This is a genomic window from Streptomyces sp. NPDC006384 (assembly GCF_042870695.1).
Taxonomy (GTDB): Bacteria; Actinomycetota; Actinomycetes; order Streptomycetales; family Streptomycetaceae; genus Streptomyces.
Window position 1 is genome coordinate 199,264 of sequence record NZ_JBIAHR010000006.1, and the last position, 56,532, is coordinate 255,795.

52 protein-coding genes and 1 pseudogene (1 of these 53 only partly in view) are annotated in these 56,532 nt (G+C 72.4%); 10 read left to right on the top strand and 43 right to left on the bottom strand.

All coding sequences use genetic code 11. The features are described from left to right. From ACFYOJ_RS10165 to infC, 9 genes and pseudogenes are all read right to left on the bottom strand, one after another. A pseudogene (locus ACFYOJ_RS10165) lies at positions 1-185 on the bottom strand (hypothetical protein); the annotation flags it as partial. 118 nt (positions 186-303) lie between these two features. Next, positions 304-1,644 (bottom strand): transcriptional regulator, encoded by a 1,341-nt coding sequence (locus tag ACFYOJ_RS10170; RefSeq protein WP_356553892.1) that lies wholly within the window; start codon positions 1,642-1,644, stop codon positions 304-306. Positions 1,645-2,089: 445 nt separating this feature from the next. Further along, on the bottom strand, positions 2,090-4,603 hold the full coding sequence (pheT, locus tag ACFYOJ_RS10175) for a phenylalanine--tRNA ligase subunit beta (RefSeq protein ID WP_356553890.1): 2,514 nt from the start codon (positions 4,601-4,603) through the stop codon (positions 2,090-2,092). Next, positions 4,603-5,724 (bottom strand): phenylalanine--tRNA ligase subunit alpha, encoded by a 1,122-nt coding sequence (pheS, locus tag ACFYOJ_RS10180; RefSeq protein ID WP_356553888.1) that lies wholly within the window; start codon positions 5,722-5,724, stop codon positions 4,603-4,605. Before pheS ends, pheT begins: the two co-directional genes overlap by 1 nt. A 175-nt stretch (positions 5,725-5,899) precedes the next feature. Then, on the bottom strand, positions 5,900-7,039 hold the full coding sequence (locus ACFYOJ_RS10185) for an ATP-binding protein (protein ID WP_356553887.1): 1,140 nt from the start codon (positions 7,037-7,039) through the stop codon (positions 5,900-5,902). 51 nt (positions 7,040-7,090) lie between these two features. After that, positions 7,091-7,939 carry an RNA methyltransferase gene (locus ACFYOJ_RS10190; RefSeq protein WP_356553885.1) on the bottom strand — a complete coding sequence of 283 codons (849 nt, stop codon included), beginning with the start codon at positions 7,937-7,939 and terminating at the stop codon, positions 7,091-7,093. A 181-nt stretch (positions 7,940-8,120) separates the two neighbouring features. Beyond that, complete coding sequence (gene rplT, locus ACFYOJ_RS10195; RefSeq protein ID WP_003989074.1) at positions 8,121-8,504, bottom strand: 50S ribosomal protein L20; 384 nt, start codon at positions 8,502-8,504, stop codon at positions 8,121-8,123. A gap of 100 nt (positions 8,505-8,604) precedes the next feature. Next, positions 8,605-8,799: a 50S ribosomal protein L35 gene (gene rpmI, locus ACFYOJ_RS10200; protein WP_003977225.1), complete on the bottom strand. Its 195-nt coding sequence runs from the start codon at positions 8,797-8,799 to the stop codon at positions 8,605-8,607. Positions 8,800-8,909: 110 nt separating this feature from the next. Further along, positions 8,910-9,575: a translation initiation factor IF-3 gene (infC, locus tag ACFYOJ_RS10205; RefSeq protein ID WP_356554060.1), complete on the bottom strand. Its 666-nt coding sequence runs from the start codon at positions 9,573-9,575 to the stop codon at positions 8,910-8,912. Between the two features lie 385 nt (positions 9,576-9,960). Here infC and ACFYOJ_RS10210 point away from each other — a divergent pair, with 385 nt between their 5' ends. Beyond that, entirely contained in the window at positions 9,961-10,326 is a 366-nt protein-coding gene (locus ACFYOJ_RS10210; protein WP_356553883.1) for a DUF1844 domain-containing protein, read from the top strand. 13 nt (positions 10,327-10,339) lie between these two features. Here the strand turns inward: ACFYOJ_RS10210 and ACFYOJ_RS10215 are convergent, their stop codons facing one another. From ACFYOJ_RS10215 to ACFYOJ_RS10225, 3 genes are all read right to left on the bottom strand, one after another. Beyond that, positions 10,340-11,071 carry an SseB family protein gene (locus ACFYOJ_RS10215; protein WP_356553881.1) on the bottom strand — a complete coding sequence of 244 codons (732 nt, stop codon included), beginning with the start codon at positions 11,069-11,071 and terminating at the stop codon, positions 10,340-10,342. Positions 11,072-11,173: 102 nt separating this feature from the next. After that, positions 11,174-12,364, bottom strand: coding sequence for a type VII secretion-associated serine protease mycosin (gene mycP / locus ACFYOJ_RS10220; protein WP_356553879.1), 1,191 nt, complete (start codon positions 12,362-12,364; stop codon positions 11,174-11,176). Further along, positions 12,361-13,275 carry a hypothetical protein gene (locus ACFYOJ_RS10225; protein ID WP_356554059.1) on the bottom strand — a complete coding sequence of 305 codons (915 nt, stop codon included), beginning with the start codon at positions 13,273-13,275 and terminating at the stop codon, positions 12,361-12,363. The genes mycP and ACFYOJ_RS10225 overlap by 4 nt, the downstream gene beginning before the upstream one ends. A 716-nt stretch (positions 13,276-13,991) precedes the next feature. On the opposite strand from ACFYOJ_RS10225, the gene ACFYOJ_RS10230 reads away from it, so the two are divergent. Then, the gene (locus ACFYOJ_RS10230) at positions 13,992-15,194 is read left to right on the top strand and encodes an amino acid deaminase/aldolase (protein WP_356553878.1); all 1,203 of its coding nucleotides are present in this window, start codon (positions 13,992-13,994) and stop codon (positions 15,192-15,194) included. A gap of 14 nt (positions 15,195-15,208) precedes the next feature. Here ACFYOJ_RS10230 and ACFYOJ_RS10235 read toward each other — a convergent pair whose 3' ends face one another. From ACFYOJ_RS10235 to ACFYOJ_RS10250, 4 genes are read right to left on the bottom strand one after another with little or no spacing between them, the layout of a single operon-like run. After that, positions 15,209-16,150 carry a DUF2510 domain-containing protein gene (locus ACFYOJ_RS10235; protein ID WP_356554057.1) on the bottom strand — a complete coding sequence of 314 codons (942 nt, stop codon included), beginning with the start codon at positions 16,148-16,150 and terminating at the stop codon, positions 15,209-15,211. Positions 16,151-16,187: 37 nt separating this feature from the next. Next, a complete protein-coding gene (locus tag ACFYOJ_RS10240; protein WP_356553876.1) occupies positions 16,188-16,970 on the bottom strand; it encodes a 3-oxoacyl-ACP reductase in 783 nt (260 codons plus the stop codon). A gap of 6 nt (positions 16,971-16,976) precedes the next feature. Then, positions 16,977-18,377 carry an aldehyde dehydrogenase family protein gene (locus ACFYOJ_RS10245; protein ID WP_356554055.1) on the bottom strand — a complete coding sequence of 467 codons (1,401 nt, stop codon included), beginning with the start codon at positions 18,375-18,377 and terminating at the stop codon, positions 16,977-16,979. Between the two features lie 17 nt (positions 18,378-18,394). After that, positions 18,395-19,759 (bottom strand): glutamine synthetase family protein, encoded by a 1,365-nt coding sequence (locus tag ACFYOJ_RS10250; RefSeq protein WP_356553874.1) that lies wholly within the window; start codon positions 19,757-19,759, stop codon positions 18,395-18,397. A 74-nt stretch (positions 19,760-19,833) separates the two neighbouring features. Here ACFYOJ_RS10250 and ACFYOJ_RS10255 point away from each other — a divergent pair, with 74 nt between their 5' ends. Together ACFYOJ_RS10255 and ACFYOJ_RS10260 are read left to right on the top strand one after the other, a co-directional pair. Further along, positions 19,834-20,568, top strand: coding sequence for an FCD domain-containing protein (locus ACFYOJ_RS10255; protein ID WP_356553872.1), 735 nt, complete (start codon positions 19,834-19,836; stop codon positions 20,566-20,568). A gap of 120 nt (positions 20,569-20,688) precedes the next feature. After that, complete coding sequence (locus ACFYOJ_RS10260; protein ID WP_356553870.1) at positions 20,689-21,459, top strand: gamma-glutamyl-gamma-aminobutyrate hydrolase family protein; 771 nt, start codon at positions 20,689-20,691, stop codon at positions 21,457-21,459. A gap of 110 nt (positions 21,460-21,569) precedes the next feature. Here the strand turns inward: ACFYOJ_RS10260 and ACFYOJ_RS10265 are convergent, their stop codons facing one another. Then, entirely contained in the window at positions 21,570-22,535 is a 966-nt protein-coding gene (locus ACFYOJ_RS10265) for a LysR family transcriptional regulator (protein ID WP_388596531.1), read from the bottom strand. A 70-nt stretch (positions 22,536-22,605) separates the two neighbouring features. Between ACFYOJ_RS10265 and ACFYOJ_RS10270 the strand changes: the two genes are divergently transcribed. After that, positions 22,606-23,772 (top strand): TDT family transporter, encoded by a 1,167-nt coding sequence (locus tag ACFYOJ_RS10270; protein WP_356553868.1) that lies wholly within the window; start codon positions 22,606-22,608, stop codon positions 23,770-23,772. Between the two features lie 87 nt (positions 23,773-23,859). Here ACFYOJ_RS10270 and ACFYOJ_RS10275 read toward each other — a convergent pair whose 3' ends face one another. The 3 genes from ACFYOJ_RS10275 to ACFYOJ_RS10285 form a co-directional block, all read right to left on the bottom strand. Next, the gene (locus ACFYOJ_RS10275) at positions 23,860-24,429 is read right to left on the bottom strand and encodes an XRE family transcriptional regulator (protein ID WP_356553867.1); all 570 of its coding nucleotides are present in this window, start codon (positions 24,427-24,429) and stop codon (positions 23,860-23,862) included. 402 nt (positions 24,430-24,831) lie between these two features. Further along, positions 24,832-27,447 (bottom strand): ABC transporter permease/substrate binding protein, encoded by a 2,616-nt coding sequence (locus tag ACFYOJ_RS10280; protein WP_356553866.1) that lies wholly within the window; start codon positions 27,445-27,447, stop codon positions 24,832-24,834. Next, on the bottom strand, positions 27,440-28,525 hold the full coding sequence (locus ACFYOJ_RS10285; protein ID WP_356553864.1) for a glycine betaine/L-proline ABC transporter ATP-binding protein: 1,086 nt from the start codon (positions 28,523-28,525) through the stop codon (positions 27,440-27,442). The genes ACFYOJ_RS10280 and ACFYOJ_RS10285 overlap by 8 nt, the downstream gene beginning before the upstream one ends. 168 nt (positions 28,526-28,693) lie before the next feature. Here ACFYOJ_RS10285 and ACFYOJ_RS10290 point away from each other — a divergent pair, with 168 nt between their 5' ends. The 3 genes from ACFYOJ_RS10290 (at position 28,694) to ACFYOJ_RS10300 (ending at position 31,687) form a co-directional block, all read left to right on the top strand. Further along, a complete protein-coding gene (locus ACFYOJ_RS10290; RefSeq protein WP_356554052.1) occupies positions 28,694-29,623 on the top strand; it encodes a 5'-3' exonuclease in 930 nt (309 codons plus the stop codon). Positions 29,624-29,785: 162 nt separating this feature from the next. After that, entirely contained in the window at positions 29,786-30,628 is an 843-nt protein-coding gene (locus ACFYOJ_RS10295) for a siderophore-interacting protein (RefSeq protein ID WP_356553863.1), read from the top strand. A gap of 90 nt (positions 30,629-30,718) precedes the next feature. Continuing rightward, positions 30,719-31,687 (top strand): RluA family pseudouridine synthase, encoded by a 969-nt coding sequence (locus ACFYOJ_RS10300; RefSeq protein WP_356553861.1) that lies wholly within the window; start codon positions 30,719-30,721, stop codon positions 31,685-31,687. On the opposite strand, the gene ACFYOJ_RS10305 is transcribed toward ACFYOJ_RS10300, so the two are convergent. The 16 genes from ACFYOJ_RS10305 to ACFYOJ_RS10380 form a co-directional block, all read right to left on the bottom strand. After that, positions 31,681-33,210, bottom strand: coding sequence for a cytochrome P450 (locus ACFYOJ_RS10305; protein WP_356553859.1), 1,530 nt, complete (start codon positions 33,208-33,210; stop codon positions 31,681-31,683). The two genes, ACFYOJ_RS10300 and ACFYOJ_RS10305, sit on opposite strands and share 7 nt — an antisense overlap. 53 nt (positions 33,211-33,263) lie before the next feature. Continuing rightward, on the bottom strand, positions 33,264-33,884 hold the full coding sequence (locus tag ACFYOJ_RS10310) for an ATP/GTP-binding protein (RefSeq protein ID WP_356553858.1): 621 nt from the start codon (positions 33,882-33,884) through the stop codon (positions 33,264-33,266). Further along, entirely contained in the window at positions 33,865-34,281 is a 417-nt protein-coding gene (locus ACFYOJ_RS10315) for a DUF742 domain-containing protein (protein WP_356553856.1), read from the bottom strand. The genes ACFYOJ_RS10310 and ACFYOJ_RS10315 overlap by 20 nt, the downstream gene beginning before the upstream one ends. Next, complete coding sequence (locus ACFYOJ_RS10320; RefSeq protein WP_388596591.1) at positions 34,278-34,655, bottom strand: roadblock/LC7 domain-containing protein; 378 nt, start codon at positions 34,653-34,655, stop codon at positions 34,278-34,280. The genes ACFYOJ_RS10315 and ACFYOJ_RS10320 overlap by 4 nt, the downstream gene beginning before the upstream one ends. A gap of 26 nt (positions 34,656-34,681) precedes the next feature. Then, positions 34,682-36,292: an ATP-binding protein gene (locus tag ACFYOJ_RS10325; RefSeq protein WP_356553852.1), complete on the bottom strand. Its 1,611-nt coding sequence runs from the start codon at positions 36,290-36,292 to the stop codon at positions 34,682-34,684. A 425-nt stretch (positions 36,293-36,717) separates the two neighbouring features. Beyond that, on the bottom strand, positions 36,718-39,525 hold the full coding sequence (locus ACFYOJ_RS10330) for a DEAD/DEAH box helicase (RefSeq protein WP_356553851.1): 2,808 nt from the start codon (positions 39,523-39,525) through the stop codon (positions 36,718-36,720). A gap of 174 nt (positions 39,526-39,699) precedes the next feature. Further along, positions 39,700-40,608 (bottom strand): twin-arginine translocase subunit TatC, encoded by a 909-nt coding sequence (tatC, locus tag ACFYOJ_RS10335; protein WP_356553849.1) that lies wholly within the window; start codon positions 40,606-40,608, stop codon positions 39,700-39,702. A 92-nt stretch (positions 40,609-40,700) separates the two neighbouring features. After that, complete coding sequence (tatA, locus tag ACFYOJ_RS10340; RefSeq protein WP_225636670.1) at positions 40,701-40,979, bottom strand: Sec-independent protein translocase subunit TatA; 279 nt, start codon at positions 40,977-40,979, stop codon at positions 40,701-40,703. 297 nt (positions 40,980-41,276) lie between these two features. Beyond that, positions 41,277-41,471, bottom strand: a complete 195-nt coding sequence (locus ACFYOJ_RS10345) for a hypothetical protein (protein WP_356553848.1) — start codon at positions 41,469-41,471, stop codon at positions 41,277-41,279. Between the two features lie 67 nt (positions 41,472-41,538). Then, the gene (locus ACFYOJ_RS10350; protein WP_356554050.1) at positions 41,539-41,772 is read right to left on the bottom strand and encodes a hypothetical protein; all 234 of its coding nucleotides are present in this window, start codon (positions 41,770-41,772) and stop codon (positions 41,539-41,541) included. Between the two features lie 56 nt (positions 41,773-41,828). Then, positions 41,829-42,905, bottom strand: coding sequence for a WYL domain-containing protein (locus ACFYOJ_RS10355; protein ID WP_356553846.1), 1,077 nt, complete (start codon positions 42,903-42,905; stop codon positions 41,829-41,831). Between the two features lie 17 nt (positions 42,906-42,922). Further along, positions 42,923-43,876 (bottom strand): WYL domain-containing protein, encoded by a 954-nt coding sequence (locus ACFYOJ_RS10360; protein ID WP_356553845.1) that lies wholly within the window; start codon positions 43,874-43,876, stop codon positions 42,923-42,925. A gap of 159 nt (positions 43,877-44,035) precedes the next feature. Next, positions 44,036-44,407, bottom strand: coding sequence for an FKBP-type peptidyl-prolyl cis-trans isomerase (locus ACFYOJ_RS10365; RefSeq protein ID WP_161163603.1), 372 nt, complete (start codon positions 44,405-44,407; stop codon positions 44,036-44,038). Between the two features lie 57 nt (positions 44,408-44,464). Next, positions 44,465-45,466 (bottom strand): FKBP-type peptidyl-prolyl cis-trans isomerase, encoded by a 1,002-nt coding sequence (locus ACFYOJ_RS10370; protein WP_356553843.1) that lies wholly within the window; start codon positions 45,464-45,466, stop codon positions 44,465-44,467. Between the two features lie 148 nt (positions 45,467-45,614). Further along, the gene (gene pafA, locus ACFYOJ_RS10375) at positions 45,615-46,976 is read right to left on the bottom strand and encodes a Pup--protein ligase (RefSeq protein ID WP_052837743.1); all 1,362 of its coding nucleotides are present in this window, start codon (positions 46,974-46,976) and stop codon (positions 45,615-45,617) included. Between the two features lie 9 nt (positions 46,977-46,985). After that, positions 46,986-48,245 carry an MFS transporter gene (locus ACFYOJ_RS10380; RefSeq protein ID WP_356553841.1) on the bottom strand — a complete coding sequence of 420 codons (1,260 nt, stop codon included), beginning with the start codon at positions 48,243-48,245 and terminating at the stop codon, positions 46,986-46,988. Between the two features lie 106 nt (positions 48,246-48,351). Here ACFYOJ_RS10380 and ACFYOJ_RS10385 point away from each other — a divergent pair, with 106 nt between their 5' ends. Next, a complete protein-coding gene (locus tag ACFYOJ_RS10385; RefSeq protein ID WP_356553840.1) occupies positions 48,352-49,362 on the top strand; it encodes a LacI family DNA-binding transcriptional regulator in 1,011 nt (336 codons plus the stop codon). Positions 49,363-49,496: 134 nt separating this feature from the next. Here ACFYOJ_RS10385 and prcA read toward each other — a convergent pair whose 3' ends face one another. The 6 genes from prcA to arc form a co-directional block, all read right to left on the bottom strand. After that, a complete protein-coding gene (gene prcA / locus ACFYOJ_RS10390; protein WP_356553838.1) occupies positions 49,497-50,252 on the bottom strand; it encodes a proteasome subunit alpha in 756 nt (251 codons plus the stop codon). A 59-nt stretch (positions 50,253-50,311) separates the two neighbouring features. Beyond that, positions 50,312-51,157, bottom strand: a complete 846-nt coding sequence (prcB, locus tag ACFYOJ_RS10395) for a proteasome subunit beta (protein WP_356553836.1) — start codon at positions 51,155-51,157, stop codon at positions 50,312-50,314. Further along, positions 51,109-51,684, bottom strand: coding sequence for an endonuclease VII domain-containing protein (locus tag ACFYOJ_RS10400; RefSeq protein WP_388596594.1), 576 nt, complete (start codon positions 51,682-51,684; stop codon positions 51,109-51,111). The genes prcB and ACFYOJ_RS10400 overlap by 49 nt, the downstream gene beginning before the upstream one ends. Before the next feature lie 55 nt (positions 51,685-51,739). Continuing rightward, positions 51,740-51,958 (bottom strand): ubiquitin-like protein Pup, encoded by a 219-nt coding sequence (locus tag ACFYOJ_RS10405; RefSeq protein WP_011027899.1) that lies wholly within the window; start codon positions 51,956-51,958, stop codon positions 51,740-51,742. 177 nt (positions 51,959-52,135) lie between these two features. Further along, the gene (dop, locus tag ACFYOJ_RS10410; RefSeq protein ID WP_356553835.1) at positions 52,136-53,647 is read right to left on the bottom strand and encodes a depupylase/deamidase Dop; all 1,512 of its coding nucleotides are present in this window, start codon (positions 53,645-53,647) and stop codon (positions 52,136-52,138) included. 230 nt (positions 53,648-53,877) lie between these two features. Next, positions 53,878-55,644, bottom strand: a complete 1,767-nt coding sequence (arc, locus tag ACFYOJ_RS10415; RefSeq protein WP_356553833.1) for a proteasome ATPase — start codon at positions 55,642-55,644, stop codon at positions 53,878-53,880. A gap of 246 nt (positions 55,645-55,890) precedes the next feature. Here arc and ACFYOJ_RS10420 point away from each other — a divergent pair, with 246 nt between their 5' ends. Then, positions 55,891-56,196 (top strand): ferredoxin, encoded by a 306-nt coding sequence (locus ACFYOJ_RS10420; protein WP_356553832.1) that lies wholly within the window; start codon positions 55,891-55,893, stop codon positions 56,194-56,196. A gap of 74 nt (positions 56,197-56,270) precedes the next feature. On the opposite strand, the gene ACFYOJ_RS10425 is transcribed toward ACFYOJ_RS10420, so the two are convergent. Next, a protein-coding gene (locus tag ACFYOJ_RS10425; protein ID WP_356553830.1) for a hypothetical protein crosses the window boundary here: on the bottom strand, positions 56,271-56,532 show its end. 317 nt of this gene lie beyond the right edge of the window; the window shows 262 of its 579 coding nt (coding positions 318-579); the start codon falls outside the window, past its right edge — the gene reads right to left on this strand; the stop codon is at positions 56,271-56,273.

The following is a 56,532-nucleotide window of genomic DNA, read 5'->3' on the forward strand; positions in this document are numbered from 1 at the left end:
TCGCGGGCCCGCAACAGCTGGCGGACCTCGTTCGCCTCGTTCACCCCCGTCGCGACGCCCCGGGGGCGCATCGGGTTGTGGATGGGGGGGGGGGGCCCCCCGCCCCCCCCCCCCACGTCGGCGAGGTTCACACTGAACCAGCGATTCGCGTACACATGCTGTTCGTTCCGTTTCGTCCACTGCATGGATCTGCCACCTTTCGTGAGGTGGGTGGCAATATCCCAGCAGGAGCGGCCCGGCAGCAGGCGCACGGCGGCCGCTCCCGGCGCAGGGACGGCGCAGGACTTCTCGGGGAGCAGAGGGCTAGAGGGGTACGCGCAGGGCCCTGTCGATGAGTTCCGCGGCCTCGGCCGTGCCGGCGCAGCCGCTGCGCACGAGGTGCTCGCGTACCGCGCGGAGTCTGTCGCGCAGGCGCTGCGACTCCGTCCCCCGGGCCTGTTCGGCCATCTGCACGGCGGTGGCCACCGCCTTCTCCGCGTCGCCCCGGCGCAGTTCGACGGTGCTGAGCATGGCGAGCCGGTGCACGCGGCCCCGGTCGTGCGCCGGGCTGCCGACGGCCTTCGCGGCGTGCTCCCCGGCCGCCGCAAGTTCGCCGAGGTTCAGCAGTGCCTCCGCCACCTGGACGTTGACCAGGCCGGGCTGGACATAGCCGGTCTCGGCGGGCTCGTGCCCGGGCCGGATGCGTTCGGCCGCCCGCTCGGCCCGCCGGATGCAGGACAGGGCGCTCGTGCCGTCGCCGAGGCGGGCGTACGCCTTCGCCTGCATCGCGTACAGGTCGGAGGCGAGAGCGGGGGTGATGTGCCGGCCGGCGGCGCGCAGGGCCGCCTCGGCGAAGGCGACGGCCTGCCGGTACTCCCGCAGGAACAGCGCCTGGTTGACGATCAGCGCGATGACGTAGGCGCCCAGTCCCCGGTCGCCGCTGGCCTTGGCGAGGCGCAGCGCCTGGTGGAAGTAGCGCTGGGCGAGTCCGTGGGCGTCGGAGTCGTACGCGCAGATGCCGGCGACGGCGACCAGGCCGCCGGTGGCGCGGTGGAGCCGGCGGCCGGTGGCGTCGGTGTAGCCGCCGCGCAGCAGCGGGGCGGCCTCGGCGTTGAGGAAGCCGACGATGCGGGCGCGCGTCGCGATGCCGCCGGCCTTGCGGTACATCTGCTCGTAGTGGGTGCGGGCCGCGCGCAGCATCTCCAGGTCGGCGGCGGTGACCCGGTGCCGGCCGCCGCGGGAGACGTCCGCGTCCTCGGGCGGGTTCTCCCACTCCCACACCGGCATCACGGCGGGTGTCCCGGTGAGGGCGGGGGCGCCGAGGATGTGCGGGCGCCGCTGCTGGTCGGAGCGCCACAGGGCGGTCGCGCGTTCCACGAACCCGGTCAGCGGGCCGGTGTGCGCGGCGGCCGGCTCCCCGGGCACGCCGAGGCCGATGTCGTCGAGGGTGACGGGGCGGTGCAGCCGGCGGGCGAGCACCTCGCAGATCAGGTCGGGGACCTGGCCGCGCGGCCGCTGGCCCTTCAGCCACCGGGCGACGGCGGTGTGTTCGTACCGCAGGGTGAGCCCGCGTGCCCGCCCCGCCTGGTTGACGCGCGCGGCCAGCCCCGCGTGCGAGACGCCCGCCTCGTCGAGGATCGCGTCGAGGAGAGTGTTGGGCTGCATGGTGCCCCCCGGGTGTTCCGATGCCCGACAGCGTAGTGTGCCGGGTTTCACACGGGGTGTGAACGGAGTGCGCGCATCCGCGCCGTGCGCGCGTTGCCGCGGGGCGTGCGGGGGCGGTTGACTGGGCTGCCTCGAAAGAGGCCGGCCGGGCCGCCGGCTCCCCCTCGTATCAGTGCGGCGGCCCGTTCCACGCCGTCCGCCCGGCTGCCTGCCCGACACTCCGTGGCGGGGCGGACGGCTCCGCCGGCTCCCACGGTGCGGCTGAGCACCGGTCAGGGTGCGGGGGTGTTGTCGCCTGCGGACGCGCTGTGGCTGGTCGCGCAGTTCCCCGCACCCTTTGCCGGCGTCAGGTCGGCGTCCCCGAGGGGCGCGGGGAACTGCGCGAGCGACCACGGCGTACCCGCGGCCGCCGACCGGCAGAACCCCACGCCCTCGGGCGCACCCGCTAACCCCGCAGCACCGCTCCGACCCGCTCGCCCGCGAGGGCGACCGCCGCGTCACGGGCCGCGGACGCCTCGTCGACCGTCAGCGTCCGGTCCCCCGCGCGGAAACGCAGCGCGTACGCCAGGGACTTGCGCCCCTCGCCGAGCTGCTCGGCGTTGTCGTAGACGTCGAAGAGCCGGATGGACTCCAGGAGTTCACCCGCGCCCTCGCGCAGCGCCGCCTCGACGTCCGCCGCCGGGACGGACGCGTCGACGACCAGGGCGACGTCCTGCGTGGCGACGGGGAACGTGGAGATGCCCGGCGCCTGCGGGGTGTTGTCGCCGACCCGCTCCAGGGTGTCGAGGTCCAGTTCCATCGCGCAGGCGCGCGCGGGCAGGCCCAGGGCCTTCACGACCCGCGGGTGCAGCTCACCGGCGTGGCCGATGACCCGCTCCTCGCCGTCCACGGTGACGAACAGCTCGGCGCAGCGGCCCGGGTGCCAGGGGCCGTACTGGCCCTTGCGGATGCCCAGTTCGGCCCCCGCCTCCCGTGCCACGAGGCGTCCCGCCTCGACGGCGTCGGCCCAGTCGGCCGGGCGGCCCTTGCCCCACCAGCCGGCCTGCTCGCGGGCGCCCGCGAGGACGACGGCGACGTGCCGGGGCTGGTCGGGCAGTGCGGCGTTCAGCGCGGCGATGTCCTCCTCGCCGGGGCGCCGGTCCACGGGCAGGGAGGCGGCGACACGCTGCTCGTCGCGCGGGTGGAAGACCAGGCCGGTCTCGAAGAGGGCGAGGTCGTGCGAGCCCCGGCCGTCGTTGCGGCGCAGGGCGCCGAGCAGGCCCGGCAGCAGCGAGGTCCGCAGCGCGGGCTCCTCGTCGCTGAGCGGGTTGACCAGCCTGACGACGCGGCGGGCCGGGTCGTCGGCGTCCAGGCCGAGCTGGTCGAAGACCTGCTCGCTGACGAACGGGTAGTTCGGCGCCTCGACGTAACCGGCGCCGGCCAGCGCCCGCCCGACGCGGCGGTGCAGCCGCTGGCGGGCGGTGAGGCCGCGGCCCGCCGGGGGCCGGGGCAGCGTGGAGGGCAGGTTCTCGTAGCCCTCCAGGCGGATGACCTCTTCGGCCAGGTCGTTCGGGTCGGTGAGGTCGGGCCGCCAGGACGGGACGGTGACGATCAGCTCGTCCTGCCCGTAGACATCGCAGCCGACCTCCTGAAGACGGCGTACGACGGTCTCGCGGCCGTAGGTCACGCCCGCGACCTTGTCCGGGTGGTCGGCGGGCATGGCGATGGTGCGCGGCGCGGAGGGGGCGCTGATCTCGGTGACGCCGGCCTCGGCGGTGCCGCCGGCGAGGAGCACCAGCAGGTCGACGGTGCGCTGCGCGGCGGCGGCCGCGGCCTGCGGGTCGACGCCGCGCTCGAAGCGGCGGGAGGCCTCGGAGGACAGCTTGTGCCGGCGGGCGGTGCGCGCGACGGACACCGCGTCGAAGTGGGCGGCCTCGATGACCACGTCACTCGTCGCGTTCTCGGTGTCGCTGTGGTCGGCGATCTCCGTGTCGGCGCCGCCCATGACGCCGGCGAGGCCGATGGGGCCGCGGTCGTCGGTGATGACCAGGTCCTCGGCGTGCAGCTTCCGCTCGACGCCGTCGAGGGTGACGATCCTCTCGCCCTCCTCGGCCCGGCGCACGCCGATGGTGCCCTGGACCAGGGAGCGGTCGTAGGCGTGCAGGGGCTGGCCGAGCTCCGTCATCACGTAGTTGGTGACGTCGACGGCGAGCGAGATCGGGCGCATGCCGACCTTCTGCAGGCGCCGCTGGAGCCAGATCGGGGAGCGTGCCTCGGGGCTGAGGCCGGTGACCGTGCGGGCGGTGAAGCGGTCGCAGCCCGTGGGGTCGGCGATCTTCACGGGGTAGCCGTAGGCGTTCGGGCCGGGGACGTCGAGGAGGGCCGGGTCGCGCAGCGGCAGGCCGTAGGCGATGGCGGTCTCGCGGGCGACGCCGCGGATGGACAGGCAGTCGCCGCGGTTGGCGGTGACGGCGATGTCCAGGACCTCGTCGACCAGTTCGAGCAGCTCGATGGCGTCCTTGCCGACCTCGGTCTCCGGCGGCAGCACGATGATGCCGTGGGTGCCGTCGTCGCCCATGCCCAGCTCGTCGCTGGAGCAGATCATGCCGTGGGAGACCTTGCCGTAGGTCTTGCGGGCGGAGATCGAGAAGCCACCGGGCAGGGTGGCACCGGGCAGGACCACGACGACCTTGTCGCCGACGGCGAAGTTGCGGGCGCCGCAGACGATCTCCTGGGGCTCACCGGTGCCGTTGGCCTGGCCGACGTCGACGGTGCAGAAGCGGATCGGCTTCTTGAAGCCCTCCAGCTCCTCGATGGTCAGCACCTGGCCGACGACGAGGGGGCCCTTGAGGTCGGCGCCGAGGTGCTCGACGGTCTCGACCTCGAGGCCCGCCGAAATGAGCTTGGCCTGTACGTCACGGCCGGTCTCCGTCGCCGGCAGGTCGACGTACTCCCGCAGCCAAGAAAGCGGGATCCGCATCAGATCTCCATCCCGAACGGCCGGGTGAACCGGACGTCACCCTCGACCATGTCTCGCATGTCCTCGACGTTGTGGCGGAACATCAGCATCCGCTCGATGCCGAACCCGAAGGCGAAGCCGCTGTACTTCTCGGGGTCGACGCCGCAGGCGACGAGCACCCGCGGGTTGACCATGCCGCAGCCGCCCAGCTCGATCCAGCCCTCGCTGGAGCAGGTGCGGCAGGGCCGGTCGGGGTTGCCGACGGACGCGCCCCTGCAGACGTAGCAGAGCATGTCCATCTCGGCGCTCGGCTCGGTGAAGGGGAAGAAGTTCGGCCGCAGCCGGGTCTTCATCTCCGCGCCGAACAGCGACTGGACCATGTGGTCCAGGGTGCCCTTGAGGTCCGCCATGGTCAGGCCCTCGTCGATGGCGAGGAGCTCGACCTGGTGGAAGACGGGGGTGTGCGTGGCGTCCAGCTCGTCGGTGCGGTACACACGGCCGGGGCAGATCACGTAGACCGGCGGCTCGCGGTCGAGCGCGGAGCGGATCTGCACGGGCGAGGTGTGGGTGCGCAGCACGACGCCGGAGCCGGAGCCGCCTTCCGGCCCCTGCACGAAGAAGGTGTCGTGCTCTCCGCGGGCCGGGTGGTCCGGGCCGATGTTGAGGGCGTCGAAGTTGAACCACTCGGCCTCGGCCTCGGGGCCCTCGGCGACCTCGTAGCCCATGGCCACGAAGATGTCCTCGATGCGCTCGGAGAGCGTGGTGAGCGGGTGGCGGGCGCCGGCCTGCACGCGGTCGTGGGGCAGTGTGACGTCCACGGCCTCCTCGACCAGCACGCGGGCGTCGCGCTCGGCCTCCAGTTCGGCCTGGCGGGCGGCGAGGGCCTTGTTCACGGCGCCGCGGGCCTGGCCGACGCGCTTGCCGGCCTCGGCCTTGGCGTGCGGGGGCAGGGCGCCGATCTCGCGGTTCGCCAGCGACAGCGGCGAGGTCCCGCCGGTGTGGGCGACCTTGGCCTCCTGGAGCGCGTCGAGCGAGTCCGCGGCGGCGAAGGCGGCGAGCGCCTCGTCCCGCATGCGCTCGATCTCTTCCGGTTTCAACGCCTCGACCTCGACAGGGTCGTACGACTTATTCGGTGCCGACATCTCTTCCCGTGCTTCCGATTGTCCCCCAGCTACCGCTGGGAGGTGCCCCCATGCTGATGGTCCCCGTCGCCGACTCGTGGACGGCTCGTCACGGTTTTCGGGACACAAAGGTGCCAAAGGCCGAGTCTAACGGGGTGGTGGAACGCGGAATGCGCCCGTGGGGTGCTCGGCCGTCTCAGGTGAGGTACGCCGGTGCCGCCACGGGCAGCGTAAATCGGAACTCGGCGCCGCCGCCGGGGGCGCGGCCGACCGTGATGGTGCCGCCGTGGGCCTCGACGATGCCCTTGACGATGTAGAGCCCGAGGCCGGTGCCGCCGCGCTTGCTGCCCCGCCAGAAGCGGGTGAAGACGCGGTTCATGGATTCCTCCGGGATGCCGGGCCCCTCGTCGCTCACCGTGACCGACGTGCCGGTGTCCTCCCCTTCCCGGGGGGACGCCGCGGGCGTGATGTCGATGGTGACGGTTCCCGCGCCGTGGCGCACGGCATTTTCGATGAGGTTGCTGAGCACCTGGTCGATCTTGTCGGGGTCGGCCCACAGGTCGGGCAGGGGCCGGCCGAGGCGGAGCAGGAACCGGCCGGCCTCCTGGCCGGAGGCGACGTAGGCCTGGATGTGGCGGCCGACGGCGGCGCCGATGTCGACGGGCTGGCGGCGGAGTTCGAGACGTCCGGAGTCGATGCGGGAGATGTCGAGCAGTTCGGCGATGAGCCGGGTGACCCGGTCGGCGTCGGCGTCGACGGTCTCCAGCATCAGCCGTTTCTGGTCGTCGGTGAAGCGCTCCCACTTGGCGAGCAGGGTCGCCGTGAAGCCCTTGACGGAGGTCAGCGGCGAGCGCAGTTCGTGGGCGACGGTGGCGATCAGCTCGGCGTGGCTGCGTTCGGTGCGGCGGCGGGCCTCGGTGTCGCGCAGGGTGACGACGACGCGGTGGAGGGGGCCGAGCGGCCGGGTGCGGACGTAGCGGGCGCGGACGAGGACCTCGCGGCCGCCGGGGAGCAGCAGGTTGCGCTCGGGCTGGCCGACGCGGATGGCGAGCCCGCCGTAGGGGTCGGTCAGCTGCCACCAGCGGCGGCCCTCGAGGTCCTCCAGCGGGAGGGCCTCTTCGAGGCGCTGTCCGAGGGCCCGGTCGGCGGGGACGGCGGTGATGCGGGCCGCGGCCGCGTTGAAGCAGATCACCCGCCCGTGCTCGTCGGCGACGACGAGGCCGTCGGGCAGCTCGTCGGGCCCGATGCCGAGGCCGGCGAGGTCGCCGGGCCGGCGCGGCACGGGTGGGCGCCCCGTCCGGTGTGCTCCCGGTGCGCTGCTCGTGCCGGCACTCATCCCCGTGCCCCGCCTCTCAACTGGTCTGGGGTCCCCGAGCTGGTCACCCTACTAGGCCGTGGTGACGGAGCGGCACCCTCCGGCGGCGCGCTGTGCACGCGCGGACGCGTAGAGGCACACGGCGGCGGCGGTGGCGAGGTTCAGGCTCTCGGCCTTCCCGTGGATGGGGACGCGGACGACGGCGTCGGCGAGGGCGCGGGTCTCCTCGGGCAGGCCCCAGGCCTCGTTGCCGAAGACCCAGGCGGTGGGCCCGCCCATGGTGCCGGCGTCCAGTTCGGCGTCGAGGTCGTCCTCGCCCGCGCCGTCGGCGGCCAGGACCCGTACGCCGGCGTCGCGCAGCTCGGCCACAGCCCGTTCCACGGGGACGCCGACGGCGACCGGGAGGTGGAACAGGGAGCCGACGGAGGCGCGTACGGCCTTGGGGTTGTACAGGTCGACGGAGGCGTCGGTGAGGACGACGGCCTCGGCGCCGGCGGCGTCGGCGCAGCGCAGCACGGTGCCGGCGTTGCCGGGGTCGCGGACGTGGGCGAGGACGGCGACGAGTCTCGGGCGGGCGGCGAGGATCTCGTCGAAGGGGGTGTCCACGAACCGGCAGACCCCGACCAGTCCCTGGGGGGTGACGGTGGTGGAGATGTCCTCGATCACCGTGTCGGCGGCGAGGTGGACCCGTGCGCCGCTGTCACGGGCGGCGCCGATGATGTCGGCGTACCGCTCGGCGGCCTCGGCGGTGGCGAACACCTCGGCCAGGGTGTCCCCGTGCCCGGCGGCCTCCCGCACGGCCTGCGGCCCCTCGGCCAGGAAGAGCCGCTCCTTCCCCCGGAAGTTCCGCTTCGCCAGCCGTCGCGCGGCGGCGACACGGGGGGAGCGGGGGGAGATCAGTTCGGGCGAGGCGGGACGCACTCTTGCTCACTTTCACATCTGAATCGACGCGGACTGCAACGCGCTCCTTCAGGGGCGCGGGGAACTGCGCGACAAGCCACGACGCACCGCAAGCCGATAGAACACGGAGGGACGGCAACAACAGGACCCGCAGGCTCAGAACCTGCGGGTCCAGTCACGTCGGCTCAGAGCCGGCGCAGCGTCACGCGGCCTTCGGCGCGTTGACGTCGCTCGGCAGCGCCTTCTGGGCGACCTCGACGAGCGCGGCGAACGCGCCCGCGTCGTTGACGGCCAGCTCGGCGAGGATCTTGCGGTCCACCTCGACGTTGGCGGCCTTCAGACCCTGGATGAAGCGGTTGTAGGTCATGCCGTTGGCGCGGGCAGCGGCGTTGATGCGCTGGATCCACAGCTGGCGGAAGTCACCCTTGCGCTTCTTGCGGTCGTTGTAGTTGTAGACCAGCGAGTGGGTGACCTGCTCCTTGGCCTTGCGGTACAGACGCGAACGCTGACCGCGGTAGCCGGAGGCCTGCTCGAGGATCGCCCGGCGCTTCTTGTGGGCGTTGACTGCCCGCTTGACGCGTGCCACTTGTTAACTCCTTGTAGCGGGGCCGTGGTTGTCCTCACACGGCCCGGTATCGATTGGGTCCCGGTCCTGACGTACGGCGCTCAGTGGAGGCGCCGGGGCGTCACTTGCCGAGAAGCTTCTTGATCTTCGCGGCGTCGCCCGGGGCCATCTCGGCGTTGCCGGTGAGGCGACGCGTCACACGGGACGACTTGTGCTCGAGCAGGTGGCGCTTGCCGGCGCGCTCGCGGAGCACCTTGCCGGAGCCGGTGATCTTGAAGCGCTTGCTGGCACCGCTGTGCGACTTGTTCTTCGGCATAGCGCCGTTATCTCCTCGTCGGTGGCGCTCCGATGCCCGGTCGTGAAACCGGGCACGGTGGAGCGTCGCTCTTGTATCGGTTACGTCCTGGGGACTCGCGTCCCCGGGGGTCACGCCTCGGCGGAAGCCTCGGCCGGCGCTTCGGACTGGGCCTCGGCGTTGGCGGCGTCGGGGTCCGCGGCGTTCATCGAGCGGCCGGGGTTGGCCTTCGCCTCCGCCTTGCGGGCTTCCTGCGCCTGGCGAGCCTCGGCCATCGCCTCGGTCTTCTTCTTGTGCGGACCGAGGACCATGATCATGTTGCGGCCGTCCTGCTTCGGGTTCGACTCCACGAACCCGAGGTCGGCCACGTCCTCCGCGAGACGCTGCAGCAGTCGGTAGCCGAGCTCCGGCCGGGACTGCTCGCGACCACGGAACATGATCGTGATCTTGACCTTGTCGCCCTGCTTGAGGAACCGGACGACGTGACCCTTCTTGGTGTCATAGTCGTGCGGGTCGATCTTCGGCCGGAGCTTCATCTCCTTGATGACCGTGTGCGCCTGGTTCTTGCGCGCCTCACGGGCCTTCATGGCCGACTCGTACTTGAACTTCCCGTAGTCCATGAGCTTGCACACGGGCGGACGGGCGTTCGCCGCGACCTCGACGAGGTCGAGGTCGTACTCCTGCGCAAGCTCCAGGGCCTTGGCAAGCGGGACAATCCCGACCTGCTCGCCGCTGGGACCGACAAGTCGCACCTCGGGAACGCGAATCCGGTCGTTGATGCGGGGCTCGGCGCTGATGGATCCTCCTCGGTAGCACCACGCGACGGTCTGGCGGACAGCCGCGTAACGTCTGTGTTCGTTAGACCTAACCGCGCCGGCGCACAAAAAATGCCCCGGACGATCACAGGCGGGGCTCCTCGAACTGCTACCGGAGCACCGCCGCGACGGACGCGGGGCGCGATTTCGGGCCGGTCGCCGCCGCGAGGACGGGACCGCCTGACCGGTGACCCGCCGTCCGGGGGACGGCCAGGTGGGAGTTCGAAGCCTCCACTTGTGGGCCGGGCCCGCTGCCCTGGGGCGCGCGTGTCCGACCGGTCGTTACACAAGGTTAGCAGCTCGGCGGGGGAAGGGCTAACCGAGACCGAGTACGGTCCCGCCCTGTGCTGCGCCTATCGTGAGCGGCATGAGTGAGACCCCTCCCGAATCCTCGGCGAATCCCGACTTCGACGCCATGACCCGCGACATCGCGGAGGTTCCCGCGGTCGAGGTGATCGTGACGGTCGCCGTCAACCTGATGAGCGCCGCCGCCGTGAAGCTCGGACTGACCGAGGAGGGCGACGCCCACAAGGACCTGGACGAGGCCCGCAAGCTGGTGCACGCGCTGGCCGGTCTGCTGGACGCGAGCGCGACCGAGATCAGCTCCTTCCACGCGGCGCCGCTGCGGGACGGGCTGAAGTCCCTGCAGCTGGCGTTCCGCGAGGCGTCGCTGGTGCCGGACGAGCCGGGCCAGGGGCCGGGCGAGAAGTACACCGGCCCGGTCTACGGCTAGACCCGCCGCTTCCTCACTTCCTGACGTACAGGGGCTCGCCCGGTGGCGTCGTCCCGGCCGGCAGCAGTGCCAGGTCGAGGCCGCGCACCAGGCGGGCCCTCAGTGTCTCGTCGGCGGCCAGCCGTCCGGCGACGGCGCGGGCGGAGGCGGCCGGGTCCGCGGCGGGGTCGAGGACCAGCGCCAGGGTGCCGTCGGCCTGTCCCGGCCCGAGGTGGGCGCGGAGCACGGCGGGCTCGGCGGCCACGGCGCCGCGTACGGCCTCGACGACCGCCGGGTCGGCGAGCGGGTCGGTCGTGGTACGTCCCTCGGCCAGCGCCAGCAGGGCGGCTCCGGTGAGTTCGAACGGCACGGGGCCGGCCATGTCCAGCACGACCGTGTCCGCCTTCTCGTGCGCGGCGGCCTGCAGCGCCTGGTGCAGGGGTACGGCGACGGGGCGGGCCGCCGGGTCCCAGCGGGCGAGCGACTCGGTGGAGGTGAAGGCGGGCAGCGCGGTGCGGTTCCCGGCCCTGAGGGTGGGCACGGCCATGTCGCTGGTCTTCTCGCGGCGCAGCCCGTTCTCGTCTTCTTCCACCTCGCCGAGGACGGCCACGACGGGCACGAGCAGGCGGGCGCCCTCCAGCGCCTCCAGGACCGGTGCCAGGGCGGTGCGGTCCTCGGCCCAGGCGGCGAGCGCCGCGCTCAGCCGGGGGTCGGCGGAGCCGTCGTCGTCGGAGAAGCCGGGGTCGGGAATGTTCTTGTTCGCCACGGTCCCCGACCCTATCGGGGGCCGGGCGGGGCTCCTCACCGGCCTCTCGGGGTCTCCGGTCCGGTTTCCCGTTTGTCCCGCGGCGGGGGTCGGGGGTGAGGGTCAGAGGTGATCGTGGTGTTCGCGGCGGCCGCGCCACAGGACCACGGAGGCGACGATCAGCACGCCGCCCGCGCCGCCGGCCAGCGGTGCCGCCCAGGCCGATCCCGCGGGGCCGGCGGCGGGGGCGTCCGGTCCCGGGCCGAAGTACTTCCCGTCGTGGGCCGCGGGCTCCAGCCGCTGCGGCTTCAGGCGTCCGGCGGCCTCGATGGCGGCGGCGGGGTCGACGAAGCCGTGGCCCCGGGAGTCGTCGCGGCCGTCGGCGGGGGCGTCGCGGGCCGTGTCCTCCAGGAGTCTCTTGACCTGGGCCGGGGTGAGGTCCGGGTGGGCCGACCTGACCAGGGCGGCGGCGCCGGACACGAAGGCGGCGGCGGCGCTGGTGCCCCAGCCCTCGTAGTAGCGGTGGTCGGGGTCGGCGATGATCACGTCGACGCCGGGGGCGCTGACCGTGGCGTACCAGCGGCGGGTGGAGAAGGAGGCGCGGGTGCCGTAGCGGTCCACGGCGGTCGCGGCGATGACGCCGGGGTAGGCGGCCGGGTAGGAGACGTGGTCGCCCAGTTCGCCGCCGTTGCCGGCCGAGGCGACGACGACCACGCCCTTCTTCAGGGCGTACTGGACGGCCTCGTCCTCGGCGGGTTCGGGGTGGGCGGAGGCGGAGTCGTCGCCCAGGGAGAGGTTGATGACGTCGGCGCCGTGGTCGGCGGCCCAGCGGATGCCCTCGGCGAGCGCGTTGCCGCGGGTCTTGCGGGCCTTGGCGCGGGAGGGGTCGGCGTCCTCGAGGATCACGCGGACGGGAAGGATCTTCGCCTCCGGCGCGACGCCCATGACGCCCTCGGCGTTGCCGGGGCCGTGGCCGTGACCGGCGATGATCCCGGCCATGGCGGTGCCGTGCCGGGCCCAGGCGCGGTCGCCCTCGCTCGCGCCGAAGCCGACCAGGTCCTTGCCGGTGAGGACGTTGCCGGCGAGGTCGGGGTGGTCGGCCTCGACGCCGGTGTCCAGGACGGCGACGGTGACGCCGTCGCCCTTGGTGGTGCGCCACACCTCCTGGGTGTGCAGGGCGTCCAGGCCCCACTGCTTGGCGCGGATGCCGTCGGCGTGCGCGGCGGGCGCCGGGACGAGCACGAGGGCCGCGGCGGTGGCGGTGGCGAGGAGGGCGCCGAGGACGCGCGTCCGGCGGGGCTCGGTGGTGGTCACGAGGGCCGCTCCGTGGCGGTGCCGACGTTCTTGCGCAGGGCGCGTTCGACGCGGTCGGCGAGGCCCCGCGCCTCGTGGCCGAGACCGGCCTGGGCCGGGGCCGAGGTGGCGCCGGACTCCATGGCCTCCTCGGCGGGCTGCGGATCGTCGACGGTACGGCCGTCGGCCCAGCCGGAGACGGCGTAGACGACGACGGGGGCGTCGGTGAGGACGGAGACGGTCCACGAGGCGCGCTGGCCGGCGCCGAAGCCGGCGGCGACGGTGCCCTCGGCCGCGTACGGCAGCGGCACGAGGTCGTCGCGCCGGGTCAGGCCCTCCTTCTCGAACCGGCGCGCCAGCGAGGTCATGGCGGCGGGGTCGCCCTTGGTGAAGAGCAGGCCGACGGTGGTGACGTGGCTCTGGGTGGCGTCGGTGTAGGTGGCGCGCAGCAGGCGCTCGCAGCCGACCGGGGCGAGGACCCTGGCCAGCAGCGGGTCGAAGGCGCCGGTGCAGCCGCTGTCGGGGGCGACGGCGACACGGGTCCAGGTGCGGTCGGCGCCGCCGGGGCCGGCGCCCCGGCCCGGCACGGTGGGCGGGAAGAGCCGGTCGACCGGCACCTCGTGCCACAGGTCCGCGGCCGCGGTGAAGGCGCTGTGCGCGTCGGCGCCGGCGGAGTCCCCGGCGAGCCAGCTTCCGGTGACGGCGCCGGTGACGAGGCCGGCGCCGAGAACCAGGCAGACGGCCGCGGCGACGGCCTGGGGCCGCAGGCGTCCGCCGGCCGGGCGGGTCCGGGTCCGCTCGTCGTGCCCCTCGGGTGCGCCGAAGGACGCGAGGGCCCGCTGTCCGGCCGCCGTCGCGGCGGCCCACGACGGGGCCGGGCCGGGGGCGTGCGCCGCAGCCGTCCCGGAGGCCTGTGCCGGGACCGGGCGCAGGCGCGCGGTCGTCTCCGAGGGGGTTTCCGCGGGGACGTCGTCACGGCGGGGTGCCGACGGTTCGGCGGTACGCCCCGGTGCCCCGGACGCGGCGCGGCCGACGGCCGGCGGGGCGTCCGGGAACCGCGCGGTGGCCCGCGGCGGCGGAGGCCCGGCGGCGGCCCCCGCCGTGGAGGCGGCACCGGGCACGGAGGTCGCCGGACGGGACGCCGACGCGGCACCGGAGACGGAGCCGTCACCTGGAGCAGCCCCGGCACCGGAGGCGGAGCCGGCCGCCGGGACGGACGGGCGCGGAGACGGCGGGGCCGCCGGGCGGGAAGGCGGAGCCGGGGCGGCACCGGGCGCGGGGGTGGCCGGACGGGGCGCCGGCGGGGTGACCGGGCGGGGTGGGGCCGGGGGGTGCGGGGGCAGGGGGGCGCGGCGCGCTTCCGTGCTCATGCACCCCCCGTTCCCTCGGGCTCCGGCCGGTCGTCCGGCGCGGGCCGACGTGTCCCTGCCCCTGCCCGGAGCGGACCGGCCGTCCGGGCACGCATACCCGCACGGGCGGGCCGCCATCCCGGCGCGGGCCCCGACCCGGTCGTCCGGAGTGCTCCGCCGTGCGTGCGCGTCACTCTACGGCGTGCCCCCGCCCGGAGGGGAACCCGGTCCGCGCGCTCGCGGCATTGGCCCGGAACATCCCCCTACCCTGCGGTAATCCCGTCTGGCAGGCTGCGTTCATGACTGCGCGCGCCGCCGACCGGGCCCGTTACGACCGGGCTACCGCCCATCTGGACGCCCCTGTGGCGATCGTGGATCTGGAGGCTTTCGACGCCAACGCGGAGGACCTGCTCCGCCGGGCCGGCGGGAAGCCGGTCCGGGTCGCCAGCAAGTCCGTACGCTGCCGTGCCCTGCTCGAACGCGCCCTGGCCCGGGAGGGTTTCGCGGGGATCATGTCCTTCACGCTGGCCGAGTCCCTGTGGCTGGCGCGCTCCGGCTTCGAGGACGTGCTGCTCGCGTATCCGTCCGCGGACCGCGCCGGGTACGCGGAGCTGACCGCCGATGCCGAGCTCGCCTCCGCCGTGACCGTGATGGTCGACGACCCGGCGCAGCTGAGTCTCATCGACGCGGCGCGCGACGGCGGCCGGGAAGTGGTGCGGGTCTGCCTGGAGTTGGACACCTCGCTGCGGCTGCTCGGCGGACGGGTGCGGGTGGGGGCGCGGCGGTCCCCGCTGCACTCCCCCGCGCAGGTCGCCGACCTGGCCCGGGCGGTGGCCCGCCGGCCGGGGTTCCGGGTCGTCGGCGTGATGGCGTACGAGGGGCATGTCGCCGGGGTCGGGGACGCGGTGGCGGGACGGCCGCTGCGGTCCCGGGCGGTGCGGCTGATGCAGGCGGCGGCGCGCCGGGAGCTCGCCGAGCGGCGTGCCGCGGTGGTGCGTGCGGTGCGGGCCGTGGTGCCGGACCTGGAGTTCGTCAACGGCGGCGGCACGGGCAGTGTGCAGCACACCGCCGCGGAGGACGCGGTCACGGAGATCGCCGCCGGGTCGGGGCTGTACATGCCGCGGCTGTTCGACAACTACACGTCGTTCAGCGGGCGTCCGGCCGCTCTCTTCGCGCAGCCCGTGGTGCGCAGGCCCGGTGTGGGGTGTGTGACCGTGCTCGGCGGCGGCTACCCGGCGTCCGGCGTGGCCGGTGCCGACCGGTCGCCGGTGCCGTATCTGCCCGAGGGGCTGCGCTACGACCCGCAGGAGGGCGCCGGCGAGGTGCAGACGCCGCTGCTGGGCTCCCCCGCCGACGATCTGCTCCTCGGGGACAAGGTGTGGTTCCGGCACGCCAAGGCGGGCGAGCTGTGCGAGCGGTTCGACGCGCTGCACCTGGTGGAGGGGGACGCGGTGACGGCGACGGTGCCGACGTACCGGGGCGAGGGCCGCACCTTCCTGTAGGCCGGGCCGGCGGGTCAGGCCGTGGGGCCGATGCCGCTGCCCACGCCACCGCCGGTGGCCGCGTCGCCGACGGGCCGGATGCCCTCGGTGATCCTGTCCATGTCGGCGAGCGGCGGTCCGTCCTCGCCGGCGTCGAAGACGTAGCGGACGAGGATCGGGGCCTCGGTGCCGACGGTGGAGGGGAACACCATCGACTGCACGTGGCCGCCGGGTCCCTGGGCGGTCGTCACCCGCCAGCGCACGTAGTGCCCGGCGCGGCCGGCGACCGCGACCGGTCCGGAGGCGACGACCTGGTGGGAGCGGATGCCCCCGAAGGGCCGGCCGCCGATCGCGTTCTCGTCGTAGGCGTCGGCGGCCGCGTCCGCGATGTCCTGCTTGGCGAGGACCTCCGGGGAGCTCTCGGCGTTCGCGGTGACGGTGCGGGAGATGACGAGGCCGTGCCGGCACACGCCGCCGTCGGCGGGGCACTTGTAGGTGCCGTCCGTGGTCATCACGACGTCGTCCTCGGGGACGTGCTCCGGCAGGACCCAGCCGTCCGGCAGCGGGAAGGTGACGCCGTTGAGCTGGTCCACGGCGACGGCGGGGCCGTCCGTCGCCGGCGCGGTGGGGGTGGGTGAACCGCTCGTCGGCGCGGGGGGCGTGGGGGACGCGGTGGCGGTCGGCGGGGTCCGGGCGTCGGGGTCCGTGCCGTCGTCCCCGCCGAGGAGGACGACGCCGGTGGTGACCGCCGCGACGAGGACCGCCGCGGCGGCGGTGAGGGCGACGGCCTTCGCGCGTCCGCCGCCGTGCCCCGTGCCGCCGCCCGCGGCCGGGGGCTGCGGGAACTGCGGAGATTGCGGCACGGGGGCTCCGAAGCCCTCGGGCGCGCGCCGGTGTCCGGTCCACGCCGTGCCGTCCCACCAGCGTTCCTGGTGCGGGGCCGACGGATCGCGGTACCAGCCGGGCGGAGGCGTCATGCTCATCCCGGCACTGTAGGACGAGGCGCGTACGGATCTACAGCGGTGTGACGTACGCCCCGGAGATCCCGCCGTCCACCAGGAAGTCGGTGGCGTTGACGAAGGAGGAGTCGTCGCTGGCCAGGAAGGCGACGGCGGCGGCGATCTCCTCGGCCTCGGCGAACCGCCCGACCGGAATGTGGACTAGGCGGCGCGCGGCCCGCTCCGGGTCCTCGGCGAACAGCTCCCGCAGGAGCGGGGTGTTGACCGGGCCGGGGCACAGGGCGTTGACGCGGATGCCCTCCCGGGCGAACTGCACGCCCAGTTCGCGGGACATGGCGAGGACGCCGCCCTTGGAGGCCGTGTACGAGATCTGGCTGGTGGCGGCGCCCATCCGGGCGACGAAGGAGGCGGTGTTGATGATCGAGCCCCGGCCCTGGCGGCGCATGTAGGGGATGGCGGCCCTGCAGCACAGGTAGACGGAGGTGAGGTTGACCTCCTGGACGCGCTTCCACGCCTCCAGGCCGGTCTCCAGGATGGAGTCGTCGTCCGGCGGGGAGATGCCGGCGTTGTTGAAGGCGACGTCGACGCTGCCGTAGGTGTCGTACGCCGCCCGGAACAGCGCCTCGACCTGGTCGGGGTCGGTGACGTCGGCCCTGACGAAGAGGCCTCCGGTCTCCTCGGCCGCCGCCTTGCCCCGGGTCTCGTCCACGTCGCCGCAGACGACGTGGGCGCCCTCGGAGGCGAGCCGGCGGGCGGAGGCGAGGCCGATGCCGCTGCCGGCCCCGGTGACGACGGCGGTGCGGCCGGTCAGGCGGCGGCAGATGATGTCCTCGGTCATGGGTGGCTAGGCCTCCGTGCTCGTCGCGGCGTCGCTGAGGAAGACGTTCTTGGTCCCGGTGAAGGCGGTCAGCGCGTCCGGGCCGAGTTCGCGGCCGAGGCCGGACTGTTTGAACCCGCCGAACGGCGTCCAGTAGCGGACGCTGGAGTGGGAGTTGACGGACAGGTTCCCGGCGCGCACCGCTGCCGACACGCGCAGGGCGCGGCCGACGTCCCGGGTCCACAGCGAGCCGGAGAGGCCGTAGTCGGTGGCGTTGGCCAGGCGGATCGCGTCGGCCTCGTCGTCGAAGGGCAGGACGACGGCGACGGGCCCGAAGACCTCCTCGACGGCCACGCGGGCGTGCGGGTCGACGCCGGTGAGGACGGTCGGCGGGAACCAGAAGCCGGGGCCGCCCTCGGGGGCCTTTCCGCGGATGCCGCCGGCGTCGTCGGGGACGTAGGAGCGGACGCGGTCCAGCTGGGCGCGGGAGATGAGCGGGCCCATGTCGGTGCTCTCGTCGGCCGGGTCGCCGACGCGGACGGCCTCGATCGCGGGGGCGAGGAGGGCGAGGAAGCGGTCGTACACCGTGCGCTGGACGAGGATGCGGGTGCGGGCGCAGCAGTCCTGGCCGGAGTTGTCCAGGAAGGACATGGGCGCGGCGGCCGCGGCGGCCTCCAGGTCGGCGTCGGCGAAGACGATGTTGGGGCTCTTGCCGCCGAGTTCGAGGGTGACGGGCTTGAGGAGGGCCGCGCCCCCGGCGGCCACCCGCCGGCCCACGGCGGTCGAGCCGGTGAAGACGATCTTCGCGACGCCGGGGTGCCGGACGAGCGCGTCCCCCGCGACCGGGCCGTGTCCGGGCAGCACCTGGAACAGCCCCTCCGGCAGTCCGGCCTCCAGGGCCAGACCGGCCAGGCGCAGGGCGGTCAGCGGGGTGGTCTCGGCGGGCTTGAGGAGGACTGCGTTGCCGGCCGCGAGCGCCGGTGCGGTGCCCCAGGCGGCGATCGGCATCGGGAAGTTCCAGGGCGCGATGACGCCGACGACGCCGAGCGGTTCGAGGAACGTGACGTCCAGGCCGCCGGCGACCGGGATCTGCCGGCCGGTGAGCCGTTCCACTCCCCCGGCGGCGTAGTCGAGCAGGTCCCGCACGTTGCCCGCCTCCCAGCGGGCGTTGCCGACGGTGTGCCCGGCCTCCCGTACCTCCAGCAGGGCCAGTTCCTCCAGGTGCCGGTCGACGGCGGCGGCGAAGCGGCGCAGCAGCCGGGCCCGGTCGCCGGGCGCGAGGGCGGCCCAGACGGTCTGCGCCCGCGCGGCCCGTACGACGGCGGCGTCCACGTCGGCGGCCGAGGCGGCGGGGACGGTCGCGAGGAGCTCTTCGGTGGCGGGGTTCAGCACCCGCAGTTCGTCGGGCGCCTCGGACACCTCGTGCATGTCGGGCAAGGGGGACCTCACAGGCGTTCGAAGGAGCGGCGCAGCTCCCAGTCCGTGACCGCGGCGTCGAAGGCGTCCAGTTCGACGCGCGCCATGTTGCGGTAGTGGGCGACGACCTCGTCCCCGAAGGCGTCCTTGGCGAGGGCGCTGTTCTCCCACAGCTCGGCGGCCTCGCGCAGGGTGGCCGGGACGTGCGCGTAACCGGCGGCGTAGGCGTTGCCGGGGCACGGTTCGGGCAGCTCCAGCCGCTGTTCGACGCCGTGCAGGCCGGCCGCGACCATGCCGGCCACCGCGAGGTACGGGTTGACGTCGCCGCCGGGGAGCCGGTTCTCGAAGCGCAGCGAGCGGCCGTGGCCGACGACGCGCAGGGCGCAGGTGCGGTTGTCGTGGCCCCAGGCGACGGCGGTCGGGGCGAAGGAGCCGGGCCGGAAGCGTTTGTAGCTGTTGATGTTCGGGGCGTAGAGCAGCGAGAACTCCCTCAGCGCCACGAGCTGTCCGGCGAGGAAGTGCCGCATGACCTCGGACATGCCGCCCTCGCGGTCGCCGGGCATGACGCTGTTCCCGTCGGCGTCCGTGAGGGAGAGGTGGATGTGGCAGGAGTTGCCCTCGCGCTCGTTGTACTTGGCCATGAAGGTGAGGGACATGCCCTCCTGGGCGGCGATCTCCTTGGCGCCGGTCTTGTAGACGGCGTGCTGGTCGCAGGTGACGAGGGCCTCGTCGTAGCGGAAGGTGATCTCGTGCTGGCCGGGGTTGCACTCGCCCTTGGCGGACTCGACGGCGAGGCCGGCGCCGGTCATCTCGTTGCGGATGCGGCGCAGCAGGGGTTCGACGCGGCCGGTGCCGAGGACGGAGTAGTCGACGTTGTACTGGTTGGCCGGGGTCAGCGCGCGGTAGCCGGCGTCCCAGGCCTGTTCGTAGGTGTCGCGGAAGACGATGAACTCCAGCTCGGTGCCGACCTGGGCGGTGTACCCGTGCCCGGCGAGGCGCTCCAGCTGGCGGCGCAGGATCCGGCGGGGCGCGGCGGGTACCGGGGTGCCGTCCTCCCAGGTGAGGTCGGCGACGGCCAGGGCCGTGCCCTCGTTCCAGGGCAGGCGGCGCAGGGTGGCGGGGTCGGTGCGCATCACGAAGTCGCCGTAGCCGCGGTCCCAGGAGGACATGGCGTATCCGTCGACGGTGTTCATGTCGGCGTCGACGGCGAGGAGGTAGTTGCAGCCCTCGGTGCCGTGGTGGAGGACCTCGTCGAGGAAGAAGCGCGCGGCGAACCGCTTTCCCTGCAGGCGGCCCTGCATGTCGGGGAAGGCCAGGACGACGGTGTCGATGTCACCGGTGGCGACGAGGGCGTGCAGTTCCTCGACCCCGAGCGGGGGTGTGCGGTCTGCCACGGGGAGAGCCTCCTTCTGGCCGGGAGCCATAAGGTATGGCTGAGGACCATTGGTTGGGAAGGGGGCGCGGCCGTATGCCGGAGGCGGTCGGGGGGAGCGTGCCGGACCGGTTCGCGCCGGTGCTGCGGCCGGTGCGGGCCGGCAACGGCTTCGAGGAGGCGCTGGAGCAGATCCTCCAGGTCGTCCGGCTGGGTCTGGTGCCGGCCGGCGGGCGGCTGCCGGCCGAGCGGGAACTGGCGAGGCGGCTGGGGGTCAGCCGGGTGACGCTGCGCGAGGTGCTGCGGGTGCTCCAGGACCAGGGACTGGTGGAGGCCCGGCGCGGCCGGTACGGCGGCACGTTCGTGCTGCCCCGCCCGGACGCGGGCGGCGAGGACGAGCTGCGGCGCCGGGTCGCCGGGGTCGACCTCGAGGACGTACTGCGCTTCCGGGAGGTGCTGGAGGCGGGGGCGGCCGGGCTGTGCGCGGAGCGCGGGCTGACCGGGGAGCGGGCGGCGCGGCTGCGCGAGGCGCTGGCCGGCACCCGGGACGCGCCGCCGGCGGAGTACCGGCGGCTGGACACGGGGCTGCACCTCACCCTGGCGGAGCTGTGCGGCTCCCCCGCGCTGGCCGCGCAGTACGCGTCCGTCCGGGCCACCCTGAACGGCCTGCTGGACTGCATTCCGCTGCTGGTGCGCAACCTGGAGCACTCGCAGCGGCAGCACGGCGCGCTCGTGGCGGCCGTGCTCGACGGGGACGCGGACGGGGCGCGGAAGATCGCCCGGGAGCACTGCGCGGGGACCGCGGCGCTGCTGCGCGGCTTTCTGGCGTGAGCTTTCCGGCACGGGGCTTCCGGCGTGAGAGTCCTGCCGTGACGGGTACCTTCGGCAAAGGTACGGGAGCGATCCATTGACCTGACCGTCCGCGCGGGCGGTCCACCACCGGGAGGTCGGATGGCGGACAGGCCGCTGATCGGTGTCAGCACGTACCTGGAGCCCGGGGCGCGCTGGGGCGTCTGGGAGCTGGAGGCGGCGCTGCTGCCGGCCGGATATCCGCGGCTCGTGCAGCGGGCGGGCGGGCTGGCGGCGATGCTCCCGCCGGACGAGCCGGAACGGGCCGCCGCCGCCGTCGCCCGCCTCGACGGACTGGTGATCGCGGGCGGTCCGGACGTGGAGCCGGTCCGCTACGGCGCCGCCCCCGACCCGCGCACCGGCCCGCCGTCCCGGCCCCGGGACGCCTGGGAGCTGGCGCTCGTCGAGGCGGCCCTGGCCGCGCGCCTGCCGCTGCTGGGCGTCTGCCGGGGCATGCAGCTGCTCAACGTCGCCCTGGGCGGTACCCTCGTGCAGCACATCGAGGGTCACGCCGAGGCCGTCGGCGTGTTCGGCGGCCACCCGGTCACGCCGGTGCCGGGCTCCCTGTACGCCGGTGTCGTGCCCGAGGAGATGTTCGTGCCGACGTACCACCACCAGGCGGTGGACCGGCTCGGCGCGGGGCTCGTCGCGTCGGCCCACGCGGCGGACGGCACGGTGGAGGCGGTCGAACTGCCGCCCGCCGACGGGTGGGTCCTCGGTGTGCAGTGGCATCCGGAGATGGGCGAGGACGTACGGGTGATGCGGGCGCTGGTGGACGCCGCCGGGGCCGCCCGGTCCCCGGCCCGGCGGCCGGGGCGTCCGGCCCCGCGCCGCCGCCGGCACGATGCCGCACCGGCCCCGTGGGGACGGTGACCGGCCTGCCCGCGCCGGCGACGAGCACGCCGGCCCGCGTCGGCACGGAACACCGCGTCACTGGTCGAGGACGGCTCCCCGGCCGGAGCCCGTCCCGCGGCGGCAGAGGCTCAGCCCCGTGTCAGTGACAGCAGTCGTCGGGCCGGGCCCGTCGGGCGGTGGCCCGTGGGCCACACCGCCCGCAGGTCGCGGGCGAGGGCGACGTCCGCCACCGGCACGCTCACCAGGCGCCGGGTCGTCAGCTCCTCGCCCACGGCGAGTTCGCTGAGGACGGAGGGGCCGGCGCCGCTCACGGCCGCCGCCTTCACCGCGGTCGTCGACGACAGTTCGATCAGGGGCCGGGCGAGGCCGCCGAGGGCCGCGTCCAGGACCTGCCGGGTGCCCGAGCCCTTCTCCCGCAGGATCAGCGGGGTCGTCGCCAGTTCCGCCGCCGTGAGCGGGCGCCGGCGCCGGGCCCAGGGGTGGCCGGGTGCCGCCACGACGATCAGCCGGTCGTGCGCGATGACGGCGGAGTCCAGGCCCGCCGGGACGCCGACCCCCTCCACGAAGCCCAGGTCGGCCTCGCCGGACAGCAGCCGCTCCGCGACCACCGCCGAGTTGCCCGCGAGCAGCGACACGGCAGTGTCCGGCAGCTGGGCGCGCAGCGCGACCAGCCAGCCCGGCAGCAGGTACTCGGCGATCGTCATGCTCGCCGCCACCCGCAGCCGTGAGTCCCGCCGGTCCCGCAGCGCCTGCGCTCCCGCGTCGAACGCCTCGGCCGCCTCCACGATCCGGCGCGCCCAGTCCGTGACCAGCGCACCGGCGTCGGTGAGCCGTGACCCCCGCGGCGAGCGGTCCACCAGGGCGACCCCCAGCAGGCGCTCCATCGAGCGGACGCGGCTGCTGGCGGCCGGCTGGCTGATGCCCAGCTCGCGCGCGGCCGCGCCGAGACTGCCCAGGCGCGCCACCGCCAGCAGCAGCTCCATGGCCCCCAGGTCCGGCACCCGGTGCGCCAGTGAACCCGCGACGTACCGCCCCGGCCGGCCCTGTCCGTCCTCCTCGCCGCTCCCGATACTCCCGTCGCTTCCCCTGCTCATAACCCCAGCTTATGCCCTCATAGGGACATGGTCCCTGGTCAGGGGCGTCGGACGCCGGGACCGTGGGGGCATGGTCACCGCAGCCCAGCCGGCCCCGTCCCTGTCCCCCGCCGTCGTCCCGGTCCGGCGCGTCCCGGCCGTCCGTCATCTCGGGCCCAACTGGTACGCCTGCGTCATGGGCACCGCCGTCGTCGGCACCGCGGGGGCCGGGCTCCCCGTTCACGTGCCCGGGCTGCGCACCGCCTGCACCGCCGTCTGGGCCCTGTCCCTCGTCCTGCTGACCACCCTGCTCGTGGCCCGGTCCCTGCACTGGATCCACCACCGCGACCAGGCCCGCGCGCATCTGCTGGACCCGGCGGCGGCCCCGTTCTACGGATGTCCGGCGATGGCCCTGCTGTCCGTCGGCGGCGGCGCCGTGACCGTCGGGCGGGACTGGACCGGTCTCCCGGCCGCGGTCGCCCTGGACGCCGTGCTGTTCACCGCCGGCACGCTGACCGGGCTCGCCGCGGCGGTCGCCGTGCCGTACCTGATGGCCGTACGGCACCGGATCGGGCCGGGGCAGGCCAGTCCCGTGTGGCTGCTGCCGCTCGTCGCGCCGATGGTGTCCGCGGCCGTCGGCCCGCTGCTGGTGCCGCACCTGCCGCCGGGGCAGGCCCGCGGAACGCTGCTGTTCGCCTGCGTGGCCATGTTCGGGCTGAGTCTGCTCGCGACGCTGGTGACCCTCCCGGTGATCTTCGGCCGGCTGCTCACCGGCGGCCCGCTGCCGCTCGCGCTCACCCCCTCGCTCTTCCTGGTGCTGGGCCCGCTCGGGCAGTCCACGACCGCCGTGGGACAGTTCGCGGACGTGGCTCCCGGGGTCGTGCCGGGGCCGTACGCCGAGGGTTTCGGGGTGCTGGCCGTCCTGTACGGCGTTCCGGTGACGGGCTTCGCCCTGATGTGGCTGGCGCTCGCCGCCGCGCACGTGGTGCGGGCCCGGCGCGCGGGCATGGGCTTCTCGATGACCTGGTGGTCGTTCACCTTCCCGGTGGGCACCTGTGTCACCGGCGCCGAGGCGCTGGCCCGGCACACCGGGCTCGTCGCCTGCGACGTGCTCGCCGTCGCCCTGTACGTCCTGCTCGTCACCGCCTGGGCCGTCGCCGCCGTGCACACCGCGCGCGGTCTGGCCGGTGGAGCGCTGCCCGCAGCGCCGCGCCCGGCATCCGGAGCGCCGCGGCCGGCGGCGGCCCGTGCCGGCTGAGGAACCGCCCGACGACGAGGGCGCGGGGCGGACCGGGAACGGTGCGGGCGACGGGCTCCGCCGGAGACGGCACCGGGCAGACGGCCCTCACCGGCGCGGCCGGTCCCGTACGGCCTCGATGTGCTCGGCGACGGCGACGACGATCAGCCGTGTCTCGGGGACCGTCGCCCGCCAGCGGTGCCGCACCCCGCCGGTCAGGTACAGCGTGTCGCCGCGGCCCAGCCGGTAGGCGCGGCCCTCCGCCTCGATCTCCACGGCGCCCTCGGCGACGAACATCAACTGGTCGTTGCGGTACTGCAGCTCGCGGCCGGCGTCGTGGTCGCCGGTGAACTCCGAGGCGTGCATCTGGTGGTGTCCGCGCACCAGGGAGCGCGTCCTCGGCGCGAACTCCGGGTCCGGGTCCTCGGCGCGGACCACGTCCACGCTGCACGCGGGATCGGCGGCGGCGAGCAGCTCCACGGCGGTGGTGCGCAGCGCGTCGGCCACCTTCTCCAGGGAGGTCCGGCTGGGGCGGGCCCTGTCGTTCTCTACCTGGCTCAGGAAGGGCACGGACAGGCCGCTGCGCTCCGCGACGACGGCGAGGGTGAGCTCCAGGGCCCGGCGCCGCCGCCGTACGGCCGCGCCCACTCGAAGGTGCTGGTCTTTGTGGTCGCCCATCGCTCCGGCTCCCTCCTTCGCCCGTCGCCGTGGTGTCCGGGTGCCGCCCGCGTCCGGGTGCCGTCCTCCCGAGGAGTTCTCTGCACCCTACGCATGTCCGGCAAACCGTTTCACGCGGCCGTCACATCGACGTCACGGACCACTGGCCGCGACCTCACGTTTCTCGCCACGTGACGAGCCCGCCCGCCGCGACGGCGGACGCCCTACCGGTTCAAGGCACACATGGCTTTCCGTGTTCCCCGCCGGTCCGTCCCGTCCCGCCCGCCGGGGGCTGGGCCGGTGACATGGCGCTCCGTGGTTGTCCGGATCCTAACCGTGTTCCGGGGGTGAACGAACGCGAGGGGTGGGTTCCCGTGCTCTTCGGAGCGTGGGAGCCCACCCCTCAGGGGACCGGTACGGCGGCTACGCGGGGGTCATCCGGCCGATCATGTCCGGGTGCTCCTCCAGCCAGGCCTCCACCGCCTGCTGCTCGTGGCCCTGGCCGCGGTCCTTGATCTCCGCCTCCAGGCTGCCGAGTTCGTCCTCGCTCATGCGGAAGTTCTTGATCCACTCGGTGAGCTGCGGGTACTGCCCGGGGAACGCCTTGCTGGAGATGGTGCGGATCGTGTTGCCCTCGCCGAAGGCCTTCTTCGGGTCCTTCAGCTTGGTCAGCTCGTACTCGCTGTACGCCCAGTGCGGGGACCACAGCGTGACCGCGACCGGCTCCTTCCTGGCGAGGGCGCGCTTCAGCTCGGCCAGCATCGCCGGGGTGGAGCCGTCGACGACCTCGTACTCGTCCTGGAGGCCGTAGGCCGGCAGGACGTCGTTCTTGACCAGCTGCATCTGACCGGTGCCGGGCTCGATGCCGATGATCTTCCCGTCGAACAGGTCCGCCTTGCCCTTGAGATCCGCGAGGGACCTGACGTCCTTCACGTACGAGGGGACGGCGATCTCCAGGGAGGTCGGCTCGTACCAGGTGCCCAGGTCGGTGAGCCTGTCCTTGTTCTTCTCCCAGTAGTTCTTCTGGGCGTGCGGCAGCCACGCGTCGAAGTTGAGGTCGATGTCGCCGGTGGCCAGGCCGGTGTAGACCGGGCCGACGTCCATCTGCTTCAGGTTCAGCCTGTAGCCGCGGCGCTCCAGGACGTTCTTCCACAGGTGGGTGACGGCGACGTCCTCGTCCCAGGGGAACCAGGCCACGTCCACGGGGCGCCCGGCCTCGGCCGGGACGGCGCCGGAGCCGCCCTTCACGGGGGCGAGCTTGTCGACCAGGCCCGGGTGGGACCCCAGCCAGGTGCGCACGGCGTCCTGCTGCTTGCCCTTGCCGGCCTTGTTGATCTCGGCCTCGAGGCTGGTGAGCTGCTTCTCGGTGAGCGTGAAGTCCTTCATCCACCGGGCGACGGTGGGGTCGTCGCCGGCGAGGCCCTTGCGGGACAGCGTGTGCACGCCGTCGCCCTCGCCCCAGGCGCCCTTGGGGTCCTCGAGCTTCTTCAGGTCGAGGTCGTTGTACGCCCAGTGCGGGGACCAGAGCGTGACGACGATCGGTTCCTTCCTGCTCATGGCCCGCTTCAGCTCGGCCAGCATCGCCGGGGTGGAGCTGTCGACGACCTTGTACTCCTTGTCCAGGCCGTACTCCTCGAGGACCTTGCTCTTGAGCAGGGCCATCTCGCCGGCGCTGGACTCGATGCCGGTGATCTTCCCGCCGAACTCGCCGGCCCTGCCCTTGAGGTCCGCCAGGGTGTCGACGTCCTTCATGTAGGCGGGGACGGTCAGCTCCAGGGACGTCTCGTCGTACCAGGAGCCGAGGTCGTCGAGGCGGTCGCCGTACTTCTTCCAGTACTGCTCGTGGGTGGTCGGCAGCCAGGCGTTGGTGACGATGTCGATGTCGCCCTGGGCGAGGGAGGTGTAGAGCGGGCCCGCGTCGAACTGCTTGGCCTCCACCTCGTAGCCGCGCTGTTCGAGCATCTCCTTCCACAGGAAGGTGGAGGCGACGCCCTCGTCCCAGGGGACGTAGCCGAGGGTGATCTTCTTGCCCTGGCCGACGTTCTTGCCCGCGGCGACGCCCTCGGTGCCGCCGGAGCCGCCGGAGACGCCCATGCCGCCGGCCACCAGGCCCAGGACGACGACGCCGATGACGGCGACCTGCGGGCGGGGCCGGTAGGTCCAGATCTTCAGTCCGCCCGCGGCGCGTGCCCTGGCGGCGGCGCGGCGGCCGAGCGGGGAGACCTGGGTGCCCAGGGCGCCGGTCATGCGGTCCAGGTAGATCGCGAGGATCACGATGGCGACACCGGCCTCGGAGCCGAGACCCACGTTGAGCTGGCCGATGGCCTCGTTGACGTCGCCGCCGAGGCCGCCGGTGCCGACCATGCCGGCGATCGCGGCCATGGACAGGCCGAGCATGATGACCTGGTTGACGCCCGCCATCACCGTGGGCAGAGCCAGCGGGAGCTGGACGCGCAGCAGGGTGTTGCGGGGGGTGGTGCCGAAGGCCTCGGCGGCCTCGACCAGTTCCTTGTCGACCTGGCGGATGCCCAGCTCGGTCATGCGCACGCCCGGGGCGAGCGCGAAGATCAGGGTGGCGACGATGCCCGCGGAGGCGCCGGTGCCGAAGAACAGGATCGCCGGGATGAGGTAGATCATCGCGGGCAGCGTCTGCATGAAGTCCAGCACCGGCCGGACGATGCCGCTGACCCGGTCGGAGCGGGCCGCCCAGATGCCCACGGGCACGGCGACGACCAGCGCGATGATGGTCGCGACGAGCACCAGCGCCAGGGTGATCATCGCGTTCTCCCACAGCTCCATGGAGACGATGAACGCGAATCCGAGGAAGGTGAGGACACCGGCGAGCGTGCCGCGCAGCCAGAAGGCGATGACCGCGAAGATGCCGACGAGGAGCAGGGGTTCGGGCGCCTGGAGGACGGCGTTGATGCCGTCGTAGGTGCCGGTGAAGACGGTCTTGAGGAAGTCGAAGAGCCACGCGACGTGGGCGAGCAGCCAGTCGACGGCGTCGTTGACCCAGTCGCCGAGCGGGATCCTAGGCACGGGCCATCACCTTCTCGGTGCCCTTGTCGCGCGGGGAGTCGCAGATGCCGGCCTCGCCCTGCTCGTCGCCCAGGAAGCCGATCAGGCGGCGGGAGGGGACGACGCCCACGAGGTCGCCGTCGTCGACGACCGCGACGGGGTGCGGCACGCGGGCGCTGATGGCGCACAGGTCGGTGAACGGCGTCTCGGGCGTCGCCGTCTCGCACGCGCAGTCGGCCTCGTCACCGCGCAGTCCGGTCTCCATGACGGCGCGGGCGGTCAGGACGCGGGAGCGGTCGACGTCCTGGGTGAAGGAGGCGACGTAGTCGTTGGCGGGGCGGATCAGGATGTCCTGCGCGGTGCCTATCTGCACGATCCGGCCGTCCCGCATGACGGCGATGCGGTCGCCCAGGCGCATGGCCTCGTTCAGGTCGTGGGTGATGAAGACGATGGTCTTCTTCAGGGTCTTCTGCAGTTCGAGCAGCTGGTCCTGCATGTCGCGGCGGATCAGCGGGTCGAGGGCGCTGAAGGACTCGTCCATCAGCAGCAGGTCGGCGTCGGTGGCGAGCGCGCGGGCGAGGCCGACGCGCTGCTGCATGCCGCCGGACAGCTCGTCCGGCCACGACTTCTCCCAGCCGGCCAGGCCGCACAGGGCGAGCGCCTCGTCGGCGCGGCGTTCGCGCTCGGCGCGGGGCACGCCCTGCACTTCAAGGCCGTAGGCAGCGTTGTCACGGACGCTGCGGTGGGGGAAGAGCGCGAAGTGCTGGAACACCATGCTGATCTTCTTGGAGCGGACCTCGCGCAGCTGGCGCTCGCTGATCTCGGTGAGGTCCTGGCCGCCGAAGCGGACGTGCCCGGCGGTCGGCTCCAGCAGGCCGTTGAGCATGCGCAGCAGCGTGGACTTGCCGGACCCGGACAGGCCCATGACGACGAAGATCTCGCCGGGCTCCACGGTGAAGGTGGCGTCGATGACGGCGGCCGTGGCGCCGTCGGCGCGCAGTTCCTCCCGGTCGGCCGACTGGCGCAGTCGTTCGACCGCCTGGTCCGGTTTTCTGCCGAACACCTTGTACAGGTGCTCGGCCTCTAGCCTCGCTGACACGCTTACCTCTTGGCTCGGGGGCAGGGACGGGGTGCGAAACCGGCCAACAGTTGAATGAATCAACCAGCTATCACCCGGCTGCGCGCCTGCCCTGATCGCCCCGACCCAAACACAGGAGTGACCCGGCTCACATGAACCCCGGTATTCACTCGCGTGACCTGCGGCATGATGCGAGGCGTGACCGGACGACTGATGCTCCTCGACACCGCTTCCCTCTACTTCCGCGCCTACTTCGGCGTGCCGGACTCCGTGAAGGCGCCCGACGGCACGCCGGTGAACGCCGTGCGCGGCCTCCTCGACTTCATCGACCGCCTGGTGAAGGACCACCGGCCCGACCACCTCGTCGCCTGCATGGACGCCGACTGGCGCCCGCGCTGGCGGGTGGAGCTGATCCCCTCCTACAAGGCGCACCGCGTCGCCGAGGAGCGCCCGGCGGGCCCGGACGCCGAGGAGGTGCCCGACACGCTGTCCCCGCAGGTACCGGTGATCGAGGCCGTCCTCGACGCGCTCGGCATCGCCCGCGTCGGCGTGCCGGAGTACGAGGCGGACGACGTGATCGGCACCTACACCGCCCGCGCGAAGGGGCCGGTGGACATCGTCACCGGCGACCGCGACCTCTACCAGCTCGTCGACGACGCCCGCGGCGTGCGCGTGCTCTACCCGCTCAAGGGCGTCGGCACCCTGCAGCTCACCGACGAGGCGGTGCTGCGCGAGAAGTACGGCGTCGACGGCCGCGGGTACGCCGATCTGGCGGTGCTGCGCGGCGACCCGAGCGACGGCCTGCCGGGCGTGGCCGGCATCGGCGAGAAGACGGCCGCCAAGCTGCTCGCCGAGTTCGGCGACCTGGCGGGGATCGAGGCGGCGGTCGACGACCCGGCGGCGAAGCTCACGCCCTCGCAGCGCAGGCGGCTGACCGAGGCCCGGCCGTATCTCGCGGTCGCCCCGAAGGTCGTCCGGGTCGCCGACGACGTACCGCTGCCGGACGTCCCCACCGCGCTGCCGCGCACCCCGCGCGACCCGGCGGCGCTGGAGGAACTGACGGCCCGCTGGGGCCTGGGCGGGTCGCTGCAGCGGCTGCTGACGACGCTGGGCGCCTGAGCGTGTCACCGTGCGCGGGCGGGGTCCGCGCACGGAATCAGCCCTCCGGCGAGGGGCACCCGTACGGTGCCCCGAGGGCCCGGGGGACTGCGGTCAGGGGATCCCGACCGGGGCGAGGATGCTAACTTAGGTATACCTAACTCAGGGAACAGGGAGGCCGTCATGGCAGAGCGCCCGGGCCGCAGGCCGCGCAAGCCGCACACCGCACAGGTCGTCCGCACCGAACGGCTCACCCCGCACATGCAGCGTGTGGTGCTCGGCGGTGAAGGGCTCGCCGGGTTCTCGGCGGACACCTGCACGGACCACTACGTGAAGCTGCTGTTCCCCGCCGAGGGCGCCACCTACCCGGAGCCCTTCGACATGGAGCGGATCCGCGAGGAGTTCCCGCGCGAGCAGTGGCCGGTCACCCGGACCTACACGGTGCGCGAGTGGGACGCCGAGCGCCGCGAGCTGACCCTGGACTTCGTGATCCACGGCGACGAGGGGCTGGCCGGGCCCTGGGCGAAGCGCGTCCGGCCGGGCGAGACCGTCCGTTTCCTGGGCCCCGGCGGCGCGTACGCCCCCGACCCGGCCGCCGACTGGCACCTGCTCGCCGGTGACGAGAGCGCGCTGCCCGCGATCGCCCGGTCCCTGGAGGCGCTGCCCGACGGCGCCCGCGCCTTCGCGTTCGTCGAGGTCGAGAACGCCCAGGAGGAGCAGAAGATCGACTCGGACGTGGAGATCGTCTGGTTGCACCGCGGTGACCGCCCGGTGGGCCAGGCCCTGGTCGAGGCCGTGCGCGGCCTGGACTTCCCCGAGGGCCGGGTGCACGCGTTCGTGCACGGCGAGGCGGGCTGCGTGAAGGAACTGCGCAAGCTGCTGCGTGTGGAGCGTCGGATCCCCCGCGAGGACCTGTCCGTCTCCGGCTACTGGCGGCTCGGCCACAACGAGGACGGCTGGCAGGCGTCCAAGCCGGAGTGGAACGCCCGCGTCGAGGCGGAGCAGGAGAAGGCCCCGGCCGCCTAGCCACCGGACCGCCCGGCCACCGGACCGGCGGTGCCGGGCCGGGTACGGCGGTTGCCGGGAGCCGGCCGCCGCCTCGTACGCTGGCACCCGATGAGACGCCGTACGCCTCCCCCGCCCCCGCCCCTCCCCCAGCGCCACGGGGTGGACCCGGTGCGGGTGCGGCTGCCCGCCGGCGGGCCGTGGGCGACCGTGCGCGAGCATCTGGTGGAGCGGCTGTCCGGCGCGGGGCCCGGGACGGTCGAGGCCATGTTCGCCGCGGGCCGGTTCGTCGGCGCCGACGGCCGCGCCGTGGCGGCGGACGCGCCGTACGAGCCCGGGATGTACGTGTGGTTCCACCGCGAGGCGCCGCCCGAGGTGCCGGTGCCCTTCCCGCTGGAGGTCGTCTACCGCGACGAGCACATCGTCGTCGCCGACAAGCCGCACTTCCTGGCCACCACCCCGCGCGGCGGCCATGTAACCGAGACCGCGCTGGCCCGGCTCCGCCGCGAGCTGGGCCTCCCCTCCCTCGGCGCCGCGCACCGCCTGGACCGGCTCACCGCCGGGCTGGTGCTGTTCACGGTGCGCCCCGAGGAGCGCGGCGCCTACCAGACGCTGTTCCGCGACCGGCGGGTGCGCAAGGAGTACGAGGCGGTCGCACCCTACGACCCCGCGCTCGCCCTGCCCCGGACCGTACGCAGCCGGATCGTGAAGGAGCGCGGGGTCCTGGCCGCCCGGCAGGTCGAGGGCGAGCCGAACGCCGAGACCCGGATCGAGCTGGCCGAGCGCCGGCCGGGCCCGGCCGGCGGCACGCCCCTGGGCCGGTACCGGCTGGTGCCGGCCACCGGGCAGACCCACCAGCTGCGCGTGCACCTGAACGCGCTCGGCATACCGATCCTCGGCGACCCCCTCTACCCCGAGGTGGCCCCGCCCGTGCCGGCCGGCGACTTCCGGCGCCCGCTGCAACTGCTCGCGCGGGAGCTGGCGTTCACCGATCCGGTCACGGGACGCGCGCACCGGTTCCTGAGCGGACGGACCCTCACGGCGTGGACGGCGTACGAGGAGTGGGCCGGCCGTCAGTAGCCGCGCCACCAGAGCAGGAAGCGCTGCCAGGCGCCCCGGGGCCGGACCTGCTCCGGCGGCTTTGCCGGCCCGGACGGCCCGGACGGCACCGCGGCCGCCGGGTCCGGCGCCGTCACGGACGCGGCGGGCACGGGCTCCGGCGCCGGTACGGTGCTCACCTCCCTCCGGGGCTCCGGCAGCGAGGTGCCGATGTGCCAGCCGACGCGCTGCGGCGGCACCTGGGTGTGGCTCGGCTGCTGCGTCACCTCCTGCTGCGGCCGCGGCTCGAACCGCACCGGCAGTTCCACCAGGTGCCGCGACGCGATCGACGACCGCCAGCGCAGCTCGTCCTCGTCGCAGTCGAGCCGGACGTCGGGCAGCCGCATCAGCAGCGCGTCGATGCCGGCGTCGGCGATGGCGCGCCCGATGTCCTGCCCCGGGCACTCGTGCGGGCCGCCGCCGAAGGCGAGGTGGGCCCGGTTGCCCTGCATGCCCGCCGCCGGGTCGGGGCGGATGCGCGGGTCGACGTTGCCCGGCGCGATGCCGAACAGCAGGCCGTCGCCGGCGCGGATGCGCTGGCCGCCCAGTTCCGTGTCCTGTTTGGCGAAGTAGGCCAGCACCGTGCTGAACGGCGGCTCGTCCCACAGGGACTGCTCGACCGCCTCGGGCACCGTCATCTGGCCGCCGCTGAGCTGCGCCCGGAAGCCCGGGGCGGTGAGGACGACGCGCAGCACGTTGCCGAGGAGGTTGACGGTCGCCTCGTAGGCGGCGAGCAGGACCAGCCGCAGGTGCTCCCTGACCTCGTCGTCGGTGAGTCCGGCCGGGTGGGTGACGAGGTGACCGGCGATGTCGTCCTCGGGCCGGGCGCGGCGGGCCGCGGCGAGCCGCCCCAGGACGTCCATGACGTAGGCGTGGCTGGCGACGGCGGTGTCGGTGCCCTTGAGCGTGTCGCGGGCGGCCTCGACCAGCCGGTCGTCGTACTCCTGCGGCATGCCGAGGAGCTCGCACATCACGCCCATCGGCAGGTGCTCGGCGAACTGGCCGATCAGATCGGCGTGTCCCTCCTCGCAGAACCGGTTGACGAGGCGCTGGGTGTGCCGGGTGATGTGCCGGCGCAGCCCCCGGTAGTCGATCGTGGAGATGGCGCCGGTGACCGCGCCGCGCAGCCGCTTGTGCTCGTCGCCCTCGGCGTGGGAGCAGATCGGCTGCCAGGCGATGTGCGGCATGAGCGGATGGTCCGGTCTGACCATGCCCTCGTTGAGCGGGGTCCAGATGCGGCTGTCCCGGGAGAACTGGGCGGGTGTGCTCACCATGTGCAGGTTCTCGGCGTGGCCGAGGACGATCCACATCGGCACGTCGTCGTGGAGCAGTACGGGCGCCACCGGCCCGTACTGCCCGCGCAGCCGCTCGTAGAGCTCGTCCAGGTCGCCGGCCTCGTTCAGCCGGTGCAGTCCGCCCGGTCCGAGTCCGTGCGCGGGGCAGCCGGGGGGTGGTTCGAGCAGCGGGGCGCCCGCTTCGGCGGGGGCGGGGCGTTCAGGCGTCACAGTGTGGCTCCGCAACAGGGGTGTGGGTCGGCAGGGGGGAGCGGTCGTGCGGGTCAGACGAGCACGCCCTTCACGGCGAGGGAGTGCAGGAAGCGCATCAGTGTCATCAGGACGTCCCGGCTGGAGGCGCGGCGCCGCACGTCGCAGTCGAGGATGGGGATCTCCTCGGGCAGGTCGAGCGCGGTGCGCAGCTCGGCGACCGGGTGACGGGGCGCGTCCGGGAAGGAGTTGACGGCGACCACGAAGGGGACGCCGCGTTCCTCCAGCCGTCCCATGACGTCGAAGCTGACCTCCAGGCGGCGGGTGTCGACCAGCACCACCGCGCCGAGCGCACCCTCGAACAGGCCGTTCCACAGGAACCAGAAGCGTTCCTGGCCGGGAGTGCCGAACAGGTACAGCACCAGCTGGTCGGTGATGCTGATGCGGCCGAAGTCCATGGCGACGGTGGTGGCGGTCTTGGAGGGGGAGCCGTAGTTGTCGTCCACGCCGATGCCCGCCTGGGTCATCGTCTCCTCCGTGGTCAGCGGTCTGATCTCGCTGACCGAGCCGACCATGGTGGTCTTGCCGACCCCGAAACCGCCCACGATGACGATCTTCACGGCGGTCTCGGCCGTGTGCGGCAGCCGGTCCTCCGTGCGCGGTCCGGGAATCGTGTCAGAGCTTTTGAAGTCCATGCATCACCGCTTCGAGAAGGGATCGGTCGGCGACCTTCCGGCGGACGGCCGGCGCGCGGGCCTGCACCAGTTCCACCGCCAGCAGGTCGGTGAGGAGCGCGGTCACCACGCTGAACGGCAGGCTCAGGTAGGCCGACAGCTCGGCCGCGGACAGGGGTGCGGCGCACAGCCGCAGCAGGGCCGCCTGTTCCGGCGTGGCCGACGCCGGCGGATCGGCGCGGGCCACGATCAGCGTGACCAGGTCGATGTCGGCGCGCTCGCCGCCGCCCTCGCCGCCGATGACGAAGAGCCGCTCGGGGTTGCGGAGTTCGCCTTCCCCGGGCGGCGGGTCCGCCGAGGGGGAGGCCGCGGACGGCTCCTGGCCGGGGGTTCGCCTCTGGCGCTGCGGAGGAGTCATACGGTCTGCCCGTTGCGCCGCGCGGGACTGGTCAGGTGGGGGCCGATGCGGGCGACCAGGTCGGCCATGCTGAGGCTCATCCGGCCGGGCTCGCAGCGGACGTCGGAGAGCACGGCGAGGTAGGCGTTGGGGCCGGCGGCCATCAGGTAGAAGTAGCCGCCGTTCATCTCGATGATGACCATCTTCATCCCACCGTCGCTGGTGGGGATCTCCTGGGCGACGGCGCCCGCCAGGCTCTGCAGGCCGGCGCAGGCGGCGGCGACCCGGTCGGCGGCGTCGGGGTCGCCGGAGTAGCGGGCGATGCGCAGACCGTCGGCGGAGAGCACCACGATCATCTCGATGCCCGGGACACCGTCGTAGAGGTCCCTGAGCATCCAGTCGAACTTGCCTTGCTGCTCGATCACTTGAGGTTCCCCTCGTCGTCGGCCGGGGCGCCGGCCGGCCGGCTGCCGGACTGCTGGTGGGCCTGGGTCAGGCCCGGATGCTGCTTGAGGCCCTCCCAGAAGGCCTCGACCCACTGCCCCGGCGGGGTCACGTCGGCCGGCGCGGGCTCGGGCTCGGGGGCCGGGACGCCGTTGCGGGCCCGCTCGGCGGCCAGGCGGGCCTCCCGCTCGGCCTCCTCCCGCTCCCAGGCCGCCTGTTCGGCGAGCCGCCGGCTGAGCGGCGTCTTCACCCGGCTGCGGCGCTGCGGGAGGCCGCCCGCCGTCCACTCGGTGACCTCGGGGACGTCGTCCTCGAACGAGACCGTGGCCGGGATGCGCGGGCTGGTGGGGCGGCGCTTCTTGGGCTTGCGCTCGGGGCCGGGCAGGGCGTCGGGGCCCGGGGTGGGGATGGAGGCCGCGCCGATGCCGTGGGCGAGGCCGACGCCGGGCTCGGTGGTCATCATCTTGCTCGGCACGATGAGGATGGCGCGGACCCCGCCGTACGCGGAGGCGCGCAGCGAGACGTCCATGCCGTACTGGGTGCACAGCCGCCCGACGACGGACAGGCCCAGGCGCGGGTGCTGGCTGAGGTCCTGCACGTCCGTGCCGCGTTTGGCGTCCTCGAGCAGGCCCTCGATGCGGGCGCGGGACTCCTCGCTGAGGCTGACGCCGGCGTCCTCGATCTCGATGCACACGCCGCTCTGCACCTCGGTCGCGGTGACGTGCACCTTGGAGCCGGGGGGCGAGTAGCGGGTGGCGTTGTCGAGGAGTTCGGCCGCGGCGTGGATGACGGGCTCGACCGCGGTGCCCTTGATGTTGACCTTGGCGATGGAGGCCAGGTTGATCCGGCGGTACTCCAGGATCCGGGACATGGCTCCGCGCAGCACGCTGTAGAGGGCGACCGGGGCGGGCCACTGGCGTCCGGGGCGGCCGCCGCCGATGACGGAGATCGAGTCGGCGAGGCGGCCGATCAGCGCGGTGCCGTGGTCGAGGCGCAGGAGGTCGTCGAAGACCTCGGGGTTGCGGCCGTGGTCCTCCTCCATCTCGCGCAGTTCCTTGTTCTGCTGGTGGACGATCGCCTGGACACGGCGGGCGATGTCGACGAAGGAGCGCTCTGCGGACTCGCGCATGGAGTCCTGGTGGTCGATGATCGCGCAGACCTTGTGGATCAGGTGGCGCTGGGGCTCGCCGAGGTCGGCGTAGGACGGGTCCAGCTCGTGCAGGTGCCTCATCACCTCGGCGGGGGTGTTCCCGCTGCGCATGTGGTGCAGCGCCGCCGGGAGGATCTCGGTGCCGATGCGGGCCATCTCCTCGTGGTGGCCGGCCACCCGCCGTTCCAGGTACGCGCTGTGACGGGCGTGCTCGGCGCGCACGGCCCGCAGGACGCGGCCGCGGCGTACCGCTTCGCCCGCCGTCGCGATCACCAGGAGCGTGGCGACGGCACCGCACCAGACGACGGCGGGCCGGGCGGCTTCCGGCACGAGGGCGACGGCCGCCCCGGTCGCCGCGGCCATCAGTATCGCGGGGAGCAACAGCGTGCGCGCGTAGGGAAGTTCGCTGCGCCCTGGAGGGGAATCGACACTCACCATGTAGGCCCTCTGACATCACGGATCGACGGGAACGGGGAAGCCGGCTGGGGGTATGCCTGGCAGTTGCCGGGACCTTCGGCGCATAGGGAACAAGCGCGCGAATCCACCTCAACTCGGTGCGCTGCGGGCGAGCCTAGCCCGAGCGGATCATCGCCATGTCATATTCGGCAAGCACCTGAAACGGGCACCGTGACCGGAGTACCCTCGGGCACATTTACACAGCGTGAAGCCACTCGAACACGATGTGTGACTCCGCACGGGCATACGAAAATACGCACCGTGCCGGGTGAAGCACCGGTACGGCACGCGACGACGAGGGAAGTGACGCTTCGGCGCCCGGACGCGCGAAGGCCCGGCAGGGCGGGCGGTCCTTCCCCTGTCGGGGCGGGTACCGCGCCCTGCCGGGCCGGGAGAGGCCGCGCGGGTCAGCCCACGGACGAGTAGGCGACCACTCCGCGCAGCAGCCCGTCGACCGCCTTGCGCGCGTTCTTCGGGACCGTCGACCCCTCGCCGGGCGCGGCCGCGGCGATCTGGCCGAGGACGTCGATGACCTGCTTGCACCAGCGCACGAAGTCACCGGCCGGCATCTCCGCCTCGCGCAGCACCTCGTCGAGGCCCTTGCCCGACGCCCACTCGTGCGCCGCCCAGGCGAAGCCGAGGTCGGGCTCGCGCTGGCCCACGCCCTCGGTCTGGCTGATCCGGAACTCCTCCTCCAGAGCGTCCAGCCGGCCCCAGATGCGCACCGTCTCGGCGAGGGCGGCCTTGGCCCTGCCCGAGGGCAGCTTCGGCGCCATCGCGTCGTCGGCCGTCCGGGACTCGTAGACCAACGCCGAGACGCAGGCGGCGAGTTCGGCCGGCGCGAGCCCCTCCCAGACGCCCTCCCGCAGGCATTCGCTCGCGAGCAGGTCGAGCTCGCCGTAGAGCCGGGCGAGCCGCTTGCCGTGCTCGGTGACCTCGTCGCCGCGCAGGTAGTCCATCTCCGTCAGCAGCGCGACGATGCGGTCGAAGGTGCGGGCGATGGTGTTCGTCCGTCCCTCGATCCGGCGCTCCAGCTGGGAGGTGTCGCGCAGCAGCCGGTGGTAGCGCTCGGCCCACCGGGCGTGGTCCTCGCGGTCGTCGCAGCCGTGGCAGGGGTGGGCACGGATGGCCTTGCGCAGCCGGGCGATCTCCCGGTCGTCGGCGGCCTGGGACCGCTTCTTGCGAGCCCGTTCCGGCGGGATGTGCCCGGCCTTGGTGCGCAGCGCGGAGGCGAGGTCGCGGCGGGACTGCGGGGAGCGCGGGTTGAAGGACTTCGGGATCCGCATCCGCTCCAGCGCCTCGACGGGCACCGGGAAGTCCATCGACGCCAGCCGCTTGACCTGACGCTCCGCGGTCAGCACCAGCGGGCGCGGCCCGTCGTGGTGCTCGAAGCCGCGGTGGCCGTTGGTGCGCCCGGCGGGCAGGCCCGGGTCCAGCACCAGGGCGAGACCGGCGTACTTGCCCGCGGGCACGTGGATGACGTCACCCGGCTTCAGCCTCTCCAGCGCCACGGCGGCCTCGGCGCGCCGCTGGGCCACGCCCTGCCGGGCCAGCTCGGTCTCGCGGTCCTTCAGCTCCCGGCGCAGCCGCGCGTACTCCTCGAAGTCGCCGAGGTGGCAGGTCATGGAGGCCTTGTAGCCCTCCAGCCCCTCCTCGTTGCGCTGCACCTGCCGGGAGATCCCGACGACCGACTTGTCCGCCTGGAACTGCGCGAACGAGGTCTCCAGCAGCTCCCGCGAGCGGTGCCGGCCGAACTGCCCGACCAGGTTGACCGCCATGTTGTACGACGGACGGAAGCTGGAGCGCAGCGGATAGGTGCGCGTGCCGGCGAGGCCCGCGAGGTGCTCGGGGCTCATGCCGCGCTGCCACAGCACCACGGCGTGGCCCTCGACGTCGATGCCGCGCCGCCCGGCCCGGCCGGTGAGCTGGGTGTACTCGCCGGGGGTGATGTCGGCGTGCTGCTCGCCGTTCCACTTGACCAGCTTCTCCAGCACCACCGAGCGGGCGGGCATGTTGATGCCGAGGGCGAGGGTCTCGGTGGCGAAGACGGCCTTGACCAGGCCGCGCACGAAGAGCTCCTCGACGACCTCCTTGAACGTCGGCAGCATGCCCGCGTGGTGGGCGGCGATGCCCCGCTCCAGGCCCTCCAGCCACTCGTAGTAGCCGAGGACGTGCAGGTCCTCGGTGGGGATGGAGGCGGTGCGCTCCTCCACGAGGGCGCGCACCTTCGCGCGCGCCGCGTCGTCGTTGAGCCGCAGTCCGGCGTACAGGCACTGCTGGACGGCGGACTCGCAGGCGGCGCGGCTGAAGATGAAGGTGATCGCGGGCAGCAGGCCCTCGGCGTCGAGCCGCTCGATGACCTCGGGCCGGCCCGGTGTCCAGATACGGGTGCGCTGTCTGCGCTCGCGCTCCCGGTCGGCCTCGCGCATGTGCCGTCCGCGGCGGCGGTCCTGGTACGAGGGGCGGGTCGCCTCCATGCGCGCCATCCGCATGAGGTCGGGGTTGACGGCCTTCCTGTGGCCCTCGCCCTCCTCGAACAGGTCGTACATGCGGCGCCCGGCCAGCACGTGCTGGAACAGCGGCACCGGACGGTGCTCGGAGACGATCACCTGGGTGTCGCCGCGCACGGTGTCCAGCCAGTCGCCGAACTCCTCGGCGTTCGACACGGTCGCCGACAGCGACACCAGGGTCACCGACTCGGGGAGGTGGATGATCACCTCCTCCCACACGGCGCCGCGGAAGCGGTCGGAGAGGTAGTGCACCTCGTCCATGACCACGTACCCGAGGCCGAGGAGGGTCTGCGAGCCGGCGTACAGCATGTTCCGCAGGACCTCGGTGGTCATCACGATCACCGGGGCGTCGGAGTTCACGCTGTTGTCACCGGTGAGCAGACCGACCCGGTCCGTGCCGTAGCGGCGGCACAGGTCGCTGTACTTCTGGTTCGACAGAGCCTTGATGGGTGTCGTGTAGAAGCACTTCTTGCCCTGCTGGAGGGCCAGGTGGACGGCGAACTCGCCGACGATCGTCTTGCCGGAACCGGTGGGGGCGGCGACCAGCACGCCCTTGCCGGCCTCGAGTGCCTGGCAGGCCTCGATCTGGAAGGGGTCGAGGCCGAAGTCGTACATCTCGCGGAAGGAGGCGAGCGCGGTGGCCTGCTCGGCAGCGCGCCGGCGTGCTGCCGCGTACCGCTCGGCCGGTGAGAGATCCTCTGTCATCGTACTTTCGAGCGTACCGGGCCCCACCGACAACAGGACGATCTTTATCCGACCCGGCCCTTGGCACCGCCGTCCCCGCCCGCGACACCGCGTGCGTTCCGGGCCCGCACGTGCGAAGGGCCGGACGGTCGTCCGTCCGGCCCCTGCCCACACGCCTCTGTCGTACCGCCCGGCTCAGGTGACGTCGTCGTAGCCGTTGTACCGGGCCGTCGGGGTGGTGCCGTCGGCTCCCCCGTCCGCCTGCTGGGGCAGTGCCCGGGCCGCCGTCACCGGTTCGACCTCGCCGACCGGCTCCGGGGTGAGGTCGAGCGGCGACGCCTCGTCGTCGTCGAGTCCGGCGTCCGGATCGGCGCGGCGCCTGCGCCTGTCGTTGAGCAGGGCGAAGCCGACGGCCAGGAAGTACAGGACGACGATCGGGCCGGCGAGCGCGATCATGCCGACGGGGTCGGTGGTGGGCGTCGCCACGGCACCGAAGACGAAGACGCCCATCACCACGCCACGCCACCAGCCGGCCATCCGGCGCCCGGTGACGGCACCGGCGGCATTGAGCATGACCAGCACCAGGGGAAGCTCGAAGGCTCCGCCGAAGATCAGGATCATCCGGACGATGAAGTCCAGGATCTTGTCCATCGGCAGGATGTTCGCCGACCCGTCCGGGGTGATGCCCAGCAGCACGCGCATGCTGATGGGCATGATCGTGTACGCGAGCCAGCCACCGCCCAGGAAGAGCGGCACGGCCGCCGCCACGAACCAGTACGTGTACTTCCGCTCGTGCTGGTGCAGGCCCGGCGCCACGAACGCCCAGAGCTGGTAGAGCCAGACCGGGCTGGAGATGACGATGCCCGCCATCAGACACACCTTCACCGTCGTGGTGAAGGGCGACAGCAGGTCGGTGTAGGCGATGACGGCGCAGGCGCCTCCGGTGGACTCTCCCAGACCGTCGGTACAGCGAGGCACGGGGTCCATGAGGAAGGTCATCAGCTGCTGGCTGTAGAAAGCAGCCACCACGGTGACGACCGTGATCGCCAGCATGCCTTTCGCGAGCCGGTTGCGCAGCTCACGCAGGTGCTCCACGAGGGGCATCCGCCCCTCGGGATCCTTCTCTCTCTTGCGGGCAGACTTGAGCAACCCACATCCTCATCTCGTGCGATGGGCCGGTCGCCACCGGCCCTGCGTCAGCGCTTGGTCGTGTCCGTCGGCTCGGTGACCGGGCGCGAACTGGTCACGTCACCGGGGGCGGCCTGGATGGTGCGCTGCGTCGCGGCCTGCTCGGGGTTCGGCGGATCGGCGGGGGCGGCGGACTTGTTCTCGTCCTTCATCGCCTTCGCCTCGGACTTGAGAATGCGCGCGGACTTGCCGAGCGAGCGTGCCATGTCCGGGAGCTTCTTCGCGCCGAACAACAGGATGATGACGACGAGAATAAGAATGATCTCGGTAGGTCCGAGCCTTCCCATAAGTCTTTACCTTCTCACCGAGGCGGCTGGGTGGGTGCTGTCCGATCTGTCGGACAGGTGTCCGACCGACCGTGTTGTGCAGCGATCGTAACGCTCAGGGGTGAACGTGAGGCAATCCCTGTGCGTACTCCCGTCCGCGTCCGGGCCTCGTTTTCCGGAGCGCGATCAGCAGCGTACCTTCCGGGACCTGCGGGATGACAGGGCGAGACCGCAGGGAACGCGGCGCGCCGGAACCCCTCGGGCCGGTCGCAACGAGCAGGCCGCGCCACGGTTTCCGGCGCGCACCGGTGAGGAGGCTCACAGCGCGTCCGCGGAGCGGGCGGCGCTCTGTGCCGCCCGCTCCAGGTCCGCGGCGGCCCGGTTGATCCGGTGCGCCGCGTCCGTCACCTGCAGGCCCAGACGCCGCGCCTCCACGAACACCCGTACCGCGAACACCGCGAGCACGACGAGACCCAGAAAACCCACGGCAACCGCGAACATCGGCCAGAACATGACGTCGAGCGTAGACCCTTCCGCGGACCGGTTCCGACCACCGTCCTCCGGACCGCGGGGGCAGCCGCTAGACCGTGGAGTGCAGCCGCAGGGTCCGCACTCCGCCGCCGATGAGCAGTTCCACGATCCGCTCCCCCGCGGGCTTGCGGACGGCGGATCCGCACTCGGGGCAGGTGAACGAGTAGAAGGTGGTGCGGCTCGTGGCGCCGATGGCCAGGCGCAGGGCGCCGGCGGCGAGTTCGAAACGGCCCCGGCAGTCGGGGCAGCCGGCCCGGAAGACGACCGGGGGGACACGCCTCATGCCGGCGAACGCGGACGCCGCCGTCACGCCCGGCGCCGCGGATCCCCTCGGCTCGCTCACAGTCCCCGCTCCCGCCCGTCGTCCGGCCCGTCCTCCGTGTGCCCCGTCGGGGAGCCCTGGGCCGGTGTCGCACCGTGTGCCGCGACGGCCTCCACACCGTCGTACGCCGCGAGCGCCTCGCGGGCCGCCCGGCGGGCGCTGTCGGCGAGTTCGGGCGGGGAGACGATCCGGCCGTCACGGCCGAGCCGCAGCGCCAGGCGGCGCAGGGAGGCCGGGTCGGGCGTGCGCAGGGTGATGCGCAGGCCGCCGTCGGGCAGCTCCTGCGCGCTGTCGTGCGGGTAGTACTCGGCGACCCAGCGTCCGCCCGGGCCGACCTCGACGACGACCTCGGGGTCCTCGGCGGCCGGCTGCACCAGCGCCTCGGACAGGTCCCGCAGCTCCACCTCCGGCGGCGCGGCGGGCTCGTCCAGGATGCGGATCTCGGCGACCCGGTCGAGCCGGAAGGTGCGCCGGGCCTCGGAGCGGCGGCACCAGGCCTCCACATAGGTGTGCCCGACGCTGACCAGGCGGATGGGATCGATCTCGCGCTCGGTGAGTTCGTCGCGGGCCGGGGAGTAGTAGCGGATCCACAGGCGCCGGCGCTCGGAGATCGCCCGGTCGACGTCGGCGAAGACGCCGCCCTCGGACTCGAAGGTGACGGACAGCCGCGAACTGGCGCCGGCCGTCTCGCCGGCCGCGGTCTCCACCTTGGCGGTGGCCCGTAGCAGCGCCTGCCGGTCGCTCTCGCGCAGTCCGGGCAGGGTCGCCACCGCGCGGGCGGCGACCAGCAGCGCCGTGGCCTCGTCGGCGGCGAGCCGCAGCGGCTCGGCCGCGTCCGCGCCGAGGGCCGCCGGGTTGTGCCACCAGATGCGCTCGCCGTCGGTGTCGATGTCGAGCAGGTCACCGCCGCGGAAGCTGGTGCCGCACATGGGCAGCACGTCCAGGTCGGAGACCAGCTCCTCCTCCGTGATGCCGAAGGCGCGCGCGACGTCCTCGACGCGGGCGCCGGGGCGCTCCCGCAGATACGTCACCAGGGACAGCATCCGCCGGGTCTGGTCGATGGCGTTGACGGGCCTGACCGGTTTGCCTGCCACTGTGTTGTCGCTCCCCTTCAGCCCTTGGCCACGGCACGCAGCCGGTCCACCACGTCCGCGCGCAGCTCCGCGGGCTCCAGCACCACCACGTCCGGACCGAACTCCACCAGCCAGGCGTCCAGGCCGTGCCCGTACGGGATCTCCAACTCGTCCCAGCCGTCCCCGAGTTCCCGCACGACGGTGGCCTTCGCCCGAAGGGGGTACCCCGCGCCCGTGCGCAGCCGGATCAGCGCGGAGCGGTCGGCCGTCTCCCCCGCCCAGCTCGCCACCGTCTCACGGACGGTGACGACGTCGGGCACGGGGGCGGTGAACCGTGCCCCGCGCGAACGCACCTTGCCGGTGATCCGCGACAGCCGGAACACCCGCTCCGCTCCGCGGTCACGGTCGAACCCGGCCAGGTACCAGTGGCCGCGCCAGCACTCCAGGGCCCACGGCTCGACATGGCGCGGCTCGGGCTGCGCGGCGTTGGCCTTGCGGTACTCGAAGTGGACCGGGCGGCGGTCGCGGCAGGCCAGCATCAACGGCTCGAAGGCGGCCTCGTGCACGGGGATGCGCGGCTCGAGCGCGCTGTGCGCCTCGTACGGGTCGACGTCCTCGGGCAGCCCGGCCGCCCGCAGCTTCTGCAGCGCACCGCTGGCCGCGCCGGCGAGCCTGGCCTGCTGCCAGACCTTGGCGGCCAGTCCGAGCGCGGCGGCCTCCTCGGCGTCGAGGGTGATGGGCGGCAGCCGGTTGCTGTCGCGGCGGGCGAGGTAGCCGATCTCGCCGTCGAGGCCCTCGACGGTCTCGATGACCAGGCCCAGCTCCCGCAGGTCGTCCTTGTCACGCTCGAACATGCGGTTGAAGGAGTCGTCGGATCCCGCCTCGAGGTAGGCCTCGATGGAGTCACGCAGCTCGCGCTTGCTGAGGGGCCGGCGCGTCCCGAGCAGACACAGCGCCAGGTTCATCAGCCGCTCGGCCTTGGCAATGGCCATCGACGCCCTTCTCCCTGTGGTGCTTACGACGCACGACCGTACCGCCCCGCGGCGGCGGGGCAAAAGCCGAGGGCCCATGCCCGGGCGGGCATGGACCCTGGACGACCGGCTCCGGCGCCGCTCCGGCCGGAGCGCGACCGGACCGTGATCGGGTTCCGGTCAGACTCCGAGGAGGTCGACCACGAAGATCAGCGTCTCGCCGGGCTGGATCGCCGGGGTCGGGCTCTGGTTGCCGTAGGCGAGGTGAGCGGGGATGGTCAGCTGGCGGCGGCCGCCGACCTTCATGCCCTGCACGCCCTGGTCCCAGCCCTTGATGACCCGGCCGCCGCCGAGCGGGAAGCGGAACGGCGTGCCGCGGTTCCAGCTGGCGTCGAACTCCTCACCCGTGCTGAAGGCCACGCCCACGTAGTGGACGGTCACGGTCTGGCCGGCCTCGGCGACCGGGCCGTCGCCCTCCCAGATGTCCTTGATCTCGAGGTCCGCCGGGGGCTCGCCGCCCGGGAAGTCGATCTCGGGCTTGTCGATGCTCACGTTCTAGCTCCTGCTTGTCTGCGGAAAGGCAACGTCCCAGTCTTACATCCCCGCCGGTCACATCTTCGCGAGGATGTCGACCGAGAAGATCAGCGTGGAGTCCTTCTCGATGCCGCTGTCCTGCGGCGGATTGTCGCCGTACCCCAGGTCCGGCGGGATGACGATCAGGACGCGGCTGCCGACCTTCTTGCCGGTCAGGCCCTGCGCCCAGCCCTTGACGACCTGCTGCAGCGAGAACGACGTCAGCTGCTTCCTGCCGTACGTCGAATCGAACTCCTTGCCGCCCTTCCACAGCACGCCCTTGTACTGGACGAGCACGGTGTTCTGCGCGCCGACCTCGGGGCCGTCGCCCTCGATGACGTAGTTCGCGACGAGCTTCTTCGGCGCGTCGGCGTCGGGCACGTCGATGGAGGGGGCGGAACCGTCGGTGTTGGTGCCGACCTTGGGCAGCGCCGCGTCGTTCTGCGGGACCTCCTTGCCCTTGGCGGAACTCCGGGCGTTGAAGGTGTCCTTCACGTCGACGACGAACACCAGGGTGTCGGTGCCCTTGATGCCGCCCTGCTCGTTGCCCTGCTCGCCGTAGCCCCACGTGGGCGGGACGGAGAACTCGACGCGGCTGCCGGTCTTCTTGCCCGTGAGCGCGTACCGCCAGCCGTCGATGATGCTGCCCTGCGCCAGCTGGATGACGATCGGGGTCTTGCGGTCGTAGGAGTTGTCGAAGACCTTCGCGGTGTCCCAGACCTGGCCCAGGTAGTCCGCCGCGAGGAAGTCGTTCTCGGCGATCGCCTTACCGCCGCCGGCCACGACCGTCTTCACCGCGAGGTCCTTGGACGGCTCACCACCGCCCTTGGCCACCGTCGGCTTCTGCCCGAACTCCGTGCCCGCCGTGATCGCCGGCAGCGGCCCGTCGACGATCTTCGGAGCCGGCGCCGCGGACGCGTCCGACGCCTGGGGCGTCGCGCTGTCACTGGCCTTGCTCGCGCCGGAGTCCTCGTCACCGCATGCGGCGAGCGTGACCAGTCCGGCGGGAACGGTGAGGAGGAGGGAGCGTCGGCGCACGGTGGGGGCCTCGTAATCGGTGTCGGTCGGTCTTGCTTGCTGGCGTGCGCGCAACTCTACGGCGTGAGAAGGGCACCGTACGGATAACGTACGGTGCCCGTGTTGCGTTCCGGCCCGCCGGGACGGAGCGCTTCTCACCTCGCCCGGGTCACATCCCGGCGATCAGCTTCTCCACCCGGTCGTCCACCGAACGGAACGGGTCCTTGCACAACACCGTGCGCTGGGCCTGGTCGTTGAGCTTGAGGTGGACCCAGTCGACGGTGAAGTCCCGGCGCTGTTCCTGGGCCCGCCGGATGAAGTCGCCGCGCAGCCGGGCCCGAGTGGTCTGCGGCGGGACGGACTTGCCCTCGAAGATCTTCAGATCGTTGGCGACCCGGGCGGCCTGGCCCTTCTTCTCGAGCAGGTAGTACAGACCACGACGGCGGTGGATGTCGTGGTAGGCGAGGTCTATCTGCGCGACCCGCGGGTGCGACATGGTCATGTTGTGCTTGGCCCGGTACCGCTCCAGGAGCTTGTACTTCATGACCCAGTCGATCTCGGTGCCGATACGGTCCAGGTCCTCGGCCTCGATCGCGTCCAGCGTGCGGCCCCACAGCTCCAGCACCCGCTCGACGGTGCCGGTGCGGATACCGCGGCGCTCGCAGAAGTCCACGGCCTTCTCGTAGTACTCCCGCTGCACCTCCAGCGCGGACGCCTCCCGGCCGCTGGCCAGACGCACCTTGCGCCGCCCGGTGATGTCGTGGCTGACCTCGCGGATCGCCCGGATCGGGTTCTCCAGGGTGAGGTCACGCATCACCGTGCCCGCCTCGATCATGCGCAGCACCAGGTCGGTGGCGCCGACCTTGAGCAGCATGGTCGTCTCGGACATGTTGGAGTCGCCCACGATGACGTGCAGGCGCCGGTACCGCTCGGCGTCGGCGTGCGGCTCGTCGCGGGTGTTGATGATCGGCCGCGAACGCGTGGTCGCCGAGGAGACCCCCTCCCAGATGTGCTCGGCACGCTGGCTGACGCAGTACACGGCACCGCGCGGCGTCTGCAGCACCTTGCCCGCGCCGCACAGCAGCTGTCTGGTCACCAGGAACGGAATGAGGATGTCCGCGAGCCGCGAGAACTCCCCGTGCCGGGCCACGAGGTAATTCTCGTGGCAGCCGTAGGAGTTGCCGGCGGAGTCGGTGTTGTTCTTGAAGAGGTAGACGTCGCCCGCGATTCCCTCCTCGTGCAGGCGTCGTTCGGCGTCCACCAGGAGTCCTTCGAGAATGCGCTCGCCCGCCTTGTCGTGGGTGACGAGTTCGATCACGTTGTCACATTCGGGTGTGGCGTATTCCGGATGTGATCCCACGTCGAGATAGAGGCGGGCCCCGTTGCGCAGAAAGACATTGCTGCTGCGGCCCCATGACACGACACGGCGGAAGAGGTACCGCGCCACCTCGTCAGGCGACAGGCGGCGCTGTCCCCTGAACGTGCACGTGACGCCGTACTCGTTCTCCAGCCCGAAAATGCGGCGGTCCATGACTGAACATTACGCCTGATGACCCGAACTGAAACGGGGTTCGACAGCACGGTTCGGATCATTTTCCGATGAAGCCGCGACCACCGCCGTCCGGGCGGGAGCTGCGAGGACCCCTCCCGTGCACGCCAGCACGAGCAGCGACACGGCCCCTGCCGCCCCGGGCAGCGCGAACCCCCACAGCGCCCCGCCGTGCTCGACGACCGGCCCGGCGAGCCCCGTCCCCACCGAGGCGCCCACGGTGAACGTCGTCACCAGCCACGAGAAGGCCTCCGTCACCGTGCCCCGCGGCGCGTGCAGGTCGACCAGCACGAACGCGCAGGCGATGCACGGCGCCAGGAACACCCCCGCGACCGCGGTCAGCAGCACCATGGCGAACGCCCCCGGCATCAGCATCAACGGCAGGTAACACACCGCCAGAAGCGCCACCAGGAACCGCAGTCGCCGCGCGGGGTCACCGGACCACTGCCGGGCCCCGTACACGGCCCCGCCGACCAGCGCACCGAAGCCCAGGGCGGCCATCAGCCACCCGTAGACCGCGTCGCCGCCGTGGCCGTCCGCGTACGACACGGACGCCACGGTGATGGACCCGAGCGCCATCCCGACGAACAGAAACGCCCCCAGCAGCACCAGCAGTCCGGACGAACGCAGCGCGCCCAGCCAGTGCGCCTCGCGCGGAGCCGACCGCCACGCGCGCGAGGGCGGCGACACGACGACGGACAGCGCGCCCAGCACCCCCAGCCCGTTCAGCACCAGCAGAGCGGCCAGCGGCGACCACAGCGACACGCACACCGTCACGAGCAGCGGCCCGACGGTGAACATCACCTCCTGCGCCACGGCGTCCATGGCGTACGCCGCGTGCACCTGCTCCTTCTCGCGGAGCACGCTCGGCCACAGCGCCCGCAGCCCGCCCTCCAGCGGAGGCGTGAACAGCCCCGAAGCGGCCACGGCCGCGTACGCGAGCGCCACCGGCTCCGTCCCGGCGAACGCGAAGACCGCCATGGCCAGTCCCGACAGCACCGCGGCCGGCAACTGCACCCGGGGCTGCCCGCGCAGATCGACGAGCCGGCCCAGCACGGGCTGCCCCACGGCGTTGGCGACCCCGTACACCGCGGCCAGCGCACCCGCGAGGCTGTACGAACCGCCCTCGGCCCGCACGAACAGCACGATCGCGATCGCCGCGGTGGCGTTCGGCAACCGCCCCACGAGCGTGCCGACGAGCAGCCGCACGGCGTGCCGCGCCCGGAGAATGTCCAGGTAACCGGCGACCACGACCCACCCCCTTCTCGGAACGACGGACAAGGTTTTACGTATAACTAGCCGCGCCATACGTACCATGTCGCCTGTCCACGAGTCCAGACGAAAGCGCAGGCCAACGGTGGCACGAGGCAGCACCCGCCCCACCAGCCGGGACGTCGCCCAGGCCGCCGGCGTCTCCCAGGCCGCGGTCTCCCTGGTCCTCGGCGACAAGTGGCGCGGCCGTGTCTCCGAGCCCACCGCCCGGCGCGTCCGCGAGGCCGCCCACGCGCTCGGCTACCGCCCCAACCTCGCCGCCCGCAACCTCCGCCTGGGCCGCACCCGCACGGTCCTGCTGGTCGTCCCCGCGCTGACCACCGAGTTCTTCGCCGGCGTCTACACCGGCGCCGCTCGCGTCGCCGCCGAACACGGCTTCGGGGTGGTCCTCTACCCGTCCCCCCAGGGCGTCGGCCCGGCCCGCGACCCCTTCGCCTCCGCCCAGGCGGCCCTGGACGGGATCATCGCCTCCTCCATGGCGGCGGACGCGCTCACCGCCCTCCGGGGCGACCTGCTCCCCCTGGTCATGCTCGACAGCGACCCGGAGGGCAGCCTGGGAGCGGCCACGGTCAACCTCGACATCGCCGACGCCATCCGCCAGATCACGGAGCACCTGCTGTCCCTGGGACACCGCCGCTTCCTCCACCTGGCGGCGGACGTCCCGTCCTGGACCTTCCAGGTCCGCGCGCGGGAACTCACGGCGCGGCTGGCCGCCGTCCCCGGCACCACACTGCGCACCGCCAGAGCCGCCATCTCGATCGAGGACGCCCTGACGGCGACGGAGGCCGCACTGGCCGCCCCCGGCACCCGCCCCACGGCTCTGGTCTGCGACGACGACAAGCTGGCGGCCGGCGCGTACAAGGCGGCCCGGCGTCTGGGACTCCGCATTCCCGACGACCTCTCCGTCACCGGCCTGGACGACCTCGGCCTGGCCACCGCCATCGATCCCGAACTGACGACGGTCCGCCTGGACGCGGAGCTCTTCGGCGAACGCGGGATGCGGGCGCTGCTGGCGGTCCTGGAGGGCCGGCCGCCCGAGGCCGGCGACATCCCGGTGAACCTGGTCGTACGGGGCTCCACGGCGCCACCGCGGTGAGCGGCGCGGGCACGCGCCCGGCACCACGGGGTGCCTCCCCGCCCCCGGCTCCCGTTCGGCCGGGGAACCCTCGGCGCACATGCGTCGGCCGCCGCAGGTGTCCCACGGCGGCCGACGGCGAAGTGCGGCGCGGACTACTCCTCCGCCCCGTCCTCCTCCTCGGACATGACCGCGGACGCGGCACCGCCCGCTCCCGCGTCCAGGAGCCGCGACAGCTGACCGCCCACGATCCGCTTGAACTTCCGCTTCTGCGGCCGCGTACGGTCCAGCACCGCGACCTCCAGCCGCTCCGCGGGAATCTCCCGCTCGCTGCCGTTCGTGTCGCGGGACAGCGCCTGCACGGCCAGCTTCAGCGCCTCGGCCAGCGTCATCCCGTCCCGGTGCCGCTGGTCCAGGTAGCCACTGATCTGCTCCGCGTTGCCGCCGACCGCGACCGAGCCGTGCTCGTCCACGATCGAGCCGTCGTGCGGCAGCCGGTAGATCTGGTCGCCCTCGGGACTGTCCCCGACCTCGGCGACGACCAGCTCCACCTCGTACGGCTTCTCCGCCGAGCTCGAGAAGATCGTGCCCAGCGTCTGGGCGTAGACGTTGGCGAGCCCCCGGGCCGTCACATCGGCCCGGTCGTACGTGTAACCACGCAGATCGGCATAGCGCACACCGCCGATGCGCAGGTTCTCGTACTCGTTGTACTTACCGGCCGCCGCGAAGCCGATCCGGTCGTAGATCTCGCTGAACTTGTGCAGCGCACGGGACGGGTTCTCGCCGACGAACACGATGCCGTCGGCGTACTGCAGCACAACCAGGCTGCGACCACGCGCGATGCCCTTGCGGGCGTACTCCGCCCGGTCGGCCATCGCCTGCTGGGGTGAGACATAGAACGGCGTCGACACCGGTTATCCGTCCCTTTCTGTCGAAGTCACTGGACCACCTGACAACACGAACGCACCCGCTACAGCAGCCCGGCCCGCGGACCGTCGGGCTGCTCGAGCCGCCGGTCCAGAACCGAACGGGCCAGCCGCGAACTCTCGTCCTCGGTCAGCCGGCGGAAACCGTCCTCGGTGATCACAGTGATGATCGGATAGATCCGGCGCGCGACGTCGGGACCACCGGTCGCCGAGTCGTCGTCCGCCGCGTCGTACAGCGCCTGGACCACGAGCGTCGTGGCCTCTTCCTCGGACAGATCCTCACGGAACAGCTTCTTCATCGCGCCGCGCGCGAAGATCGACCCGGACCCCGTGGCCGCGAAGTGCCGCTCCTCGGAACGCCCGCCCGTCACGTCGTACGAGAAGATGCGCCCCGTGCCGCGGTCCACGTCGTACCCGGCGAACAGCGGCACCACGGCCAGCCCCTGCATCGCCATGCCCAGATTCGAGCGGATCATCGTCGACAGGCGGTTCGCCTTGCCCTCCAGGGACAGCTGCGCGCCCTCGACCTTCTCGAAGTGCTCCAGCTCCAGCTGGAACAGCTTCACCATCTCCACGGCCAGCCCCGCCGTACCGGCGATGCCCACCGCCGAGTACTCGTCCGCAGGGAAGACCTTCTCGATGTCGCGCTGCGCGATCATGTTGCCCATGGTGGCCCGCCGGTCACCGGCGAGCACGACACCGCCCGGGAACGTCACGGCCACGATCGTGGTGCCGTGCGGCGCCTCGACCACACCCTGCACCGGCGGCAGCTGCCGGTTGCCCGGGAGCAGCTCGGGCTGGTGCTCTCCCAGGAAGTCCATGAACGAAGAGGACCCAGGCGTCAGGAAGGCAGCTGGTAGACGCCCGGTGCTACGAGTGTTGGCTTCCACGAAGTTCCCTCCAGGTAGGCGGCAGCCCGACGAACAGCGTCGGGATCGTCTCCCAACTTGCCGATGGCCGAATTGCAGTTGAAGCACAGTACGCCACGGACCTTACCCGTCTTGTGACAGTGATCCACGTGTACGGCCGGAGCCCTCAAGCAGATCACGCAGAGCCCCATCTGAGAGGCGACCATCGCGTCCCGCTCGGCTTCGGTAAGGCCGTACTGACGCTTTAGGTGACGGGCCCGCCCTTCGATTGCCCGGCACGCCTTGCAGGCTGTCGACAGGCCGTCGGAAGCCGTCCTGTTTCGATCCCACTCGGAGTGCGGCTTGATCTCCTCGCAGCGCTGGCAGTACTTGTGCCCTTCAGGTGCTGCCACCCTTGGGCGGGGCTTCCTGCCGCAGGCATCCTGACGCTGCCGGTAGTACGCCGCAGAGCACTCCCGGCAGTACGCCTGAAGGCGGTCTTTCATCGCCTTGTTACTCGCGAAGGCTGCTCGCGGTTTGGACTGCTTACACCGCGAGCAGCGCTTCACGTTTTCGTCAGACAATCCCAACTCCCCCGCCGCAACCTTCGAAACAGAGGTGAAGTCACTCTCCACCCTTCTGAACGAAGGAGCGCACGAAGTCCTCGGCATTTTCTTCCAAGACGTCGTCGATCTCGTCCAGGACGGAGTCCACGTCGTCGCTCAGCTTCTCCTGGCGCTCCTTGAGGTCCTCGGATGCCTGCGCGTCCTGCGCCTGCTCCTCGACCTCCTCGGTGGAACGCGTGGCCTTCTGCTGGCCGCCGCCGGTGTCCTTGGTCGCCATAACCCTCACCCCGCTCGGTTCGCCCGACACAGTTGCTCGGTCAAGATCAGACCCTACAAGCCGGGTCCGACATCGGCCCCGCACTTTCTCCAACGTGCGGGGGCCATCTCGATGGTTCCCGGACCAGGTGGCTTTCACCCCGTCCGGCGGTCCTCTCCGTGTACCCGCTCCGCGCCGTCATCCGCCGGACAGGACCCTGACCAGGTCGTCCGCGGTGCGGCAGCGGTCCAGGAGCTCCTTGACGTGGTGACGCGTCCCGCGCAGCGGTTCCAGGGTCGGCACCCGCTGCAGCGAGTCCCGGCCCGGGAGGTCGAAGATGACCGAGTCCCAGGAGGCCGCCGCGACGTCGTCCGCGTACTGCTCCAGGCAGCGCCCGCGGAAGTACGCCCGAGTGTCCTCCGGGGGCTTCGTACGGGCCCGCTCCACCTCCGTCTCGTCCAGCAGCCGCTTGATGCGGCCGCGGTCCACCAGCCGGTTGTACAGACCCTTGTCGGGCCGTACGTCGGCGTACTGGAGGTCGACGAGGTGCAGCCGGGCGGCGTCCCAGTCCAGGTCGTCCCTGCGCCGGTAGCCCTCCATGAGCTCCCGCTTGGCGACCCAGTCCAGCTCGCCGGCGAGGCTCATCGGATCGTTCTCGAGCCGGTTGAGGGTGTCCTCCCAGCGGGTCAGGACGTCCTTGGTCTGCTCGTCGGCGTCCGCTCCGTACCGCTCCTCGACGTACTTGCGGGCCAGCTCGTAGTACTCCATCTGGAGCTGCACCGCGGTCAGTGACCGGCCGCTGCGCAGCGTGACCAGGTGCTTCAGGGTCGGGTCGTGCGAGACCTGGTGGAGGGTGCGCACGGGCTGGTCGACGGCGAGGTCGACGGCGATGAAGCCGTCCTCGATCATCGACAGGACCAGGGCGGTGGTGCCCAGCTTCAGGTAGGTCGAGATCTCCGACAGGTTCGCGTCGCCGATGATCACGTGCAGTCGGCGCCACTTCTCGGCGTCCGCGTGCGGTTCGTCGCGTGTGTTGATGATGGGCCGCTTGAGCGTCGTCTCCAGGCCGACCTCGACCTCGAAGTAGTCGGCGCGCTGGCTGAGCTGGAAGCCGTGTTCGTGTCCGTCCTGGCCGATGCCGACGCGGCCGGCGCCGGTGACGACCTGGCGGGAGACGAAGAAGGGCGTCAGGTGGCGCACGATGTCCGAGAAGGCGGTCTCCCGCTTCATCAGGTAGTTCTCGTGCGTGCCGTAGGAGGCGCCCTTGTTGTCGGTGTTGTTCTTGTAGAGGTGGATCGGCTGGGCGCCGGGGAGCTGTGCGGCCCGCTCGGCGGCCTCGGCCATGATGCGTTCGCCGGCCTTGTCCCACAGGACGGCGTCCCGCGGGTTGGTGACCTCGGGGGAGCTGTACTCGGGGTGGGCGTGGTCGACGTAGAGCCGTGCTCCGTTGGTGAGGATGACGTTGGCCAGGCCGATGTCCTCGTCGGTGAGCTGGCTGGAGTCGGCTGCCTCGCGGGCGAGGTCGAAGCCTCGCGCGTCCCGCAGCGGATTCTCCTCCTCGAAGTCCCAGCGGGCCCGGCGGGCCCGGTGCATCGCCGCCGCGTAGGCGTTGACGATCTGGGACGAGGTGAGCATGGCATTGGCGTTGGGGTGACCGGGGACGGAGATCCCGTACTCCGTCTCGATGCCCATTACTCGCCGTACGGTCATGCGGCCCTCCTTGCCCGGCGGCGCCCTCGGTCGTGGGCGCCGCTCACGTGGCGCTCCGGTGCGTGTGCGGTGCCCGTCCCCGCACTGCGCGACTCGGCGGTACGGAAGAGCCTAGAACGCCTTTGCGCCGCTGGGGAGATCATTTGCGTCATTGCCTTGCTCCAGCCGTGGCCCCGGAAAACAGTCGGCTGCGGGTACCCGCCGAAGGGCACCCGCAGCCGCCCTGTTTTTTACAGGTACTGACCGGTGTTCGCCACCGTGTCGATGGAGCGTCCGGTGTCCGCGCCCTGTTTTCCGGTGACGAGTGTGCGGATGTAGACGATCCGCTCGCCCTTCTTTCCGGAGATGCGGGCCCAGTCGTCCGGGTTGGTGGTGTTGGGCAGGTCCTCGTTCTCCTTGAACTCGTCCACGCATGCCTGGAGGAGGTGGGAGACGCGGAGGCCTTTCTGGTTCTTCTCGAGGAAGTCCTTGATGGCCATCTTCTTGGCGCGTCCGACGATGTTCTCGATCATGGCGCCGGAATTGAAGTCCTTGAAGTAGAGGACTTCCTTGTCGCCGTTGGCGTAGGTGACTTCCAGGAAGCGGTTCTCCTCGGATTCGGCGTACATGTGTTCCACCGCCGTCTGGATCATGCTCTGGACGGTGGCCGCCTTGTCCTTGTCGTGCTCGCGGAGGTCGTCCTCGTGGAGCGGGAGGCGCTCGGTGAGGTACTTGCCGAAGATGTCCTTGGCCGCTTCGGCGTCCGGACGCTCGATCTTGATCTTCACGTCGAGCCGGCCGGGCCGCAGGATGGCGGGGTCGATCATGTCCTCGCGGTTGGAGGCGCCGATCACGACCACGTTCTGCAGGCCTTCCACGCCGTCGATCTCGGCGAGGAGCTGCGGGACGATGGTGTTCTCCACGTCCGAGCTGACGCCGGAGCCGCGGGTGCGGAAGAGGGACTCCATCTCGTCGAAGAAGACGATGACGGGGGTGCCCTCGCTGGCCTTCTCCCGGGCCCGCTGGAAGACCAGGCGGATCTGCCGCTCGGTCTCGCCGACGTACTTGTTGAGGAGCTCGGGACCCTTGATGTTGAGGAAGAAGCTCTTGCCGGCGGCCTGGCCGGTCACTTCGGCGACCTTCTTGGCCAGCGAGTTGGCGACCGCCTTGGCGATGAGCGTCTTGCCGCATCCGGGGGGCCCGTAGAGCAGGACGCCCTTGGGCGGCCGCAGCTCGTGCTCCTTGAACAGGTCGGGGTAGAGATAGGGGAGCTCGACCGCGTCGCGGATGGCCTCGATCTGTCCGCCGAGGCCGCCGATCTGCTCGTAGCCGATGTCGGGGACCTCTTCGAGGACGAGTTCCTCGACCTCGCTCTTGGGGACGACCTCGTAGACGTAGCCGGAGCGGGGCTCGAGCAGGAGGGCGTCGCCGGCGCGGATGGTGACGCCCCGCAGCGGCTCGGCGAGCCGGACCACGCGCTCCTCGTCGGTGTGGCCGAGCACGAGGGCGCGCTCACCGTCCTCGAGGATCTCCTTGAGGGTGACGATGTCGCCGATGCTCTCGAACTCCATGGCCTCGACCACGTTGAGCGCTTCGTTGAGCATCACTTCCTGGCCGCGCCGGAGCTCGTCGAGCTCGACGCTCGGGCTGACGTTCACCCGGAGTTTGCGGCCGCCGGTGAAGATGTCGGCGGTGCCGTCCTCGTTGGCCTGCAGGAAGACGCCGAAGCCGGCCGGTGGCTGGGCCAGCCGGTCGACCTCTTCCTTGAGGGCCACGATCTGGTCGCGGGCCTCGCGGAGTGTGCTGGCGAGTCGTTCGTTCTGGGCGGACACGCCGGCCAGGTTGGTCTGCAGCTCGACGATCCGCTCTTCGAGAATTCTCGTGTGCCGCGGAGAGTCGGCGAGCTTGCGTCGCAGGACGGCGATCTCCTGCTCAAGGTAGGCCACCTGCCCGGCCGGGTCCTCGGACCCGCGTCCCGGGCGGAAGCCGCGGTTCATGTCGTCGTCGTTGGCTGCCACGGTCCTCACCTCCTCCAAGGGGAGCTGGACGCTTCCAGACCCTACCTGGGTGGGTGTCGATTGAAACCCCTAGATCACAAAGACTGTCGGGGTGTGTCCGATCTTCACCCTTGCGCTCTCCCTCACGCCAGGGGAATACCCAGCGAACGTGGATGGAACCCAGGCAGAGGTAGGGTCGAAGCGTTCAACACCCGTCAGAGCTGGCCGGATTCCCGACCGGATCGACGCAGGAAACGGCAGGAGAAGATGAGCGTGCAGCAGGAGGCCGGAGTCGACGGTGAGGCCCTGGAGGTCTGGATCGACCAGGACCTGTGTACCGGTGACGGCATCTGTGCGCAGTACGCGCCCGAGGTGTTCGAGCTGGACATCGACGGTCTGGCCTACGTCAAGGGCGCCGATGACGAGCTCCTGCAGGCCAAGGGTGCGACGGTGCCGGTGCCGTTGCCGCTTCTGACGGACGTGGTGGACTCGGCGCGGGAGTGCCCGGGCGAATGCATCCATGTACGTCGCGTTTCGGACAGGACCGAGGTCTATGGCCCGGACGCAGAGTGACCGAACTGTGACTTAATCGCCACGCACGGTGACCGGGGCCGGTGGATCGCACCGGGCACGGTCACCGTTGTCGTTCATACGGTCTGCGCCTGGGACGGCGTGTCGCGGACGAACGCGCCGTTCTTCCACTGCCATTTCACGTCGTCGGTGACGTCCGGGCAGCAACTGGGCACGTCGGCCGACGAGTAGCCGAGGAGCGTGGCATGGACAGCCGCGCCGCGCACCGAGAAGCCGGTGACGTTCCGGCGTTCCGCGGGGTCCACCAGGGTGGCCACGACGCGGGGTTCGCCGTTGTCGGTGTTCCGGGTGAGGACGTAGACGCCGTCGGGCGGGGTG

Coding starts and splice junctions, on each gene's coding strand:
- ACFYOJ_RS10345 (WP_356553848.1), bottom strand. CDS start 41,471: ATGTTCTGGCCGATGTTCGCGGTTGCCGTGGGTTTTCTGGGTCTCGTC.
- ACFYOJ_RS10270 (WP_356553868.1), top strand. CDS start 22,606: ATGGTCACCGCAGCCCAGCCGGCCCCGTCCCTGTCCCCCGCCGTCGTC.
- ACFYOJ_RS10230 (WP_356553878.1), top strand. CDS start 13,992: ATGACTGCGCGCGCCGCCGACCGGGCCCGTTACGACCGGGCTACCGCC.
- tatA (WP_225636670.1), bottom strand. CDS start 40,979: ATGGGAAGGCTCGGACCTACCGAGATCATTCTTATTCTCGTCGTCATC.
- pheS (WP_356553888.1), bottom strand. CDS start 5,724: ATGTCGGCACCGAATAAGTCGTACGACCCTGTCGAGGTCGAGGCGTTG.
- ACFYOJ_RS10170 (WP_356553892.1), bottom strand. CDS start 1,644: ATGCAGCCCAACACTCTCCTCGACGCGATCCTCGACGAGGCGGGCGTC.
- ACFYOJ_RS10330 (WP_356553851.1), bottom strand. CDS start 39,525: ATGACAGAGGATCTCTCACCGGCCGAGCGGTACGCGGCAGCACGCCGG.
- ACFYOJ_RS10265 (WP_388596531.1), bottom strand. CDS start 22,535: ATGAGCAGGGGAAGCGACGGGAGTATCGGGAGCGGCGAGGAGGACGGA.
- ACFYOJ_RS10295 (WP_356553863.1), top strand. CDS start 29,786: ATGGCAGAGCGCCCGGGCCGCAGGCCGCGCAAGCCGCACACCGCACAG.
- ACFYOJ_RS10245 (WP_356554055.1), bottom strand. CDS start 18,377: ATGCACGAGGTGTCCGAGGCGCCCGACGAACTGCGGGTGCTGAACCCC.
- dop (WP_356553835.1), bottom strand. CDS start 53,647: ATGACCGTACGGCGAGTAATGGGCATCGAGACGGAGTACGGGATCTCC.
- ACFYOJ_RS10275 (WP_356553867.1), bottom strand. CDS start 24,429: ATGGGCGACCACAAAGACCAGCACCTTCGAGTGGGCGCGGCCGTACGG.
- ACFYOJ_RS10320 (WP_388596591.1), bottom strand. CDS start 34,655: ATGCTCAGGGACCTCTACGACGGTGTCCCGGGCATCGAGATGATCGTG.
- pafA (WP_052837743.1), bottom strand. CDS start 46,976: ATGGACCGCCGCATTTTCGGGCTGGAGAACGAGTACGGCGTCACGTGC.
- rpmI (WP_003977225.1), bottom strand. CDS start 8,799: ATGCCGAAGAACAAGTCGCACAGCGGTGCCAGCAAGCGCTTCAAGATC.
- pheT (WP_356553890.1), bottom strand. CDS start 4,603: ATGCGGATCCCGCTTTCTTGGCTGCGGGAGTACGTCGACCTGCCGGCG.
- ACFYOJ_RS10185 (WP_356553887.1), bottom strand. CDS start 7,039: ATGAGTGCCGGCACGAGCAGCGCACCGGGAGCACACCGGACGGGGCGC.
- ACFYOJ_RS10420 (WP_356553832.1), top strand. CDS start 55,891: ATGAGCGTGCAGCAGGAGGCCGGAGTCGACGGTGAGGCCCTGGAGGTC.
- ACFYOJ_RS10240 (WP_356553876.1), bottom strand. CDS start 16,970: ATGACCGAGGACATCATCTGCCGCCGCCTGACCGGCCGCACCGCCGTC.
- ACFYOJ_RS10290 (WP_356554052.1), top strand. CDS start 28,694: ATGCGAGGCGTGACCGGACGACTGATGCTCCTCGACACCGCTTCCCTC.
- ACFYOJ_RS10210 (WP_356553883.1), top strand. CDS start 9,961: ATGAGTGAGACCCCTCCCGAATCCTCGGCGAATCCCGACTTCGACGCC.
- ACFYOJ_RS10315 (WP_356553856.1), bottom strand. CDS start 34,281: ATGACTCCTCCGCAGCGCCAGAGGCGAACCCCCGGCCAGGAGCCGTCC.
- ACFYOJ_RS10235 (WP_356554057.1), bottom strand. CDS start 16,150: ATGACGCCTCCGCCCGGCTGGTACCGCGATCCGTCGGCCCCGCACCAG.
- ACFYOJ_RS10310 (WP_356553858.1), bottom strand. CDS start 33,884: ATGGACTTCAAAAGCTCTGACACGATTCCCGGACCGCGCACGGAGGAC.
- ACFYOJ_RS10325 (WP_356553852.1), bottom strand. CDS start 36,292: ATGGTGAGTGTCGATTCCCCTCCAGGGCGCAGCGAACTTCCCTACGCG.
- ACFYOJ_RS10350 (WP_356554050.1), bottom strand. CDS start 41,772: ATGAGGCGTGTCCCCCCGGTCGTCTTCCGGGCCGGCTGCCCCGACTGC.
- tatC (WP_356553849.1), bottom strand. CDS start 40,608: ATGCCCCTCGTGGAGCACCTGCGTGAGCTGCGCAACCGGCTCGCGAAA.
- ACFYOJ_RS10255 (WP_356553872.1), top strand. CDS start 19,834: ATGCCGGAGGCGGTCGGGGGGAGCGTGCCGGACCGGTTCGCGCCGGTG.
- ACFYOJ_RS10300 (WP_356553861.1), top strand. CDS start 30,719: ATGAGACGCCGTACGCCTCCCCCGCCCCCGCCCCTCCCCCAGCGCCAC.
- ACFYOJ_RS10405 (WP_011027899.1), bottom strand. CDS start 51,958: ATGGCGACCAAGGACACCGGCGGCGGCCAGCAGAAGGCCACGCGTTCC.
- ACFYOJ_RS10260 (WP_356553870.1), top strand. CDS start 20,689: ATGGCGGACAGGCCGCTGATCGGTGTCAGCACGTACCTGGAGCCCGGG.
- ACFYOJ_RS10360 (WP_356553845.1), bottom strand. CDS start 43,876: ATGGCCATTGCCAAGGCCGAGCGGCTGATGAACCTGGCGCTGTGTCTG.